The sequence below is a fragment of the Ruminococcus sp. XPD3002 genome, from assembly GCA_900119535.1.
In the GTDB taxonomy this organism is placed as follows: domain Bacteria; phylum Bacillota; class Clostridia; order Oscillospirales; family Ruminococcaceae; genus Ruminococcus; species Ruminococcus flavefaciens_H.
In genome coordinates this window covers 1,491-59,161 of the sequence record FPJT01000018.1, presented here as the reverse complement: position 1 = coordinate 59,161, position 57,671 = coordinate 1,491, and the positions used below count along the sequence as shown (strand labels likewise).

The window sequence follows — 57,671 nt, the reverse complement described above, 5'->3', positions numbered from 1 at the left end:
ACAGCCTCACAGAGACAGAAAGAGGCAGCGGAGGCTTCGGCTCTTCGGGAATATAAGGAACAAAACAGCCTTCGGGCAGATAGGAGATATTTATGAAAAAAACACTTTATATGGGATTCCTCGTTATCTCGGGAATCGTTATCGGCGGACTTATCAGCAGCGGTGTTAACGGTGCTGCCGCTCTGAACTGGCTCAGCTACAGCAAGAGATTCTCTTTCGAGCCCGGTACATTCCTTAATCTGGACGTACTCCAGCTGACATTCGGTATAACCTTCACAGTAAGCGTTGCACAGATAATCATGATAGCTCTGTGCCTGTTTGTTTACGTAAAAACGGCTCCGAAGGTCTGCGGCTGATAAAGACATGCTGTCTTTTTCGACAGTTTTTTACATATTTTTACCGCAGCCATTTCCGTATTTTTACAAATTTCGGCTGTGGAAGAATTTCTCACCTAAAAATATTGTCTATATCGGCGATTGGTGATATAATATACATTGGTGCGTTCTGAAAAAATGTTTTCCGCTGTATCCGATGCGGATAGTTCAGCCTGCACCCACCTGATAAAAAAATGATCCGGAACATAAAGAAGTATTAAGGAGCTTGAAATGTTTACTAAAGATATTGGTATCGACCTCGGAACTGCCAACACTCTCGTATATATGCGCGGAAAGGGTATCATTATAAGAGAACCCTCTGTTGTTGCCGTTAATACAAGAACAGATAAAACAAGATATGTTGGTATGGAAGCCAAAGAAGTCATCGGACGTACTCCGGGATCGATAGTTGCTGTCCGTCCGCTCAAGGACGGTGTTATCGCTGATTTCGATATTGCTACGACTATGCTTCAGGAATTTATAAGAAAGGCTCTTAAGGGTACTATATTCACTAAGGCTAATGTAATAATATGTATCCCGTCGGGCGTTACAGCCGTAGAACGCCGTGCCGTAAGAGAGTCTTGCAAGAAGGCAGGAGCAAATAACGTTCTTATCATAGAAGAGCCAATGGCTGCTGCTATCGGTGCGGGACTTCCTACCAACGAGCCTGCAGGAAGCATGATAGTCGATATCGGCGGCGGTACCAGTGAGGTTGCCGTTATTTCTATGGGAGGCATAGTTGCTGCACGTTCTGTAAGATGTGCGGGAGATAAATTCGATGCTTCCATTATCAATTACATCAAGAAGAAGTATAACCTCCTTATCGGAGAGCGTACCGCAGAGAATATCAAGCTTGAGATCGGTTCGGCTTTCCCGAGCGAAAAAGAGGAGTCTATGGAAATAAAGGGAAGAAACCTTCTTAACGGCCTTCCCGAGAATATAACCATCAATTCGGCTGAGATACGTGATGCTCTCGTTGAACCTCTTGCTCAGGTAATAGACGCTATCAAGTCTACTCTTGAGGAAACTCCGCCCGAGCTTTCAGCTGACATAATCGACCACGGCATCACCCTTGCAGGCGGCGGAGCACTTCTCCGCGGTCTCGACCGTCTCATCGGACGTGAAACAGGTATGCCTGTATATATCGCCGAGTATCCTCTCGACTGCGTTGCAGAGGGTACAGGTAAGATACTTGAAAATATAAGCGACTATCAGGACGCTCTCACAGATAACGTCAAGTATTATTAAGGAGGCTTCTGATGCGTGAATTCTTCAAAAGCGCCCGTTTCAAGGTGCTTCTTGGTTTTCTTGCGCTGCTTGTTGGAATAATGATCTATGCCGTTACAAAGGGCGGATATTCGGTATCTGCGGCTTCCTTCGTGAATACCGTTACAAAGCCTTTCAGGATAGCATCGAACAGCGTCAGTATGAAGATCGAGAGTATTGCCGACAAGCTCAGCAATGCTGATAAGTATTACGAGGAAAACCAGAAGCTCAAGGCGCAGATAGGTGAACTCAACAAACAGCTTACAGAGTATGACGACCTTAAGGAGGAAGTCGAGGAACTGCGTAAATTCGTTGTTATCAAGGAGCAGCACCCCGACTATATCATATCTCAGCCTGCTGAGGTACTGGGATATATAGCAAACGATCCTTTCAAGTCGTTCACCATCGACAAGGGCTCGGCTGAGGGTATAGAGCCATTCTGTCCCGTAGTAACTGCCGAGGGACTTGTGGGCATAACGATAGATGTTTCGGAGCATGTATCTACCGTGAGAACGATACTTTCTCCCGACCTTTCGATCGCGGCAGTATCATCCTCTACAAATGCCGATTACGGTATAATCGAGGGAACTGTTGCAACTGCCGAAAACGGCAATACAAAGCTTATCCACCTGGATATGGATAACGAGCTTCGTGTAGGCGACCTTATGGTAACATCGGGCAACAGCGGACTTTTCCCGAAGGGATATGCTATAGGTTCGGTAAAGTCACTTGGATATGAAACCAACGGACTTTCAGCCTGTGCTGAAATAGAGCCGTGTTCGGATATAACACGTCTGGGTTCGGTAGTAGTAATAACCGATTTCAGCGGCAAGAACAACGAATACGGCGAAGAGAATACGGAAAGCGGCGAAAAGGAGGACTCAGATGAGGCTGAAAACATCCCGTGAGCGCAGGATCCTCCACGTCAAGACCTTTTTCCGCTGGCTGATATACTATTTCCTTATCATAGCATCGTTTATACTGATGACCTCGGGTACGTGGCTGAAACCCGTGCTTCTCGTACCGATCGCGCTCTGCATAGCTATGGAGAACGACCTCATGGGTTCGGCTTTTACGGGAGCATTCTGCGGTTTCCTTACGGATATAGCCTGCGGAAGGCTTTTCGGATATAACGCGGTGCTGCTGACGGTGTTCTGCGTCGGCTTTTCGCTTGTATTCGAGCTTTATCTCCGTCAGAGGTTCATTACCTATATTGTAATGACGGCGGCGGTATCATTCCTGCAATGCTGGCTTGATTACAAGTTCTACTATGAGATCTGGGATTACGAGGACGTCGGAAGGATATTCACAGGCGTTACTCTTCATGTATGGGTATATACGGTAATAGCCGCAGTGGTGATATACCTCATCACAAGGCTTATCAATCATTTCCTGATGCCGAAGGTACACCTTACCATTGAGGAAGTGATACAGACGAATTAAGGTACAGGGGGCTTTCCGACGGCTTCGGAGCGTCCCCTGTTATTGGTGTTTTAATGGAGGTATCATATTGAAAAGTGTTTCGGATACTATCAAGTCGATAATAGTGATACTGATGGTCATATCTCTCAGCGTACTGAGCGGAATGAGACTTATGAAGATACAGGTAGTCGGCGGTGAAGACATTGCGGATCCGAGAAAATTCGGTTCGGATGCAGTAACCTTCGAGCGTGAGGTAAGATCCACACGAGGCGAGATAGTTGATTTCAACGGAAATGTAATTATAGCAAATGATACAAGATGTGATATAGTTCTTGAACGCGCATTTTTCCCCGAGGACCTGAAAACAGGCAACGAGATACTGCTGAAGCTCAGTTCTGCACTTGCTGAGCACGGTCATCCCTTCGAGGAAAGCCTTCCCATAACAAAGGAATGGCCATACGTGTTCACAGTCGAGGACGCTTCCGAGGTAGTTGAAAAGCTCAACCTCAACGTTTACGCTACTGCCGAGAACTGTATAGACAAGCTCATATCCGATTACGAGATAAGCGACGAGTATTCTCAGGAGGAGCAGAGGATAATTGCAGGTATGCGTTACGAGATGCTTGCAAAGGACTTTTCCTACAGCAACGACCTTATCCTTGCGAAGGATGTAGACTCGGCAACCGTCATCGATATGAAGGAACTCAGTAACTTCTGCAAGGGTGTTGAGGCAGTAGATGCGGCTGAGCGCTATATCGTCCGCGGAGATATCCTTCCCCACGAGATAGGTACAGTGGGACCTATCTACGCCGAGGAATACGCCGAACTCAAAGAGCAGGGCTATGCTCTCAATGACGAGGTAGGTAAGAGCGGTATCGAACAGGCTATGGAAAAACAGCTCCGTGGTGAAAACGGAACCGAAGAAGTCACCATGCTCAACGGTTCGATAGTTGACATAAAGACCAAGAAGGAAACTGTTCCGGGACAGACAGTCAAGCTTACTGTTGACGGAGCATTCCAGCTTAAGCTTCAGGGCATACTCGATAACTTCATTGCCGAGCGTCCCTACTATAAAGGCTATGCCGCAAACAAGGGCGCACTTGTGGTCCTTGATGCAAAAACAGGTGCAGTAAAGGGAATGGCTACAGCTCCCACATATAACCTCAAGGATTTCGCAGAACACTATGATGAACTTATAAAGCAGGAAAACGCTCCTATGTTCAACCGTTGTACATTCGGACAGTACCTCCCCGGTTCTACATTCAAGACCATTACTGCTACAGCAGGTCTCAATGAGGGCGTAGTAAATGGCGAAACATCATTTGTGTGTCATACCGATTACGAGTTCTATGGCTCATGGTACAAGTGTACGGGATATCACAATGCGATATCCGCAAGACGTGCCATAGAGGTATCCTGTAACGTTTACTTCTATGAGGTATCAAGACTTCTCGGAATCGATAACATCACAAAGTATGCCAAGCTTTATGGACTCGGTTCACATACAGGCATCGAAACAGGCGATGCAGAGGGATTCCTCTGTAATCCCGAGACCTTTGCGGAACGAGGTCAGCCGTGGTACATCGGTTACGTTATCCAGGCAGGTATCGGTAACCAGGACTGCGGATTCTCTCCGCTCCAGCTTGCAAACGTTGCATGTACAATTGCCAACAGAGGCGTAAGATACAAGCCTTATCTTGTGGACAGTCTCTACACCTATGGTTCAAACGAGCTTGTAAGCAAGACCGAGCCTGAGGTTGCAGGACAGATAGACCTTAACTACGATTACGTTTATGACTATATCATCGGCGGTATGATGGATGCCGCAAGAAACGTCCCTGCACCGTATTCGCTCTACGGACTCGGATATGACGTAGCTATAAAGACAGGTACTCCACAGACAGATGCCAACGACCTTAACAAGCAGAACTCGGTATTTATCGGATTTGCACCTGCAAACGATCCCGAAGTTGCATTTGCAGGCGTTATCGAGGGCGGTGAATACTCGAAGTATATGATAAGAAGCATACTTCTTGCTTATCAGGAATGCTACGGTATGAACGGCGTTGCGCCTACAGCGGAGCTTCCCCCCGAGAATCGTCCCAACGAAACAACAACTGCTCAGGCAGGTACAGCAACTACAGCTGCATCCGCAGCACCGCAGACAGATACAGCGACTACAGCGGTAACAACAACAGCACAGTAAAACAAACAGCCTGACACGTTCGGTATGAACTGTCAGGCTGTAATTATTTATGTTTCATGACCTGCTGTCGTAGTCATCGGTGAAGCGGTGAACCACTCCGCCTTCCTTGTATGCGATGACTGTACTTAAGTTTACGTTCTCGACGCTTCGGAAGATATTCTTTTCCACCTGAGGGTTGACCTTCTTCATCTCTGCGATAAGGTTCTTTATTTCAAGACGCTTTGATACGGATCTGCTGTCGGGATCGCAAGTGGTGCATGTATCGGTGAACTTGCAGGCGCACTGTATGAAGTGCAGACCGTTGTAGTCTCTCCAGTGCTTTATCTCATCCTCTCGCACAAGATACAGCGGACGAATAAGCTCCATTCCCTCGAAGTTGGTACTGTGAAGCTTGGGCATCATGGTCTGGACCTGTCCGCCGTAAAGCATACCCATGAGGATAGTTTCTATAACGTCATCGAAATGATGACCGAGTGCTATCTTGTTGCAACCGAGCTCCTTTGCCTTGTTATAGAGGTAGCCTCTTCTCATTCTTGCACAGATATAGCAGGGATTCTTCTCGATATTATAAACCGAATCAAATATATCCGACTCGAAAATCGTTATCGGAATAGACATGGATTCGGCATTTTTTTCGATTATCCGACGGTTTTCGGGACTGTATCCCGGATCCATCACAAGGAATACGACTTCAAAGGGGAACTTGTCATGGCGTTTCAGCTCCTGAAAGAGCTTTGCCATGAGCATAGAGTCCTTTCCGCCTGAGATACAGACTGCGATCCTGTCGTTTGGCTGGACGAGTTCGTATTCGTTTATAGCCTTGGTGAATTTGCACCATATGCTCTTTTTGAACTTCTTGCGGAGTGAGAGCTCTACCTGTTCTGTCAGCTGACGGTTTTCCATTATGTTTCTCAGCCAGTCCACATAACCGCCCTGAAGGTCATAGGCATCGTAGCCCATTTCGCAGAGCTTATCGGCAGTTTCACCGCTTATTATACCGCTTTTGCAGTATATCACGAGCTTCTTGTCACGGGGCAGTTCCTCGGAGAATATGCGCTCCTGAGGGATATTGACAGCGCCGTTGATATGTCCGTATTCAAAAGCGGTCTCATCCCTGATATCTATGATTAAAAAGCTGTCATCGGTATTGTTCAGCTGCTCTGTTGTGATAATATTACTCATTAAAGCACCTCTTTGGCATTTTTGTATCGGTATGACCGCAGTTTGTATCCGGAAGTATTCTGACTCGTTATCCGTATAGTTCAGCGGAAAAGCTTCGCACCGATAGTTTCTCTCAGTGAAACTGCATCTCCGTCATCGCCGACTATAATATGATCCAGTACAGTTATATCGATATGCTTCATTGCCGCAACGATAGATTCTGTAGCACGGATGTCTTCAGGTGAGGGGGTACAGTTGCTCATAGGATGAACATGTGACAGGATGATGGTATCCGAATTGTTTTTTACGGCGAATTCCGCAATAAGACGTTTTGAAAAGGAAACATCAGTGCTGCTGCCTTCAGCTATTTCGGCTGCGGCTATAAGTCTGCGGCGGCGGTTCAGTGCGGCAACTACCAGTTTTTCTCTTCTTATTCCCTTGTAATACGATGCAAAGAACTGCTTCCTCCTTGAATAGGTATCCAGAAGGATGTTTTTGCTGTTGATAGCACAGAATCTGTCTATCTGTGGGATAAGGTTTATAAGTACGGCAGTCTGTATAGAGACATTGCAGTTTTTTGCGAGAAATTCGGGATCGGCATCTGAGGCTGATTTGATATTGCCGTATGTTTCGAGTAACCTGTCGGCTTTTTCTTCGATGCTGCTGTGTTCCGAGTAAGAGAGCAGCAGTATCATTCGTTCCCTTTCGCTCAGACTGTCAAAATCACCTGATTCCAGCCGCTTCCGCAGTGTTTCAACTAATTCTGTACTCATCAGCGCATCTCCCTGAAAGAAAAAGAACCGTTCTGACGGAAAGAGAAGATCTTTTCCCCTTTACATATCATGGTATCGGTCAGATATATACCGATAGGTTCAATAGCATCGGCAATGTTACGAGTGATAAGATAATCCCTTTCGATCGGATAGAAGTCGTCCGACGGGTGATTTATACCGAGGAACATTCTTTCTGAACCGCTTTTAAGCAGCATCAGGGCTATCCTTTTCAGATCAAGCTGATGATTCCTGATCATATCGGGAGTAAATGAGAAGCGTACCTGAGGTCGGATCCCGCTTGTTGTACCTATTATGAGGTACAGTTCGGAGTTATTGCCCTTAAAATAATCAAGGAACCACTGTGAAGCAAGCTCATAGGTCGATAAATGAAGGGCGTCCTTGCCTGAATAACCCGAATCTTTTCTGAGCTCGCCCATCAGCTTAAGAAAACCTGCCGCAGTTTTTCCGATGCCTTTAACTTCGGTAAGCTGTTCGACAGGAGCATCAAGTACATTTTTGAGACTTCCGAAACGATCGGTTAGAAGGTGGGATATCTCGTTGGTATTTATACGCGGCAAAGCATAAAAAAGCAGCAGTTCAAGAAACTCGTGTTCACAGAGGTTTTCTGTGCCGCTTTCGAGATACCGCTGTCTGAGACGTTCGCGGTGACCGCTGTGCAATCCGTTTTCACTCATGTAGGTCACCTGCTTTCCGAATATTAAGGATGAATAACTTCGATCACTATCTATTATACAGCACACCGTATGAATTGTCAAGATATCCATTTATATGAACCAAGGCATTACCGGTCGGGCTGAGAAAAAACAACATGAAGGAAAATAGGATGCGAACAATCGGAGGGCAGGGTGAATTCTCAAAGTGCGAGGACTTTTTTCTTGACATGCCGTTATCAGAATGGTATAATAAATGCGGTCTCAACAACCGTCTTCGGTGAGTTGAGCAGACAGCGATTAACGATCCAAGGACGTATTCAACAACAATAAGGAGAGAACGTATGAAAGATTCAGAAGTTAAAAAGAAGAAAAAATGGCCGAAGGTGCTGCTGACGATAGTTATAATTATTGCAGTTCTTGCGGGATGCATAGGCTTTAACGCTTCAAGGAACATGAAGGTCATGAACAATACCCTTGATGCAGGTATGGAAACCCTATCAGAGTATGCAAAGCTGACACCTGTTGACGCAGGGGAGTATAAACAGATAACCATGTACGGTGCTATGAAGTTTGATGTTTCACAGTATGATATAGAGGATATCGGAAATCTTTCCGTAATGAAGGTCAATATGGGATTTATGCAGATGGTATCCTATATCATAACACCTTTCAAAAAGGATATGCCCATGCTTTCAATGGACTTCATGTACATGTTCGGAAACCGCAAGGCATATGCGGAATTCTATGATCTTACACCTGATAAAACATCTCCCGAATATACGGCAGTTCTCGAATCTATAAAAAAATTTGAGGAAAGCTGCAATGACCTCGAGGATCTAACAACAGAACCTGCATGGTATGACGAATACCTGACAGTTGTTCTTCACAAGGCTGCAAAGCGTGACAAGGACGAGAGAGTTGACAAGATGTTCTGCGATGCTATACGCTGTTATATGGAGACTGCCAAGGACCTTCCTCTTCTTTCCGACGAGGAAAAAGCTGCCAAGCTTGCTATAACTCAGGAATACTGTGATAACCTTGTAGAAAAAGGCGGAGTTTCCACAGACGTGTTCAAAAAAGCACTCGGAAGCGAAACAACAAAGGATTTCTTTGACAAGGTATTATTCGGTACAGCGCTTTATTGAAAACTGAAATAAAAACATAACGATCGTGGGGACCTCTTTAAGAAAGGTCCCCACGATCATTTATAAAGAAAGTGTGTGCAGGCAAGTTACGCGGAAGGCGTTTCCTGCTATTGAGTTATTCATCATTACCGTCATCAACGTACTCGAGGATGTCTCCCGGCTGACAGTTCAGGGTTTTGCAGATAGCGCACAGAGTGGTGAAACGTATAGCGCTTACCTTTCCCGTTTTCAGTTTTGAGAGGTTAACGTTGCTTACGCCGACATGCTCGCTTAGTTCGTTGAGGCTCATTTTTCTGTCCGCCATAACGCGGTCAAGTCTTAATACTATCGACATTTTTTACCTCCTTACAGTGTTTCATCGGATTCCTTCTGAAGCTGTGCGCCGTAATCAAAGGTGTAAGCGAGTATGCGGAAAAGTCCATAACAAAGTACTATATATACAGGGAAACTGAGATCAAAAGTACGCTCTGTTTCGGGGCAGAAAACTATATTGAGTACGACTAATATAATATATACAAGTGCGCCGGCGAGAAGTGCTTTTGATGCGCCTTTGAGTTTATCGGCTGCATCGAATGTGAAAGGTGTTCTTTCCTGTGAAAGCCTTTTGAAGAACTGACACATAAAGTTGAATACTATCCATAGTGTAAGGGCAACGGTACCGCTTAAGAGTGAACTGAATATACCTTCGATGTTGTGTGATACAGCCTCTCCGATCACGGATACACCTGACAAAACTGTTATTATGACAGCGATCACTTTTACGATAGTGCCCATAGTCTTGTATTCTTTGCAGGTCTTTACAAATTCTTTTTCTGAAATAGCTTTACGTTCTGTGTTCATGATAATACCTCCTGAAATTTATCGGATCAAAGTGTTTCATCGGATTCCTTCTGAAGCTGTGCGCCGTAGCTGAATACGAATATGAAGAGTATGATTATGAGTATAGCAAGTACAGAGAGAAGGCCGACACCGTTAGTGAAGAGACATGCAACGCCGAATGGGATAAGTGAGAAAGCGAAGTGCTTCATAGCCTTGATAACTTCCTCATGGAAAGGTGAATCGCACTTAGAGAGAGCCTTTGTGAGCTTCTTGCCGAAGAAAGCAGGGATGAGAAGAAGAGCGCACATAAGAGCAAGAATGAAGAAGCTTGAACCAACGGACGCTTTGAAGAGAGCACCGTTTATCTGGTTGATCTCGCCGTTTATAGTGTAAGCGTAACCGTTATCTGTCTTTTCTACCTTTTCTACCTTATAGCCCATGTCAAAGCCTGCATTTTTGATATCGATGTTTTCTTCGGGGATATTAACTAACTCTGAGTCGCCTGAATCGAACATGCTCTTTGCAAAGCTTCCGAAATTGCTTTCGTCAACGGTTATAACGGATGAAAAGTTTCCTTTGATATCGAGTGCGTTATCGGGGAGCGAAAGGAATGTGACGCCTGCAAGCAGAGAGCCTACGATTCCGGCGATAAGTCCTATGATAACGAGGATGTCGATAACGAATGCAACTGTACCTAATGTGTTGATCTTTTTTACTGTTGGGTTTTTCATAATAATTCTCCTTTATAAATGGTCGTGGTGTTTTATTCTTTTCAGATCTGATCGGCGGGAACGTTTTTGTTCCCTTCGGTGATTCTATAATACCACGTCCTATTACGTTTGTCAATAGAAATTTATCGTTTTACGATAATTATTGTATGTTTGCATATAAAAGATTATCGTTTTGATGCTGTCTGTTGTGCAAAATCAACGATAATTATTTATCGATAAACATTAAAAACTTATCGTTTCTGAAAATGCGTATATTTTACGGAGTTCTGTCAACACTATTTTCGGAGGTGTTATACATGAAGAAAAATCTGTTTTCAGATAAACACAAGGGCTCTAAAGGATTTTACGCCGCACTGGGCATCAGTGCAGTAATGATAGGAGCTTCATGTTATTACGCATACGATCAGGGCGAAAAGCTCTCACAGGACTTTCTTTCGCAGAATATCATAACCGAGGAAAATGAAGCAGTAAACAGACGTGTAACAGGTCTGCCAAAGGCTACTCTGCCTCCTGTAAGGCACACTACAGCAGTCACCACAGTCTATCCTACGCTGACAGCAGGTATCGCTGCACCGCCGCCTTCAGCGACTGTCCCTGCGGCGGCAATAGAAGTTATTCCCCAGCGTCAGGTTGCGGAGGAAGCAGCTGCAGTCACTCCGCCCGAGCTGAATGGTATGGTCACACGCATGGAGAACGTAAAAGCTCCGCTTTCGGACATGAGCGGAGTAATAAACGGATTCAGCGGAAGCGAACTTGTGAAAAACGAGACCACAGGTTCGTGGCAGACTCATAACGGAGTTGACCTCTCGGCAGATGTCGGCAGCGAGGTCTATGCAGTTTCCAATGGATGCGTTACCGCAGTAGATAACGATCCGCTCTGGGGAGTTACAGTAGTAATAGACCACAATAATGGCTTTATAACAAGGTATTGCAGTCTTGCGGATGACCTTTCCGTGCAGAAAGGGGATATGGTCACCAGCGGCGACCTTCTCGGAGTTATCGGAAATACAGCGGATATAGAAAGCTCTGAACCTTCGCATCTTCATTTCGAGGTAATGCATAACGGCAGATACGTTGATCCTGTCGATGCTGTGGGAGAACGTTGAAACAGGAGGGGACGGATAAAGAACGTCCCCCGTACATAATCAGCCTGTAAAACGAGTTCGTCCGCTGAGTGAAGGCGTTGTACAAATTGGGTATTGAAAAATAATTAAAGGTGTGCTATAATAAATGTTGTACTTAATTCGTATACTGTTTTTCAGTATTCATGACGGTATACCAAAATAAACTATTGGAGGTCACACCAAATGGGCATGTTCGACAAGCTTATCGCCAATCTTAAGGCAAGCAAAAAGACTATCGTTTTCACAGAAGGCAGCGACGCAAGAATCCTTTCAGCTACTGACAGACTCCTTAAGGAGGATCTTATGGGAGTTATCCTCTGCGGTAATCCCGATGAAGTAAAGGCAGCTGCTGCAAAGGGCGGTTTCTCTATAGACGGAGCAGAGATAGTTGATCCTGCATCATATCCCGAAATGGATTCACTCGTAGCTCAGATGTTCGAGCTCAGAAAGGGCAAGATGACTGAGGATGAGTGCCGTGCTGCACTTGCTAAATCAAACTACTTCGGCACAATGCTCGTAAAGGCAGGAAAGGCAGACGCTCTTCTCGGCGGTGCTACATATTCAACTGCTGATACAGTAAGACCTGCACTTCAGATAATCAAGACAAAGAAGGGTTCTAACCTTGTAAGCTCATCCTTCATCCTCTTCAGAGAGAAGGACGGCAAGGAAGAAAAGATAGCTATGGGCGACTGTGCTATCAACCTCAGTTATGAGGATACAGTTGACAAGGAGGGCAATGTTGTTCTCACAGGTGCAAGAAAGCTTGCAGAGGTTGCTGTTGAGACTGCAAAGACAGCTGCTTTCTTCGGCATCGATCCTAAGGTAGCAGTTCTCAGCTTCTCAACATACGGCTCAGGCAAGGGCGGCACAGTACAGCTCAGCCACGATGCTGTTATCGAGGCAAGAAACATCGATCCTGATCTCGTTATCGACGGCGAGTTCCAGTTCGACGCAGCTGTTTCCGCAGAAGTTGCAAAGACAAAGTGTCCTGATTCAAAGGTTGCAGGACAGGCTAATACATTCATCTTCCCACTTATCGAGGCTGGTAACATCGGCTACAAGATAGCTCAGAGACTTGGCGGATACGAGGCATACGGTCCTATCCTTCAGGGACTCAACGCTCCTATCAACGACCTTTCAAGAGGATGCAACGCTGACGAAGTTTACAAAATGGCTATCATCACAGCAGGCATGGCTTGATAAATGCGTAATTAATGATATAAAAATCGGGACTGCTTTGCGGCAGTCCCATTTTTAGTTTATTGAATGTTTTCCTCGTAATTATCGTTTTCAGGTATGCCGTAGAACTCTTCATCAACCTTGCTTATGCGCCAGCCGTCCGCTGTATTTGTGATAGTAAACTTTGTTTTAAAAGGATGATCGGGATCAATATCTAAATCTATGATGCTTCGTGTTGTAATTATATTGCCGTTTTCATCAAATTCGCCCTTTACTTCATCATCAAGCCATTTATACAGTTTATCGCCTATATCACAAGTCTTTGTATTGACGTAATACCCTTCATCTGTAGTATAGATAAAAGTGCTGTAATCAATATCCTCTTCTTTTGCGCAGGCACAAGCATCAAGGACTGTTTTTCCAAGTTCTGCATCACAGATCTCGTAACAGTATTTTTCCAGATCCTCCCATGTTGGGTATCTTGGATCGGTAACACGATAAAAGTCTCTCGTGAATTCATCTTCACCGTCAGATGTGGTAATTGTTTTAGTAACAATCGATGAACGGTCAACTTCAAGAGTTCTTCCGAGAATATCAAATAGACACTCCATCCAGGCATCTGTAAGTTCTTTTGCAATAGCATCTGCATCAACTTCCTCTGCTTCGGTGGATTCCTCTGTAACTTCTTCTGCTTCTGTAGTCTCGGGAACGATCTCCTCTACCTCAGTTGAGGGAACATTGGCGTTACGGCTTATAAATGCCATACTTCCGCCTATTCCGCCAACAAGTAGTACGGCAGCAGCGGCAATGCTTGCACTCTTGTACCATTTTGGTCTGCGGTATTTTTCAACTCCCGATACATCGTTAAGTTTATCACCGAACACATCATTCATATCATACTTTCTTTTACTCATAGCATATAACCTCTCTTTCCGGTCGTCTTTCAGGACGGGATATTTCTCAGAGAGTCTGTATGCTGTATTATTATCGATATCATTGAAAAGATCATCAAATCTCATGTATATCCCTCCTCTGTTATACCTGCCTCACTCAGCAGCTTTTTAAGCTTTTTCCGCGATCTGCTCAGCCTTTTCAGTACGGCAGTATCGCTCATTTTTAAGATCGAAGCGATTTGTCTGGTTTTCATACCGTAATAATAGAAGTAAACGATGATAGCAGAGTCTGGCTCTCCGAGACTGTTGATGATGTTGAGCACTGTTTCGTTGAGAAGTGATCTCTCCGCAGATTCTTCAACACTGTTATCGGAAGCAATCTCACCGAAGCTGTCGGAATCAATGGAGACTGTTGTATCACTTTTCGGGGAAAGCCGCCTGAAGCAGCTTATTGCAGTACGTTTTGCTATAGTGCCGACTATTCCTCTGAGGTCTCCTTCCACGTCCTTGCAGCGGTCAAGATAGCGGAATGCCGCCGCAAAGGTATCGCTGAGACATTCTTCCATGTCCTCTTTTGTACCGCAGTTTTTCAGCTTGTTGGCGCATATAGCGTAAACATATCCGCAGTATTCATCAAACAGCATCCGCCTCCCTTCTTCGGGAGACTCCGCCATTATCTTTCTTAACTCTTTGTCTGTCACCGTTTCACCCCTTTGAATGCATTCATATATTACACTCGCTTTACGCTGCTTTTTCCTGACATAAAAAACGGTCCAGAAATTCTGAACCGTAAAAATGCATTGATGACAGTACCGTAAGCGAAAGCAGACGGACAGTTTCGTACATAGTGAGCGAGACACGAGCATTATAATTTGAGCCCGACGGTAAAACTGTCGGGCGTTTCTGTGTTATCTGTACTAAATAGATGACAGTGCCATAAGCGATGTACAACTATCATTCCCGATAACGGTAAGCGAGCTTTGCGAGCGACAACGTGGTCGCGGGCACAGACTCTGTGCTGGTACGCCTGACTGGAATCGAACCAGCGCACGCGGCGTCGGAGGCCGCTGCTCTATCCCCTGAGCTACAGGCGCATATATGTAAGTATAGTCTACCATATAATTATATCAAAAACCCTTGTAATTTGCAATAGTTTATGTTATAATTAATAGAAGAATTTCTTTTCACACCCTTACAGAGGTTTTAGCGATAATTACTGAGACAGCGTAGATATTGCTGACATTAACAAGTCGAAAAAAACATTATACTGGAGGTGACATTTTGGAGGAATACATTTACCTGATCGTCGCTCAGACAGGCACAAGACCTGCAAGGTTCTTCCGCTTTATAACCAAGAAGCCCTATAACCATGTTTCACTATCAGGCGATGTAAGTCTTTCTGAAATGTACAGTTTCTGCCGTACATATCAGCCTTTTCCGCTTCCTGCAACATTCAATAAGGAAATAGTCGGCAAAGGCACTCTCGGTAAATACGATTTTATACCATGCGAGATATACAGGATATCGGTTACCGGAGAACAGAAAAAGGAATACGACCGCATCATACGCCATTTTTCAGATAACAGGAATATCTATTCATATAATGTCCTCGGACTTCTTGCAGTTTACCTGAATATCGAGTGGAACCGCAAGAAAAGTTTCGTCTGTTCGCAGTTTGTGGCATACACTATGGATAAGATAGGCATACCGCTTGAAAAGCCCTTCTGCCTTTATAAACCCGATGATTTCCGAAAGTTTCCGGGAGCTACACTTGTATATTCGGGCGAGCTGAACAGCTTTTACGATGATATGCATGCTTTATACAGATATCCCGACCGTTCAGGCTCTAAGGTCTGAGTATAAGAGTATACCCGAACGTATCTCATCAGGGAGAAGAAGGTAAGCCGTAAGATAAGAATGGCTTTCCGTTGATATGTGTGGATAATTTAATTCCAACCTGCTGCCGAGGACTTCAAAGGTCATATTTCCCTTATCGGAAGAGAAATATGCAGGGGTTATCTTCTCGGATGACAGCCTGTTGTGGGAATTAGTACATGAATCGATAAACATTTTACATCCGACGGTCAGCACAAGGTAGACTATGATCAACCTGGCTGCCGTTTTTTTCTTCCTTGTCATTATTTCTCCTTTATAGATAAAAGCAGTTCAGCCAGTGAACGTCCCACAAGCTGTCCCGCATACTGTACCTGATCGAGGGTATTGCAGTGGGAACCTACTTCGATGAGAAGGCTGCCTGTGGTAAGATCCTGATTATAGTGGCGGTAATCGAAGAGTATGGGACGGGTGAGTCCCGGGTGGTCGCTTTCCATTTTCTGCTGGAGGCTGCATGCAAAGTGGAAATTCTTCATATACTCGGGCATACCGAGAGTACCGTCATCGCAGCCCGATATTATCATGACCTGAGCCGCTTCTCTGCCGTCAGCTTCTATATACGGCTGATAGGAGATACCCTCGCCTGCAACAGCATCACGGTGTATATCAAGTGCGACTTTTATATCGGGGTACTGTTCAAGTATGGGTACAATAGTTTCCCTGCTTCTTGCATATGAACCGTTATACGAGGGATAATCGTGGATGGTCCTTATGTGTATAACGCCTATGCCCTGTGCTTCGAGTTCTGCCTGTATTGCATCTCCGACCATTACTACGTTTTTAGTGGGATCGGTGGTTCTGTAGTTGAATCCTGCATCGTACTCATCACGGACGAAAGGTTCAAAGCTTTCAGTGGTGTGAGTATGATATATAAGAACCTGAGGTTCATCCGTATCCTTAATGGTGAAATTCGGCAGGCATCTGCTTTCGTTCAGCAGAGTTTCATTCGGGATATCGGTCTTGTTGTTCACCTGTCCGCATTTTTCAAGGTCGAAGTAAGTATTTCCGCTGTATATCCCATAGGTAGTGCGTATAATGCTTCCGCCGCCGCCCCATTCGGTCGGGTAGGGCTTTTCACCTGCATTTTCCGCAGTCATATCCAGCGGACTTATCAGGTCTGTATCTGTTTTATCGTCGGCTGTTTCGGGAGTTACTCCATAGCCTTCCGACAGTATAAGTCCCTCGTTGAGGACACTTTTTATTCCGCTGTCTGATACGTTGTATTCAGCCTGACTGAAGCTTACAGGTTCGGCGTCTGCCTTGACTGACCTGTTGTGCAGTCCCGGCAGTACCCATGCGGCTATGACGGGCGTAATTACCAGTGCCGCAGACCTGAGTAAAGCAGACGATACACTTTTCTTTTTATGAGTCATATCCTCACCTCTTCATTAATGTCTGCTCGAAAATAATTGCAGACACATTTATTATATCCTTCTGTTCAAATATATTCTCAGTTCAGAGGAATTATTTCTGCAAAGAAAGATATATCCTGTTTTTTTCTGTCATATATTGAGTACAGAAAAACTACTTCTGTAATGAGGTGATGATATGTACAGATGCTGCAATATAAAGTATTTTTGCAGATTGCTCGTGCTGGATGCGGTGATTTTTACCGTATTTGCAGCAGCATTTGCAGTCGGCAGGATAATGATAAGGGTAGCAGCAGGTGAAAGGGACGAAATGTCCATACGTCTTCCTGTGATAATGTATCACAGCGTGTGCGATAAACCGCCTTCGGAGTATGTGTTGACGCCGCAGCAGCTTGAAGATGATCTGAGATACCTGCGTGAAAACGGATATACTGCGGTATCTGCACAGCAGCTTGTGGACTATACACGGGGCAGGGGAGAACTGCCTGAAAAGTCGGTCATGATAACCCTTGATGACGGTTTTTACAATAACCTTTCGGAGGTGCTTCCGCTTCTGGAGAAATATGATATGCGTGCAGTTGTATCTGTGGTGGGCAGCTATACCGACAAGGACGCTCCCCTTGATCCACATATACCTGTATACTCCTATCTGACTTGGGAGGATGTAAACGAGCTTATCTCATCGGGCAGAGTAGAGATAGGCAGCCATACCTATGATATGCACGGACTCGGCAGCAGTCGGAGAGGCTGTTCAATAGCTGACGGAGAGTCCGAGGAGGACTACCGCAGAGCACTGAATAGTGATCTGTCTCAGCTTCAGCACGAGATGTATGCACATACGGGATGCGTACCCTTTGTATTTGCTTACCCGTTCGGAGCGGTAAGCCGTGAAAGTCTGCCTGTCATAAGGGAAAACGGTTTCCTTATGACACTGACCTGCCGCGAGAAAGCCAATACGATAACCCGTGATCCGCAGTGCCTTTTCGGCATAGGACGTTTCAACCGCAGCGGAATGTATACTACCGCTGAATATATGCGAATGATCTTTGAGGAAGAATGATATGAAAAACGAAAGACGCAAAAATCTGAAAGCGGCGATACTTCCGCCTGTACTGATGCCGCTGCTTTATATGGTGTTCAGGGCGTATAAGAGCTATTATCAACGCTATGTGCTGTTCTGCGAGATACGCACTTTTACAGGTATATACTGTCCAGGATGCGGAGGAACTCACTGTATCACTGCGCTTTCTAATGGCGATATCCTTTCGGCACTGCACTATAATGCAGCCCTCTGTCTTGGGATAGTGATATTCCTTTTGTGGTGGATAGAGAACGTGGCTGCGGTTTTCGGCAAGAAAATAAAACTGATCCCCGATAACCGCATATTTCCATACGCCGTAACGGGGATCATAATTGCTTATTTAGTTCTCAGGAACATCATTCCTGCATTAGCACCGTTGTGATGCTTTATGCGAACAATGGTACGAGTTCTGTAGACTCTTCCTCAGTATAAGTGAAGCTTGTCTGTGAAGCTTGCTGATTTGCGCTCTGCTTTACAGTATCGATAAGGTAAGCATAGAAGCTGTCGAAGTCATCAACACCCTCAACGCCGCTGTTAGCCCAGATATCATCATACTTAGGATCTTTGTACTTCTGGAATTCCTCAGGAACTTCGTGAGTTGCCTCATAGTCATCGATATAGAACTGTGCGTTGCTTGTGAACATCTTCATATCCTGGATGGGCTCACGGAAAACAACTGCAACTGTTCCATAGATTATAGCAGCGATAAGACCGATGATTATAGCTGCTATAGCAAGGCCTTTAGCTCCGCGGTGAGTAGCAATAGAGATTATTGCAAGGATGAGTACGATAGGTACAAGGATGATACTTGCTGATGTGAAGCAGCAGATAAGGTTGATAAGGCTGATAATGAAGGCTGTTATAGCCAGGCCCTTTTTCTCAGCATTTGGATTGTCCAATGCTGAATCGTAAGTTTTTGCGCTCATGTTTAAACTTCTCCTTTAAAATAAAAATAATATATAGATCATCCGCGGTATGCGGCGGATCGCATGGAAATTGATTTATGCCAATGCAATTGACATTATTACGCGAAAAATAAAAACTACGATGACGATTACTATTCCGATAACTTTATAGGTTTTCATTTTTTCTTTTGTAAAAGGACCGTCGGGCTTGTCTGAAAGGTCATTGATACCGGTTATCATCTCTATAATCCCTGAGACGAAAAAAAGCATTACAAAAGCGATAAAAGGATCGATCAGGACAAACAGGATCCAGATCGAAGCAATTACAATAAAGACAACCCCCAGATCCTTTTTTCGTTCCTCATAGGAAGGTTTACGTCTTTCATCTTCGGAAAAAGGTGTGTAGATATCAGTTAACGGAGAATGTCCCGTTGCCTTTTTTTCATACATCATCGCAGCGACCTTTGCCATTGCCTCTTTTTCCTTAGGGGTATTCGTCACTGTGTTTTCGGGAAGGTTTCCGTTTTCAAGACCTATCTCGCTTACCTTCATGCCGAGGTCGGCATCAGCGCTTTCGCCGTCGGGGTAGAACGATTCCTGCGGAGCAGGCGGACTTCCTGACGGATAGTCGGAATAGGATGATAACCCGGGCTTTTTTACGCTCTTCTCGGACTCATGGTGATCATCCTCTTCGCAGAGATGACCGCCTTCGCTTTCTTTAGCGAGTTTGCGTTCAAGATGAGCACTTTTTCGCTCCGAAAAGACATCATCGTATCTATTATACCTTTCTTTAAATGATTTGTCAAGTACATCATGTTCATGTCCGTCTTCACAAAGATGATCGTCGGAACCGCTGCCTGTGTAGTCCTCGTCGCCGAAGTAGCCTTCTTCACCGAATTTTCGGGTTTCATCTACCGAATCGACGTCCATTTCGTCCACAAAAGTGTCATCCATCTCATCGATGATATTTTTTTTCTTTCCAAACATGACAACATGCTCCTTTTACGTTCAGTCCTTTTCGCCTGAGCCGAAAAAGACGTTTGCGGCCAATTTGGCAGGAGCTGCGGTCTCGGAATCCCTGATCTTTTCAGGGGTATGTTCAACAAGCTTCCTTACAGCAGGTGAAACCTTCTTTTTTATCCCCAGTTTGCCTGATATCACTGCAAGAGCTATGATCTCTGCGGTGACCGAGAAGGAAAGCATTACAGCTATCCTTTTTATTAAAGTATTTTTTTCATTACCCATATAGATCCCTCTTTTCATGTCAGAACGGCGCTTCCCATGTCCAGCTGCGTATCTCCAGCTCGTCCAGATTGTATGGAGTTTTCTGGTATACACAGTAGTTGAGCCAGTTCGAGAACATAAGGTTAGCGGCGCATCTCCATGAGAAAACGGGAGTTTTCTCAGGATCGTCATCGGGGAAATAGTTATACGGTATCTGTATATCTATACCCTTGGCAACATCGCGGAAATACTCCGAAGCAATGGTATCGCGCTCATATTCCGAATGGCCTGTTATGAAATACTGCCGTCCGTTTTTGTTTGCGACTATGTGAACTCCCGAAAGCTCTGATGAAGTGAGTATCTCCAGCTGGTCCACTTTCTCGATATCCTCTCTGCGGACCTCTGTATTCCTTGAATGAGGCACGTTGAATATATCATCGAAGCCTCTCAGGAGCTGACAGTTCTCTACCTCTGCGTGGTGTGGGAATATACCGAACATCTTCTGCGGCAGGGTGTACTTCGGTATGCCGAAGTGGTAGTAAAGACCTGCCTGAGCAGCCCAGCAGATATAAATGGTCGAGAATACATGGGTTTTGGACCACTCGAATATCTGAGTTATCTCGTTCCAGTAATCCACCTGTTCGTATTCAAGAAGCTCTACGGGAGCGCCTGTCACTATCATTCCGTCGTATCGTTTGTCCTTTATCTCATCGAATGTCTTATAGAAAGACTCCAGATGATGATGTGAGGTGTTTCTTGAAACATGAGAAGCCATCTGAAGCAGTTCGATATCCACCTGAAGGGGAGTATTACTGAGAAGGCGCATTAGCTGGCTTTCTGTTTCTATTTTCTTTGGCATTATGTTGAGTATTATGACCTTAAGGGGACGGATATCCTGATGCTCCGCGCGCTCCTTGGACATAACGAATATATTTTCTTCTCCAAGCGTTTTGAATGCCGGTAGCTCGGATGAAATTCTGATTGGCATTTCAAATCGCTCCTTTCTTAGTTAAATTGCTATTTTTTACCGCAGGACTCACAGCCGTTCATGAAGCTGTCGAGGTTCTCGCAGAGCTTACTGTCTCCCTGAAGGAAGCGGAGTCTGCGGAGCGGTGTATATTTTTCCTCATCGGGAAGCTGAAAAAGCATATTTTCGATGCCTTTCAGCGCACTTTTGAACATTACCGACCTTACAAGTCCGTCACAGAGCATAAGGTCGCCGCCGTCGTCATAGTCATGAACTGTTGTCTGTTCCTTGCCGTAGGAATAGGCGATAAAGCCTATTGGACGTCCGCTGTCGAGAGCTTCGGTTATATGCAGCTCCTCCGCGGCGGAATTCAGATGCTCGTATCCGACTGTATCGAATCTTTCCTGTATTTCAAGCATATCATTTAGCCTTTCCTATTGCAGTACGGAGAGCTCGCAGCTCCTCGGCAGTCAGCTCACGCCATGCGCCCGGTTTCAGCATACCCAGCTTGACAGGTCCCACACTTATGCGGCGGAGTCTTGCAACTTCAAGTCCCACAGCCTCGCACATTCGTCTTATCTGACGGTTTCTGCCTTCCTTTATGGTCATGAGAAGAACTACACGTCCCTGCTGTTTTTCCTTTACGATAACAGTTGCGGGAAGAGTCATTTTGCCGTCTATATCAACGCCTTCCGAGAGCTTTACAAGCTGCTCGTCGGTTATATCGGGACGTACCGTAACGCGGTAGGTCTTGGTTATATGTCTGCTTGGGTGCATTATGCTGTTGGCGAATTCGCCGTCGTTGGTAAAGAGGAGAAGTCCCTCGGAGTTCCTGTCAAGGCGTCCCACAGGGTAAACACGTTCCTCAACGTCCTCAAGAAGGTCCATAACGCAGCGTCTGTCCAGTTCGTCTGAAACAGTGGTCACGTATCCTCTCGGCTTGTTCAGCATAATGTATACGAAGTTCTTTTTTCGCGGCATATAGAGCCTTTCACCGTCAATAGTGATAAGGTCCTTGAATCCGCACTTGTCACCCAGCTTTACGGGATGACCGTTGAGTTTGACTCTGCCTTTAGAGATAAGCTCCTCTGCTTTTCTTCTTGAACAGTAACCGCTGTCTGCGATCATTTTCTGTATCCTGATCTTTTCCACGTTTATCCTCTTTCTATGTCAGTCTTAAAGACCGAGTATTTTCTTAAGTTTATCAATTATTCCCTGTTTTTCGGGTAATACTGCCGCAGGAGCATCCTCGGCGGCATACAGGGGGATGCGTTTTAGTTCTCTTCCGCTGAGAGAAACGCTGAGCTGAGCCACGTTTTCGCCCTCTGATACGGGAGCGTATACAAATGGCGCTGACAGCACCTGATAGCTGAGATCATCGCTTTCCGCACCTGCCGACGTAAAGTTGATATCCTCCTCTGCTTTAAGGGAAAGCCTTTCCTTTTCACCGCCTGCAAGTGGGATTTCAAGCACCTCGGGAGGTACAGCACGTATAGTTTCCACCTGACCGAAGCCGTAGTCGAAAAGTGCCATATGGTCATTCCAGTCGTTGGGATCGTTGAGAGTCACGCAGATAAGGCGTTTTCCCTCACGCTCGCAGGCTGAGACGAGACAGCGTCCCGCTTCGTCGGTAAAGCCTGTTTTGACTCCGTAAGTGCCGCTGTAAAGACTCAGCAGTTTATTGGTGTTTTTCAGCCACCGCTTATATGGCGGTGCGCCGAATTCGGTCTGTATAGTCTCACTTGAACATATACTGCGGAAGGTATCGTTTTTCAGCGCTTCTGCCGCAAGCACAGCCATATCGCAGGCTGACGAACCGTGTCCCTCGCCTTCAAGGCCCGAGGGAGTAACGAACCATGTATGGGAAAGCCCCATTTCACGGGCACGGTCGTTCATCATTTCGGCGAATCGCTCCGTACTTCCTGCTATCCTGACAGCAGCGGCATTTGCGGCATCGTTGCCCGAAGGCAGGAGCATCCCGCAGCACAGGGCGTACTTTGTTACGGTATCGCCCTCACGGAGTCCCATAGACGAGCCCTCTACGTGTATAGCCTTGCTGTCAACAGTGAACGGTTCATCAAGTCCGCCGCTTTCGATGCAGAGAAGTGCGGACATTATTTTTGTGGTGCTTGCCATGGGGAGCTTCTGACTGCCGTTCTTCTCCCAGACCACCTCGCAGGTGTCCGCAGAGATTACAGCTGCCGCTTTTGCCGAAACATCGGGAGGTTCAACAGCGTGAACGGACGTACATTCAACAGCTGAGAAGCAAAGCACCGCCGACAGGAAAAAATGACATATCTTCATATATTACCTCCGAACATAATCTGTTGTTACAGAGTATGCCGCAGCCTGTCGGTATATTACATGTCAGTCGTTAAGGACTACAGCGCCGTCCCCGGTATCTTCTGCGGAAGTATCAGCTCCGCCCTTTCTGCCTGCAACGAAGCTCTGCACCTTGTCTATTATATTAGGTACGTTGTTGAGGATATTGCTGATAGGATCGTTCGAGCCCTCCATAGGCACCATTCTTGCGGTACCGTCGGGGGATATAACGAGGAATCCCTCAGGCTTTATTGAAACTCCTGCACCTGCACCGCCTCCGAAGAGGTCCTTGTCGTACTTTGAAGGCAGGTCCGAACCGCCTGAAGCAAAGCCGTAGCTCACCTTTGAAACAGGTATGATAGTAGTGCCGTCATCAAGCTTCATGGGGTTGCCGATAATTGCGTTTACGTCTGCCATTTCCTTGACTTTTTCCATAGAAATGCCAAGAAGTTCGCTGACCTGATTTTTCTTTGTTTCCATAATGTATACCTCATTTCTGCCTTGCGGCGGTTCTTTTTCTTCTGAATGACTGTAACAGTCCGGGTAAGAAATATCTGAATATATATGTTATCAGGAACCAAACTCCTGCGATAACCAGTGTTCCAAGGCGGAAGCTGACCTTTGCGGCGGCATCCCAGCGGCTTTTTTCGAGTCCGAATCCAGCGTTCACGTCGATAGTCTGAAGCCTTACGGTGAAAAGAGTGCTCATAAAGCCCAGCAGATTGTAGACCAGACCGCTGATCTGACCGTAGTTCAGAGCGCATTTGTAAGCGTCCTCGTTAGCTATAATGAAATCGATATAGAGGTCGTAGAACCTGAAACCCTTGAATATCTTCAGAAGGGGACGGTCAGCGGCCCTCCAGAGATCAAGTAGCATCTCGACCTTTTCGCCGAGAGTTTTAGGCTCTTTGACCTTTTTTTTCTTTTTCTTCTTCGACTTTTTCTTTTTGGGAGTTGAGTCTTCATCGGGGACTGTTTCTGCCGCTTCACTTTCAGTCTCTGCGGCTGTATTCTCCTCTGCCGTATCGCTTACGGGGACGTTATCGGCGGACACGGTATCCTGTACGGCATCCGTTTTATCGTCCGTATCGGGAGAGTCGTCATATTCGGGAAGCTCTTCCCAGTCCTCATCATCGTCGCCGCTGTCATTTCCGCGGCGCTTTTTGAGCCAGCCCATTATGCCTCCGCCTTCGGAATCCATAACGGGTATCACCGAGAATTTCACCTTGTAGCGGAACTTCTCGTCTATAAAGCTTGCCTCTGCCTTTACGGGCAGAATGAAAAGGAGCAGAACTATGCCGAGCACGGCAAGAAGTATATAAAGCAGTATTTTCAGAACTATCATCCTGCCGCCTCTCCTTTCTTAGTCGCTTATATCATGTTCTGCGGCATCCTCTGCCGCTTCAGTGTTAGTAGTTATTGTTTCGGCGTTATCGCTTTCCTCATCTGTTACTGTATCGAAACTTATCTGTTCTCCTTCGTCGTCTGTTGTAACGTTTTCGTGTCCCGGAAGGGGCGGAAGATCGGCTATGGAGCTGAGTCCGAAGCTTCTCAGGAAAACGGGAGTGGTCTTGTAAATTATCGGCTTGCCGGGGACGTCCAGACGTCCAGCCTCCTCCACCAGACCTTTTTCCACAAGGTTGTTGACTACAGATGAACTGTCAACACCGCGGACATTTTCCACGAAACCCTTTGAAACAGGCTGGTTATAGGCGATTATGGTAAGCGTTTCCATAGCCGCATTTGAAAGCGGTGTGGACTTTTTTGTTTCAAGAGCGGTCTTTATCTGCGGAGCGAATTCCTCACGGGTACACATCTGATAGGAGCTGTCCAGCTTCTTGATGCAGATGCCGCTTCCGCAGTCATCATAGCGCTCGTTAAGGAGCTTTATAAGTGAAGGTACAGAGCCTACTTCAACGCCGCAGGCTTCGGATATACGGTAAAGCTCGATAGGTTCACCGCTTGCAAAGAGAACAGCTTCTACTGCTCCGAGCTTTTCTTTGATTTCCATTTGGTACGTCCGCCCCTTTCGCCTTTGAAGAATACGAGGGTATTATCCTCACTTATTGTGATGCGTCCGAAACGGGTAAGCTCCAGAACTGCAAGGAAAGTTGCAACTCTTGCAGAGCGGTCCGTAACGCCCTCGTAGAGCTTATCCATGTACACCTCGCCCGTAGCATAAAGCTCGCGGAGGATATGCACCACCTTTGTAAGCACGGGAACTATCCTGCGCTTTACGACTGAATTTATCTTATGTTCTATCCTGTTTTTCTGATTTTCAGGAACTATTTTCTTGTTGGATACGGCTGCATAGGCTTCCACAAGTCTTTCGGGCTCGTGAACGAGACTGTAGGTCATATCAACTTTTATTTTCATCGGTCTGCGGACGAATATATCTCCGCCGACGTTTCTTTCAGCAAGTTCTCTTGCAGCAGCTTTGCAGAGGGAAAGCTCGATAAGAGCGCCTTCCAGTTCCTTTTTCATCTGCTCCGCCTCTTCGGGACGGGGGAGAAGTGCGGCAGTCTTTATATATATGAGTCTTGCCGCCATTTCAAGGAATTCGCCTGCAAGTTCGAGGTCCTGCTTATGGGCTTCCTCTATAAACAAGAGGTACTGCTCAAGCAGTTTTGATATCTCTATATCATAGATATTCAGCTTATGCTTTGTAATTAGGTTCAGAAGGACGTCGAGAGGTCCCTCGAACACATCAAGCTTGAAAGAGATAGTATCCATTTCTCACCTGCCAAAAATAAGGTGTACCCACGAAGCCGCAAACTCTATGAACATAGAGAAAAGTCCTACCAGGAAGCCGAGAGGATCGATGAGACCGTTTGTCAGAGTAGGCAGGAAGAAGAGTGCAAGGAGGATGTACATGGAGTATCTTCCGAGCCATGCGCCCTTTGTGTAGTACCACTGTCTGAACTTGCCGCCCGAAAGCTGGAAGAGTATATTGAATCCGTCCATAGGAGGGATAGGCAGAAGGTTTATTACGCCGAGGCAGATATTGATGCTTGCCAGTGCGGAAAGGAGAAGCGCGACGCAGTATCCCATTGAAAGCTTTGAACCGTCACCTATTATAGAGGGGTAGCAGTACATTATATTTACTATTACCCTGCACAGCCAGGCTGATACGAAGTGAGTCAGCGGACCTGCAAGGGATACGAGTATAACGCCCTTTTTATAGTTCTTGAAGTTTGATGGGTTCAGCGGGAAAGGCTTTGACCAGCCGAATCCGCAGAGGAGTATTGCGAGAGAACCGATAGGATCCAGGTGATCCATAGGATTGAGGCTTATACGTCCTTCACGTTCAGCGGAATCGTCACCCTGAGACTTTGCAACGAGTCCTCTTGCCGAGTTGGTGATAGGAAGCACCAGAAGAAGCATCAGGACACGCGAAAAAATTCTGAAAAATAAATTGATATTCATATTTACCTCTTTAAAACGAAATTGCAGCGCAAGACTGTTAAATTAATTTTACTATTTATGCATACTTATAGATAGACACCTTATATTATACAACAAATGCACAAATTTTTCAAGTACCTGAGCCAAATTTCCGACTGAATAAAAAAAAATGAGTTTTTTTGAAAAAAAGGCTTGCATTTTCTTTCAGTTTATAGTATAATACTAATGTTGTCTAATTTTTTAGAGTCAATCAAGTGTAATAAGGAGGTGCAGCCTGATGGCAAAGTGTGATATCTGCGGAAAGGGTGTAACTTTTGGAATCAAAGTTTCTCACTCACACAGACGTACAAACAGAACATGGAAGCCTAATGTAAAGCGTGTTAAGGCTATCGTCAAGGGTACTCCTTGTCATATCTACGCTTGCTCAAGATGCCTGCGTTCAGGTAAGGTTGAGAGAGCTTGATCATTCAACGTACATTATGCAGATAAGAGCGTTCCGAAGTGGAGCGCTCTTTTTTTGCGTTTTTTATTGTATAGCCGTTTGCGGGACGTAAAAACCTTCAAGTTCGTCATCGTTGATGTTGTATATCATAACAAGCGGCATACCGTTTATGTTTGCGGACTGGTATATCCTGCCCTCATATGTTGAATATGAAGGCTTGATGTTTTCGCCTGAGGAAGTGTCGGAAAAGAGTTTGTCTATAACGTAATTTACGCCGTAAACTCCGTCTGTAGTGCTTATCTGCGCCACAGGAAGCAGAAAAGGATCAAGCCAGAAACGTACAAGCTGAGGATCGGCGGCATTGTATGGGAAAAGTTCCCTTGACGCATCATACAGCGAGTTGAAAACATCGATGAGGGCATCGTAATCGCTCGGAAAGACGAGAGAATCATATGCCTCTCCGGAAAGAAGCCCGTAAAGCTCGGAATCCTCCTCGGTCAGCACATCGGACTCCAATGCGGTATTTTCGATCTCTTTCATCCAGACGTTCTTTTTGTGGAAGAAATTATCCGAACAGGAATCAAGCTTTTCAAGTCCGCTGTTGATTTTCTCGGGGGAAAGCTCGGGAACATCGTCCGTATAGAACCGCAGATACGTTACCATGTATTTTTCCGTATCTATTATGCAGTCCACATATCGGGGAGAATCGGTGACGTTCGTATATTCGGCATGCTTCAGGAAGAGATCGCCATTTCCGTTGCTTTCCCACTTATCCATGAATTCGGGTGAGTTCATGTTTTGGGGCACGTTGTTGAACGAAAACCGGCTGAGTACCGTCACCATAGCCGTACAGATATTCCGCTTGTCATAGAAGTCCTTTGATACGTCATTGCTGACAGGTCCGCCTATCTCTGCAAAGGGATCGAAACCTGTCTCGTTGTCTGACAGGTAAATAGCGTTCCTGTCGGAATCCGTTCTCTGTACCGTGACTATCTCATCGGCATTTCGCGCAAGAACTCTGTCCGCAATATCGGTGCTGTAGAAGCCTGCGGCGGCTATAACAGCCAGTATCAGCAGAAATGCTATATCACCTTTCACGTATCTCACCTCCGTCTATAGTTATGTATACTGTGGTACCCTCTCCGGGACTGCTGTCGATCTCGAGGGTAGTATTATGAAGGTCCGCTATCCTTGCGCAGAGAGCGAGTCCGAGACCTGCACCGCCTGCCTTTCGGCTTCGTGACTTGTCAGCCATGTAGAAAGGCTCGAATACCTTTTTAACTTCCTCGTCTGTCATACCGATACCGCTGTCCGTAACGGTTATAACAGCGTTTCCTTCGGATACGGCTTCGTTAAGCACTATTCTGCTGTCCTTCGGTGAAGCCTTGACCGCATTCTCGATTATATTGTACAGCAGAGACTTGAAAAGCTCCGCATCCGCCATAATTACAACGTTCTCGGCGCTGCATTCCAGTTCCACGGAGTTTTTGCTCAGCAGGGGAGCGAGTGCGGCGGCGGTCTCGTGTATCATATCCGAAAGACTGACGGGCTTTTTCTCTATTTCTGTACCGCCAAGTGCCACAAGCTCCATAAGCTTGCCCGAAAGGGAACGAAGACGCTTTGTCTCGTCCACTATCACACCTGCGTACTCACGGCGCTCATCGTCGGGAACGTTCTTCTTTATCCGCAGTATATCGGCAAATCCGAGTATCGATGTCAGCGGAGTTTTCATTTCGTGGGCAAGGTTGGCGATGAACACCTGTCTGTCCTCGGCGATCTTTTCAAGCTTGTCCGAACGCTCCTGTACAGCTTCCGCCATTTTGTTCATGTTCTCGGAGAGTTCGCGTATCTCCTGACTTCCGTGAGGCTTTATCCTCACCTTATAGTCTCCGCCTGCAATGGATTTTGTGTAGATGTTGAGCCTGTTCAGCGGACGAAGAAGGAGAATGGTAGTCATCAGCAGGATAAGGGACACGAAGGCTGCCGCAGCAAGTCCCACACGGCGGATATGCTCGGTCTGTTTCTGCCTCATGTCATATATCTCGGATATATCCGAGGCTGTGGCTATCACGTAGGTCTTTCCCTCTGTTTTAAGCGAGGAACAAACCGTCATAAGGTACTGATCCTTGAAGCGGAAACTGCATATGTTGTAGCTGTCGCCCTCTGTATCTGCTGATTTCAGACTTTTCGAGAATTCGGGACTGCGAAGGATATCTTCAAAATCGCTTCCTGCGATCAGCAGTCCGTCCTGATCGAGTATGACCGCGGGAGTTTGCATCCTGTCCCCGCCCGAAAGCACTCGTTCAGCAATATCTGCTATCTCATCGTCGCCAAGTATGACCTTTTCGGACTTCAGCTTCTCGTACACTACAGCATTTGAGAAGGATGCCGCAAAATACTCATACTCCTTTATGGCATGGTTCCTTTCACGTTCAAGAAGCAGACGGCTGCTGCTGTTGAGAAGCGTTATGGATATGATATTTACTGTCAGGATTATAAGTGCCAGCGAGCTGAGGAATATCTTCTGCCAGAGCTTCATTTTCCTGCCTGTCTTTCAAGACGATATCCCAGCTTCGGGATAGTTATCAGCCTGTCTTTGAGTCCGAGCTTTCGCCTTACCTGCTGAACGTGGATATCAACGGTACGGCTTTCGCCCTCAAACTCGAATCCCCATATGGTAGAGAGAAGTCTCTCACGGGATACCGCAATGTCCTGATGCTGAAGGAAATACACTATAACATCGAATTCCTTTGGCGTAAGCTGTACGTGTTCGCCTTTAAGAGTGACTTCATGGCGTGTAAGGTCCACTGAAACGTCACCGTAGTTTATGATGTTCTGCGTCTTGTTGGAGCGCCTTAGTACCACATCGATACGCGCAAGGAGTTCAAGCGCCTCGAATGGTTTTACAATGTAGTCCTCTGCGCCGAGACGGAGTCCCTTGACCTTATCCGCAACATCCTGCATGGCTGTAAGGAAGATAACGGGTGTTCCGCAGTCCTTTATTTTCTCCATTACCTCGAAACCGTTCATTTCGGGGAGCATTATATCAAGGAGTATGAGGTCGTAGTTCCCTTTAAGAGCTTCCTCGGAGCCTGTTTTGCCGTCATAGCAGCATTTGCCGTTATAATCCACCATTGAAAGGGCGGCAGTTATCATTCTTGCGATGTTCTCATCGTCTTCTATAATAAGTATGTTTATCATTTTAACCTCCGATAATCACGAATAAAAAAAGCTTGACTTTTTCCTTCAAATGTAACATAATTATATTGTGTGTCACTCGGAAGAGTACATATACTATTTTACATACGCTGACCATATTTGTCAAAGGCAAATGCGGATTTTTGCAAAAGTTTTGCATTTGTCTGCGATGACTATACTTCAGGGGGAAAACATGAAGAAGACCATTGCAGCTCTTCTGGCTGTTATAACGCTGACCTCGTGCGGTGCTTCGGCAGTAGTTGCTGAACCGCAGACAGCTTCCGTGAACGGCAATATCATCTCGGCAGGCATGAAAGCGGTCAAGGATGCCAAAACAGACAGAGCGCTACTTGAACTTGCAGAAAAAGAAAGCAGAAAAAAGAACTCTGAAGAACAAAAAGAAAATAACAACAAAACAAATGAAGATAATAAAGGCGAAGAGGTGTTTCCTGATCCCGAGATGCCGAATGAGGTGTTCTATCTGGATGTGCCGTATTTCTCTCAGGCGGAGTATCCGACAGGCTGCGAGCTTGTAAGTACGTCGATGCTTCTTGCATATTACGGTATAGATATAACCGCAGGCGAACTTATAGATAACGGCTATATCGAAACAGGAAGCGTTTATCAGGATCCGAAGAACAGCAGCAAGCTCCGCGGCGGAGATCCTAACAAGGTGTTTATCGGCGATCCCTACGACGAGGGCGGATTCGGCTGTTACAGCGGCGCTATAGTCAGCGGACTTGAAAATATACTGGCTGACGAGCAGTATGCGGACAAGTCCCTTGAGATACGTGATCTTTCGGGCATGGCTATGAAGGATATATGTTCCGAGTACATAGACAAGGGGATGCCTGTACTGATATGGGCGAGCATCAATATGGTGCCGACAGAAAAGAAGGAGTCCAATACATGGTATCTGGACGATACGGACAAGGAGTTCACATGGACTTCAAATGAGCATTGTCTTCTTCTTGTGGGATATAATGCGGATTATTACTATCTGCACGATCCTCTGCGTCAGGAGGCTACACTTTATGAGCGCAAGCTGACGGAGAAGAGATACAGCGAGCTTGGAAAGCAGGCAATAACGCTGATACCTCACGAAAAAGAGGAAACCGATGCCGTGGAAGAAGAGTCAGAGGACAAGGAAGAAGCTTCCGATAAGGAGGAGACTGAGGAAAACACCGAAGCACCTTCCGAAGAAGCGGCAAAGGATAAAAAGGAAGATGAAAAGCAGTCCTGAAGCATAGGGACATTTTAAGGCAGCACTGTACAAAGCACGTATTATGGCTTTGTGCGGTGCTGCCTTCAGTTTTTTTCACTTTAGAAAGTCAGGATCAGGTTCATCGTTGAATCCCCAGCCGATAAGCTCCAGCTTAGCTATATCAGGATTGCCGACTGTCGCTGCCAGATGTTCAAGGTCGATCTTAAAGTCAACAGGGATACCGTTCTTCATTTTGATATCAACACCTATCCTCAGTCTGCCCTGACTGTTCTTCAGGTCGTTCATCAATTTGTCAAAGCGTCCGTCATCATACATTGACAGATCTTTAAGTCCGTAACATGCGTTACAATACTTAGTCTGACCAAAGACGTCGCCGTATGCTTCTATACACGGAAAATCATCAGTCACTGCGGCTCTGTAGTCCAGTATTACCGTTTCATATTCAGGCTTTGCAAATAAACCCATGCTTGAATTACCTCACTTTCCTATACGGATTTATCACTGTAAAAAGTACTGCATGACCGCCTTATCAGATGCCGAGTATCCTTGCAACTTTCAGTACAGCTATCTGAGTTTTGCTGTCGTGTAGCTTTCCGCTCATTATCATTTCAACAGCTTCCGAAAGCGGTATCTTTACAACGTCCAGGAATTCGTCCTCGTCCAGGGACTGTTCACCCTGTCTTCTGAGTCCTCTTGCCATATACACATGTATTATTTCTGTATCGTATGCAGGAACGGGATATATCTTTCCTATGTAAGTGTACTCACTGCATGTGAAGCCTGTTTCCTCGCGGAGTTCACGAAGTCCGCATTCTCTGTGATCCTCGCCCTTTTCAAGCTTTCCAGCAGGTATCTCCAGCGTTACTTCGCCGAACGGATAGCGGAACTGCTTCACCATGTATATATCATTGTCCTCGGTGACAGGTATCACACATACTCCGCCGTGGTGTACGAGTACATCACGGACGGCGGTCTCACCGTTTTCCAGTTCAACGGTATTGTGCGTTATATCGAATATCTTTCCGTGGTACACGGTCTCGGATGAAAGAGTTTTTTCGTTAAGATGCATTGTTTTTACCTCCATTTGTGCTGTTATCTTTTCTGAAGCTTCCGCAGTAGAGACGTGACGGTGCAACTCCGCAGACGGAATCGTAATCGTAGCTGTGTGAGATGTCGTATATATCGGGTTCACGGCGCTTGATGCGTGAAATGATGAGATAGCCGAGAAGTATGAGAAGTGCGCCAAGTGATATTATGATGCCTTCACGCAGATAAGGCGTTCTGTAGCGGAAAACAATGGTGTTCTTGCCGGCATCAGCCTTTACAGCCATAAGTCCGAATGAAACCTTTTCAACGTCGGCAGCCTTTCCGTTTACCTCAGCCGTCCAGCCTTTGCTGTAGGGAACACTGTACATGACGAGTTTGTCTTCATTGAGTGTTATTTCGGACCTGAAACCCTTTGAGTCGTAGCTGAAGGAGGTTCCGCAGAGTCCTGCTTTCTCCGAACATGCCTCGCAGTAGAATTTCTGTGAGATGCCCGAACGCATATCAGAGGGAAGTTCCTCGATTATATCACCGTACTTCTCAGCCTGTTCATCTGTAAGGATAAGTGCATTTATGAGCATTCGCTCTCTTACCTGTTTGGACTTCTTTTCCGTTTCCTCGTCGGACATGTAATAGTCGTAAGGTATGCCCATAGGGAGATACAGAGTGTTCCGATAAACTTCATAATGTTCGTTCTCGCCGATATACTCGAATCCCGGAAGCTCCTCCGTGATATTTCTGTCCTTTGCCTTGATCTCGTTGGAGCCTGAAGATGAACCTGCAGAGCTTTCGGAGCTGTATTCGGTTGAAACACCCGAAGGGTACTTCATTCCCTCTGTCTTTTCACGGTAGTAGTACTTTACAGAGAAAAGTCCGCGGAGAGTATAGTGTGTTATGTCCGCACGGGAAGCCACATCACGCTTTACGCCGACCTTGTCGTAGAATTCCATGATTGAAGGCTCAACAACGCTCTGGAAAGCCCGCATTGTAGGTATCTTCCATATCATGGGGTAGTTGTCGCAGTTCTCGGAAGTGTCGATGCGGAAGAAATTGTCCTCGGAAACGTTTTCCCATACATCGTCGGAGCTGTCTATGGTCTTGGCGACGTAGTCCTTTGCGTCCTCGGGAGTTACAGCACCGTAGAGAGAAGCTGTGTATATGCACACCACGCAGGCTGCGGCAGTTGTCCATAATGAAATGGTAAAGAAGTTTCCGCCTTTCCTTTTTATCCTGAACAGCCATACCGTAAGCAGCAGGCTGATGACTGCAACTGCAAGGGTTATGTAGAAGTAAACGGGATCGGACGGGAATTTGAACCATTCAAGCTTATCATCGGAGTTCTTTTTGGGGATAAATGAGATAAGGGTGAAGGCTCCGAGCATTATCGCGTTTATCTTTACGGCAGGCATTATATCTGCGCCTTCCTCGTCGATAGTACGTGCAGTCATCATGGAAAAAATGAGTATGGGCATATAGAACCAGCGGGCGTAGTAGTAGCCGTTCATTGCCTGGAACGCGCTGTTGATAACAGGGATGAATGAAGCTATGATGCAGAATATCGACAGTGTGGAAGCCCAGTGCTTTTTGTGTGACTTCATGAATGTCAGCACTCCGACCATTGAGAAGAGCGGCAGATATCCGCCGATAGATGCCCATTTGCCGTAATCCGACTTGAAGAGGTTCGGACGGGCAGGAGTATCAACAGGCATGAAGAAGGTCTGTATGATACGGGGGATAGTTGTATGGTCGGTATAGAGCAACATGTCGATGCCGTAAAGGTGCTGGCTCACACGGTAGTTTCCGAGTATCAGCATAGCCGACGGGAGAAGGATGAATGCAGCAAGTGCGCCGCCGATGACAGCCTCGAAGCACAGCAGGAAGAACTTTTTCCACGAGGTGTGGAAATCGCTGCACCTCATGCGGAACAGGTAGTATATCACCAGAAATACAGCCTGACCTGCAAAGAAGTAGTAGTTTATTACGGCCATGAATCCGACGGTGACAGCGAATATACCTCTGCGGCGCTGGTTTATATTTTCCTCCATAGCAATAAGCATGAGGGGGAAGAATGCTGTAACGTCCTGGAAGTGGTTGAAGAACAGGTTGAATACCTGAAAGCCCGAAAAGGTGTACAGCAGAGCGCCGATGAGTGCGGAGTTCTTTCCGCGTACAAACCGCCGTATGAAGGCATATGAGGTAACGGCGGCGAATCCGTGCTTAAGTGAAAGCAGAAAGGGCATCGAGTAGGTCACAAGAGACCTGGGCAGCAGCGTTGACAGCCAGAAGAACGGACTTCCTATAAGATAGAATGAGTAGGACGTAAGCAGGTCCGAACCGAGATCGGTGTACCAGTTCCAGCCGAATTGTCTGTTTCTGACGGCATCGTTCGCCAGATTATAGAAAGGTATCTGCTGAGCGTTGTAATCGCCGTAATAGATGAAATATCCGTTCTCGCATATCATCATCGGGATGAAGGTGCAGAGAATGATAAATGTTCCGAGAATGAAAGCGGTAAGGTATTTTTCTTTGGTATACCGCAGGATTCTGTGATCTGGTCTATTCATTTTTTCCTCCGTAAAAGCAATATATAACTATAAAGTATTATAACATATTGTAAAAGAAAATGAAAGAGAAAAATAAAATTAAAGCTTTAAATAGTAAAACTTTATCGTTTTAAAGCTTTATCGTTGTACTCTAAAAAATATTTTTTTAATTTTTTCAAATTAGTATTGCTTTTTTTAGTTTGATGAGTTATAATATAAGGCAAGTAGTTGTCAGAACGCTTCTGCGTGTGCAGGCGCATAGGCGAAAACAACGGCTTACAGTGAGTTACTTTTTGACATAAGGAGGTCAAAAACATGGAAATTACAGATGTAAAAATCAGAAAAATAATGTCCGAGGGCAGATTACGAGCAGTTGTTTCAGTTACAGTAGACGATATGCTTGCAGTTCACGACATTAAGGTTGTTCAGGGAGACGAAAGACTCTTTGTCGCTATGCCAAGCAGAAAGGACGAAAACGGTGTGTTCCGTGATATAGTACATCCAATTTCTCCTTTAGCAAGAAAGCAGTTCGAGGAAGTTATCCTTGAAGCATACCAGAGACAGCTTGTCATGATAGAAGCCGAGGAAAAGGCTGCTCAGGCTGAAACATTAACTGCACAGGCAGAACAGGAAAGTTCTGACGCTCTGACTGATATTTACAAGATGCTTGCTGACGCAGATCCGGGACAGTCAGCAGAATGATCGGGGTATAAAGCGGAATTTTAAGTCCGGCTTTTTGTTATAAATGATCAACGCCTTCTGCAAGGGGATGCAGAAGGCGTTTTTATGTCTTTTGAAGCAGTTGTGTATCAGCTTTTTTCGCTTATTACTATCGATACACGGTTCTGTATCATGTCGGCAGCCTGCTGTGCAGTCTGACCGCCTTTAAAGAACTTTTCGGCTTCCTCGTAGCAAATGTTTTCAACGTCCTTGTCCAGTGAAAGGGAGGTAGCCTCACAGGAGAGGATGTACTTTTCTATGCGGTCGCGTTCCTCCTGCGAAAGGGGAGCGATAGGATGTCCGCTTGCAGTTCTGTTGGTGTGCATTTCGTGGTTGAGTTCTTCCTCGAAGAGACTCTTGCGTATGGGGATGAATGTTCCGTCAAATTTATCATATTCATAGTGCGGTTCGGAAATATAGTAGTCTCTGATGAATGCCCATGCACCTTCCTGTTCCTCGCATGATGAGCTTATCGATACAGGCATACCTGTAGTTATCCTTCCGCCTTTTCCGTCGGGAGAGGGGAGGCCTGCAAAGGTGATATCAGAACCGTCGGCTTCAATGGATCTCAGGGATTCATATGCAGACAGATCGTTGAATATCAGCGGTTCTATGAACTTTTTCTCATTTGCGAACCAGTGCCAGTTTTCCGAGTAATATGCCTGATAGGCTTCCATATCGGTCTTGTCGGGGACGGGTACTTCATCCACGAAACGGTTGCAGAATTCCAGCATCTTTACGAACTCGGGACTGTCGAAATGGCACTCTGCCTTTTCGTAGTCGATAAGCTCGCCCATAGAGTAGAACATAAGCGAAAAAATGTCGTTTTTCGATTCTGCGTCATAGATGTGTTCGGCAGATGCAGGAGCTTCGTCATAGAGCTTCAGCATGTCCTCCATTGTCCAGTTTTCCTTGTCCCATACCGTAGATTTGGTGGCAATGGTCCTTACTGCGAAATCGGGGACTATCGTATACAGTTTGCCGTCCGATGATTCAAGAGCTTTGAGCACATTCGGAAGATAAGCGTCTCTTCCGTTCTTGTCTTTGTCAATGAACTGGTAAAGTTCTGCGAAAGCGCCCTTTTTGCGGAGATTCTGATAGTAGCTGTCTTCAAGTCCGCAGATTATATCGGGAGCGCTTCCTGAAATGAGGTCGAGACTGAGAAGGTCCTCGAAACTGTTGGTATCATCGACAGCGTATTCCTTTGCAACTATGCGGTACTGACTCTGACTGCGGTTGAATTCGCCTATCTTTGAGGTCGGCAGATAACCGCCCGAAGCAATAGTTATTATCTTTTTATTGACAAAATCCGAGGGATCACGGGGTGTCAGCATATACAGCTGTGAAGTTGAAGGCTCAATGTCATATGAGTTTATGCTTCCAATGAACTTGTTATCTGACAAAGGATATACTTCCATTGGATCTATATCGGAATTCATCCAGTTTATTACGGTTTCGAGTTTTCCGTCATCAGTAAGGCCCATAAGGTTGCCTGCTTTTATGAAAAAGCGGTATTTTCCTTCGCCCTTGATAAGATCAGCACCGAAATTCTCGGTATTGATATCTGAGAAATCATAGAAGGCATCGCCTATCCCGCCCTTATCGGTATCAAGCTCGTGCAGGGAATAGTGGGGGACATTATACTCATAGTCCGATTCGGGATCGGCCTCTTTGGTGAATTCTGTTTTCATGAAAACGATCTTTCCGTCCCTGTCGGTCAGAAGGCCGCTGGGAGTGTAGCCGTATTCCTCGTTGTTGAGTTCGGGGGTGTATATATCCTTTATCTTTCCGTCGGAGGTTATCTTTATTACCTTTCCTTCTGTGTACTGAGCTATAATGTGATCTCCGCATGGAACGATGCCGTATATGTCATAGTCGCCCCAATCGTTTTCTTCAAGTCCTTCAATGTCAGCCTTAGAGATCAGTTTGCCGTTACGGTCGAAATGAAGCAGCGCAGTATTCGTGCCGTTTTTGCTGTCATAAAAGCCTTCATAGTCAAAATTCTCGTCGTATTCATCCGGGAGTTTTACACCGCCGTGATCTGTCATGAAAGCGATGCCTATAAAAGTGCCGTCGCTGTTGATATACGGATAGAAGCTTGCTTCGTCTGCGTTCAGATATTCCTCGGGGTATTCAAGCTCTATCTTTCTGAACTCTTTGAAATCGGCATCAGTGTAAAGCAGCGAATCGCCTTTTTCGTTGTATATATCCAATATGAAACCGTCGGGATCGCTTACGTGTTCGATCCTGTTCAGACTATGATCTTTGAGTTCAGGTATATCGAGCTTGTCGATCTTGTAAGCTCCTTGTATATCCGTTTCAGATAATGCAGATGCCTGTGTTTCTTCTCCGTCCGAGCTGACACTGCTGCTGAGACTCGGCGCAGATGAACCTGTTTTGCCCGATGATGAGCATGAACTGAGTATGGAGCATACTGCAAGTGAAGCGGCGGATAATATCAATAAGTGTTTTTTCATTTTTTGTTATTCCTTTCCGTTGCGTGAGGACTGTGCTTTCCGATATAACAATCGTATGGGATATCTCTGGTGTGACATGATACATTTATACATACATTATTATGTTGCATCTGTAACAGCGACCTCAGCAAGTTCTATGTTATGATTATATAACACTAAGGATAATAAAGCAATAACTTTTGCAATTTTTTTGCAGAATTATGACGGTATTTTTTCAGCGTTTGTAAATAAAAGAATAGAAATATCGATAATTAACGGTATATAGCGAATGATTTAATCATATTTTGCGGTCGGAGTGCGATATGAACTGCGTTTTTGTACTAAATAGATAATTACCGACTGTATATTTTCAGAATAATTGTTTTAGTTAAATATTTGTAAACTATTGACAAATGTAGGGGGTGATGATATAATAAAATCGGATGATATGTATAAGTCGAAGGCTGATAGTCAGCCTAATCAATGACAAGAAAGAGGATGAAAACAATGAAAAAAACAAGCAAAAAGGGTTTTACTCTGATCGAACTGATAGTTGTTATAGCGATAATCGCTGTTCTTGCAGCTATCCTCGTGCCTGCTATGATAGGTTATATCAGGAAGGCGAACAAAACATCGGATAAGTCGATGGCTTCGACACTGATCAAAGCTGCTGCTGCTACCATAGCGCAGGACGATGAAGTTGAAAATTCGTTTTACAGCGATGCTTCAAGGACTGTATCGGCTTCACGCAATGGTGTGAACTACAACTTTGTTGTTGTTTGCAGTGCTGACGGCACCGGATCTTCCTCAGGCTGGAGCGGCGCTGGCGGATCAACTGCTAAATTTGTTGATGCTTTCAATGATACAGAACAGCACAACAAATACAGAGTGAAATTCAGTCCTTCAGGAACGAGAAATGACACGGTGTTTGTCGGATACAGTTCTGATGACCGTGAGCTCGAGGTATGGTTCGGTTCAGGCGGAACTCCTTCCAACAGAGTATGGCCCAACCCCGACAATGAATATCTGTAAAGTTAAAAATTGCGACCGATCTGACCGCTGTATTCGTACAGCGGTCAATTTTTGCTTTTTCTCCATTTTTTGCTCACTTTTATGCGATTTATTGACATTTTCGTATATGGGTGCTATTATAAATATGTAGGGAAACGTAGAATGATTACTTTTTTTACCGCTTTTTGGTTGACTTATAAAAGCAAATGTGACCAAAAAGACCGCACTTTTTCACCAATGTTTAATTAAGATAGCAATTTATGAACACTTTTCGGCATCTTCTTTAAGATTATTTTAAGATAAAAACCGTATAATTACATCAGATGATACGAAAGGAGTTGAGACCGCAGCGGCGGTGCCGTGAGCGGAAATGTATGGCTATTAATACGTTTGCAAGAAAAGAAATCAAGTTCCTCCTTAGTATGGATCAGTATGAAGGTCTGATGGAAGCAATCCCTCAGTATATGAATCCCGATAAGTATTGTATCGGAGGCAAAGAGTACGGTATATACAATATATATTATGACACTCCCGACGATTTTCTTATCCGCGAATCTCTTTCTAAACCATACTATAAAGAAAAGATCAGACTACGCAGTTACTATTCACCGGCTCAGCCCGATTCTCTCGTATTCCTTGAGATCAAGAAGAAAATAGGCGGAATAGTAACCAAACGCAGAGTTTCAATGACTCTTGCTGAATCAGACGAGTATTTCGCTACACGCAGAAAGCCTGAAGCTACCAAGTATATCACAGAGCAGGTTTTCCGCGAACTGGATGTTTTCCTGAATAATTATCCTGTTGCTCCGAAGCAGTATATCAGCTATCAGCGTGAGGCTTTCTTCGGAAAAGACAACAGCGATTTCAGACTTACTTTCGACAGAAAGATCACAGAACGCCGCTATGACCTCGGACTTGACTACGAGAGCTACGGCAATTACATTATCGGCGCTGACCAGCGACTCATGGAGATAAAGGTTTCAGACTCGATGCCCGATTGGCTTATCGATAAACTTTCAGAGCTGAAGATCTATAAGACCAGCTTCTCAAAGTACGGTAAAGCTTATACCAATTACATAAGAGATCAGGTTGCTCAGAAAAGCGGGAGAAGGATCTATGTATCGGGTATTTCTATGGTGAACAACAATAATATCTTTATGAACAGGAGCGTTTGAAATGTTTGAACACGGTTTTTTCGGAAATGTCTTATCGAAGTATTATGAGAACGGCGACTCGGCAGATATATTTACTAATAACTCAGTAGCCACTCTCGCAACAATATCAGCAGGGGAGTTCTTCCTCTGCGTCGGCGCCGCACTTATCCTCGGCGTACTCATCAGCATCATTTACATGATAACCCACCGCAAAGAGGGCTATTCACAGAGCTATGTACTTACAATGATAATGCTCCCCACAATAGTTGCTCTTATACTGCTTCTTATCAATACAACGGCAGGTGCGCTCAGCCTTGCAGGTGCGTTTACACTGGTACGTTTCAGAAGCGTTGCTGGTGATCCGAAGGATATCGCATATATCTTCTTCGCAATGGCTACAGGTACTGCCTGCGGAATCGGATATGTAGGATTCGCAATAGTATTCTTCATCATCCTCGGAATCGTTATGTTTGCTCTTGCTGAGATCAACTTCGGCGGAAGCAAATCAAGACATATGACACTTAAGATCACTATTCCCGAAAACCTCGATTATCAGGGCGTTTTCGAGCCTGTACTCAACAGGTATACAAACTTCCACAAGCTCAGAAGAGTTAAGACAACAAACTTCGGTACACTTTTCGAGCTTATCTATGCAGTTGACGTAAACGAAGATATCGATCAGAAGAGATTCATCGACGAGCTTCGTGCATTAAACGGAAATATGACTATAAATCTCGTATTCTTCAAGTACGAGGATAAGATATATGAAAGCTAAACTTTGTTAAGTTTATTGGATTTTTACCTCTCCCAATGGGATTTGTCAGATCTTCACAGGTCTGACAATTTCCATATATAGAGGAATTTATGATCGGGGGTATTACTTATGGAAAAAAAGAGGTTCATTGCAGCAGCGGCAGCTCTTCTCATCGCTACCTGCGCTTCAGCGTGCGGAAAAGCGGACGAGTCGGAAAAGGGCGGCAGTGATACGGCAGTTTCGTCCGAAACAGAAGAAAAAGAGTCGGCAAAAACTGCTCCCGCAGATGATGAAAAAGAGCCTGAGACCACAAAAAAGAGAAAATCAAAGAAGACTACGGAAGCGTCTGATGCTGCCGATAAGTCTGACACAAAGACAACTGCCGTCAAGGACAGCAAGTCATCAGACAGCGGAAACAAGTCCTCGGGAGGTTCGTCGGGAAGTTCGGGTAACAGTTCCTCAGGAGGTTCGTCCGGAAGCTCAGGTAACAGCTCGTCAGGCGGTTCATCAGGAAGCTCAGGTAACAGCTCCTCGGGCGGTTCGTCGGGAAGTTCGGGTAACAGCTCCTCAGGCGGTTCCTCGGGAAGCTCGGGCAACTCGGGAAGCAGTTCATCAGGAGAACAGTCAGACGGTTCGGGAAATGAACAGCAGGGCGGTCAGCAGTCCGGAGATCCGCAGACGGAGGAAAATACCTACACAGCAGAGATAACTCTCGGAGGTTCTCCAAGCGGAAAAGGCGAGAACTTCACTGTGGAAGGCAGCAAGGTGACTATAACCTCAGCAGGAGATTACCGCTTTACGGGTTCGTGCAGCGACGGACAGATAATCGTTGCAGCAGATACCGAAGAAAAGGTGAAAATAGTTCTGGACGGAGTTGATCTGACCTGTACAGACGGTCCGGCAGTATTTATCAGGAAAGCCAAAAAATGCACAGTTGAGCTTGCGGACGGAAGTTCAAATAAACTTTCCGACAGCGCAAAGGACAAAGTTAATGACGGTGTTATCTTCTCCAATGATACACTTCGCATCAAGGGAGGCGGTTCACTGGAGATCAATGCAGGAAATGCCCACGGTATATCAAGCGATGATGATCTTATCATCGAGGGCGGCAATTATGTTATCAATGCCATTAAATCGGGAATCATGGCTCATGACGACATCACTATAAACGGCGGTGATTTCGATATCAAAGGCGGCACAAACGGTATCAAGTCCAAAGGCGGAGACAATGCCAAGGGTAAGGGTACTATCAACATAAACGGCGGACGTATTCTTGCGTCCGGCGGCACAAAGGAAGAGAAGAGCTCGGTATACGCAATGGGCGACTTCAATTACACAGGCGGCGAGTTATATGCCGCAGGTAATCAGGTAACAGCTCCCACTACGTATGCGACACCTTACATAGTAGTTGATGCTTCGTCTTCGATCATAGAGGCTGGCAGCAGCGTGGATTTCATTCTGGACGGCGCTGTGTATGCTTCACTTGTACCGCACAACAACAGCCACTGTCTCATGATGCTCTCACCTGATATACATGACGGCGCAAGTTTTTCCGTAAGCATAAACGGTAATTCGTCAGAAGATTTTACTGTATCAGAAGGCCAGAACGTGTTCAAACTCAGCTGATATTAAGTTTATTATGTTAAAAATAATCAAATTCCCACATTTTGAAAGTGTGGGAATTTCTTTTTCTAACAAATTGTATAATCAAAACTTGCTGTTACTATTTGTATAAAGGCTGTAAATAGCGATAACGCATGGTAAATTTTGAAATATGGTTAATAAATAACTATATAAAACTTAGTCATAAAAAATTAACGATAAAAAATAAGAAAAAATCGAGAAAAGTACATATTTGTTCAGTTGAGTACACTATTGTGAATTGATTAATTCACAGATTTGCAATATAATAATATCAGCAATTGAAGATATTTGGTATTCAGTATCAAGTACCCTCCCCTCTCATGTGCTTGATACTGGGTATGAATTTAATTGCTCGCCATAGAAATAGAATTAGTAATTAAAAAAACTAATCCCTTTCATTTGTAATTTTTTCATGTTTTCTATTCTCAATAACTTATTTTAACTTATTCTTCTGTGGCTCGGTCCTCAGTGCTAAACGATGAAAATCGTATGGATCGATGCGCTTCCCGTAAGGGAAGCTTTTTTTTACCCTTTTTTCTGATAAAAAACATTTTTCAGCCTGTACACATAATACGTGCAGGCATTTTTTATGCAATGTGAAAATTGTGTGAAAGATTATATAACTCGCTTGACAAATTCTATAATGAGTGATATAGTATATATAACAGAGGTGATGAAAATGAAGAAAAGCGTTTATAGCCTTGTGCTTATGGACGATGTTATCCGTGCAGTTGATGCGGAGGCTTACCGACTCGGTACGAGCCGCTCCAACCTCATAAATCAGATACTGGCTGAACGCCTTTCCTGCGTTACACCTGAAATGAGGATGAGAGAAATATTCGACTCAGTCTCGGAACTTATCAGCAGCAGCTTCCAGATACAACAGCAGCGCTCCGCTTCGCTTATGACGATGCGTACTGCCTTGCAGTATAAATATCGTCCCACGATCAATTATAAAGTGGAGCTTGAAAGAGTGCCTGCGGATTACATCGGTACGGTGAGGGTTCAGATAAGAACTCAGAATCCCGATCTTATCTCGATGTTCAACAGCTTTTTTGCCTATCGTATAAAGCTTGAATCCACGCTGTTGAAGAAAAAAGGCTTTGATAACTACGCCTGCAAGCTTGACGCAGGCAGCTTCACGAGAAAGCTCATCAATTCCCACACAATGAACGACGAGGAAACGGGCGAGGCGATAGGTGAGTATCTTACCGACCTTGACAGAGCTGTAAAAACCTATTTTGCAGCGCCTGAACACTTCCGTGAAGTCATAGGACAGTTTGAAACGGCATATGAGGATATGCTTCAGAGGTACATTTTATAGCAAAGTTATGAATGTCAAGGATAAAAGTGAAAGTTACAGGAGGGAAATAATATGAATGCAGAGAAATACACTCAGAAGTCCATAGACGCTGTAAGAAAGGCACAGAGTATTGCTGTTATGCAGTCCAATAACGTGATAGAGCCTGTGCATCTTCTTGCGGGACTTCTCAAACAGGAAAATGGTCTTATCCCACAGCTTCTCAGAAGAATGAACGTTGATGCGGATATCTTCGAGGGCGAGGTGGATAAGAAGATAGGCGGACTGCCGAAGATCACAGGCAGCGGCAGAAGCAGCAATATAGGTATATCCGCAGAGGGTGACAGAGTTCTTACCTCCGCAGAGGATATTGCAGGCAATATGAAGGACGAGTTCGTTTCCGTTGAACATATCATGCTTGCACTTATCGACTGCAAGAACAATGACGTTGCTTCGCTTCTCAGGACCTTCAATATTACAAGGGACAGCTTCCTCAGCGCACTTATGTCCGTAAGAGGAAATACCCGTGTCACAAGCGAGAACCCTGAGGATACCTATGATGTGCTTACCAAGTACGGTCAGGAGCTTGTGGGACTTGCAAGACGCAATAAGCTTGATCCTGTTATCGGACGTGACAGCGAAATACGAAACGTTATCCGCATACTATCGCGTAAAACAAAGAACAACCCTGTCCTTATCGGTGAGCCCGGTGTCGGAAAGACTGCTATCGCTGAGGGACTTGCACTTCGTATCGTTGCAGGAGATGTCCCCGACAGTCTTAAGGACCGCAAAGTATTCTCGCTGGATATGGGCGCACTTGTGGCAGGTGCAAAGTACAGGGGCGAATTCGAGGAGCGTCTTAAAGCTGTGCTTAACGAGATAAAGAACAGCAACGGTCAGATACTTCTCTTTATTGATGAGCTTCACACTATAGTCGGCGCAGGCAAGACAGACGGCGCTATGGATGCCGGCAATCTTCTTAAGCCTATGCTTGCGAGGGGCGAACTCCATTGTATCGGAGCTACCACACTCAACGAGTACCGTCAGTACATCGAGAAGGATCCTGCGCTTGAAAGACGTTTCCAGCCTGTTATGGTCGATGAGCCTTCTGTTGAGGACACTATATCCATCCTCAGAGGACTCAAAGAACGCTACGAGGTGTTCCACGGCGTAAAGATACACGATAATGCACTTATCTCCGCAGCAGTGCTCTCCAACAGGTACATTACGGACCGTTTCCTCCCTGATAAGGCTATTGACCTTATAGATGAAGCATGTGCAACTATCCGCACGGAAATGGACTCTATGCCTACCGAGCTGGATGTTATCTCACGTAAGATAGTTCAGCTTGAAATAGAGGAAGCTGCCCTTAAAAAGGAAAGCGACTCTATCTCGCAGGAGCACCTTGAAGAGATACAGAAGGAACTTGCCGAGCTGCGTGAGAAATTCAACAGCATGAAGGCAAAGTGGGAGAACGAAAAGAATGATATATCCGCTGTTCAGAAGCTTCGTGAGGAGATAGAACAGGTGAACGGCGAAATAGAAAAGGCAGAGCGTGAGTATGACCTTAACAAGGCGGCTGAGCTGAAATACGGCAAGCTTCCGCAGCTCAAAAAGGAACTGGAAGACCTTGAACATCAGGCAGAGGAGGACCTTAAGGGCGAACGTCTGCTCCGTGATAAAGTAACAGAGGACGAGATAGCCAAGATAGTATGCCGCTGGACGGGTATACCTGTTTCCAAGCTTATGGAAGGCGAAAAGGAAAAGATACTGGGACTTGAATCCCTGCTTCACAAGAGAGTTATCGGTCAGGACGAGGCTGTAACAAAGGTCAGTGAGGCGATACTCCGTTCAAGGGCAGGCATACAGGCTCCCGACAGACCTATAGGTTCATTCCTTTTCTTAGGTCCTACAGGCGTAGGTAAGACCGAGCTTGCAAAGGCTCTTTCGGAGATACTGTTCGACGATGAACGCAATATCATCCGTATCGATATGAGTGAGTATATGGAGAAATTCAGCGTGAGCCGTCTTATAGGAGCGCCTCCCGGATACGTCGGTTACGATGAAGGCGGTCAGCTTACAGAGGCGGTACGCCGCAAGCCTTACTCGGTAGTACTCTTCGATGAGATAGAGAAGGCTCATCCCGATGTGTTCAACATCCTTCTTCAGGTTCTGGATGACGGACGTATAACGGACTCTCAGGGACGTACAGTCGATTTCAAGAATACTATTATAATACTGACATCCAACCTCGGTTCGCCTTATATACTGGAAGGTATCGACGCAAACGGCGAGATAACAGAGGATGCAAGGGCGAAGGTCGACAGTCTTCTTAAAACGCAGTTCAGACCGGAGTTCCTTAACCGTCTCGATGAGATAATCTTCTATAAACCTCTTACAAAGACCGAGATAATGAGTATCGTTGACCTCATGCTTGCGGATCTTCAGAAGCGTCTGGACGATAAGCACATACGTATAAATGTTTCGGATGCTGCAAAGAACTATATCGTTGACTGCGGCTATGATCCGAACTTCGGTGCAAGACCGCTGAGAAGATTCATACAGCGCAAGGTCGAGACTCTTGCGGCTAAACGTATAATCGGCGGAAATCTCTCGGCAGGGGATACTATTGATATAGACCTTGATGAGAACGGCGAGCTTGTGGCGGATTAAGATACACGGAATGTGTACTGATGTCCGATCACGGTGCTGATATAGAATGAGCTGAGCCATAGTGCTTCCGATGTAAAGTCGGAAGTGCTGTGGCTTTTTTTGTTGACATTATGGTGTTGTTATGCTATAATTGCTGACGATATATTTTGATTGAAAGGGGAGGTCATATGGATGTGCGTGAGTATTTGAATATACTGCATATTGCTGAAAGGCTGAAAGATACACCGAGACATTGTACCACAACAAAAGGCAGGACAGAAAGTGTGGCAGAGCATAGCTGGAGAGTATCCCTCATGGCATTATTGCTCAGGAACGTTTTCCCTGATGCTGACATGAACAAGGTCGTAAATATGTGCCTGATACATGATCTCGGAGAGTGTTTCACGGGTGATATCCCGACTTTTAATAAAACAGATTCCGACCGACAGACCGAAGATTCACTTCTGCGGCAATGGATAAGTGCAATGCCTGCCGAACTGTCAAAGGACCTTTTGGCATTATACAGTGAAATGGATGCGCAGAAAACCAAAGAGGCTAAAATATACAAGGCACTTGATAAGCTTGAAGCGCTGATACAGCATAATGAATCTCCACTCAATACGTGGTCGGAGAATGAATTTGAGCTGAACAAGACCTACGCATTTGACACGGTTGCTTTTTCGGAATGGCTTGTTGAACTCAGGAAAGCTATCCTTGAAGATACGAATGAAAAAATCAATACAGAAGCAAATGTGTAAAGCTTTTTTATTCCGCATGACCTGCCCGGCAGTTCAATGAAATCTGCATAAAATCGCCGAAGACGAGGCATAATTAAAACAGTGAACAGTGCCTGACCGGCGCAAAAGCCTGCGTGACCCCCCGTACATGACGGAAAATAGCCAAAAACTATAGCTGTTTTCAATAAAAAAAGGACCGCTAAAGGCTTGGAATCGGGCGAAATGTCATTTTTTCCCAAATTCCTTGACAAATCGGCATAAAGGGTATATAATGCAAGTATAAATTTATTATATTGGAGGATAAACACATGACAAAGACTGAACTGATCAGTGTCGTTGCTGAAAAGACTGATTTTACAAAGAAGAACGCTGAGGCTGCTGTAAACGCAGTTGTTACAGCTATCACAGAAGCTCTTGCAAGCGGCGATAAGGTATCTATCGTTGGTTTCGGTACTTTCGAGGTTCGTGACAGAAAAGAGAAGCAGGTAATCAATCCTCAGACAAAGAAAATGATGACAGCTCCAGCTTCAAAGGCTCCTGCTTTCAAGGCTGGTCAGGCACTTAAGAACGCTGTTAACAAGTAATTTCACGGAGGTAAATCATTATGCCAAGAGCAACTAAGAAGGATGCAGAAACTGCTGCAGAGGTAAAAGAAGTTAAGGCTGCTGCTCCTGCAGAGGAGAAGAAGACTGCAGCTAAGAAGTCGACAACTGCAAAGAAGACTGCTTCAACAGCTAAGAAGTCGACAGCAGCAAAGAAGACAACTGCTGCTAAGAAGACAACTGCTGCAAAGACAGTTGAAGAGAGCAAGGTAGTCATCCAGGCTAACGGCTCTGAGGTGAATGCTGCCGATCTCGTGGAAAAGGCAAAGGCTGCTGCAGGCATCAAGACTGCAAAGAAGGTCGATGTATACGTAAAGCCCGAGGTTAACAAGGTATATTACGTTATAAACGGCGAAATCTTCGGCGATTTCGATCTTTTCTGATAAAGCCTTAAAAAACTGAATCATTATTCATGAAAGACTGTACAGTTATTGCTGTGCAGTCTTTTTTGTTATTCGATCAAATATTATCGGTATACAAATAGTTATATTTCGGGGCGGTTTTTCTAATGGTATACAAAAAAATTAACCATTCATATGAGAATAAAAATAAAAAATTAATCAGTACACAATCAAGTCTTAAACTCACGGTTTTTGTGCAAAATAGCCATAAAATATCGTCAAAAATCTAAATTACGATTAAAAATATTCTATTGCAATTGTGATTGTGATGTGATATAATATGTTTATCAAAAATATTCAAAATATTTAAGAAATCTACAAACAGTATATTTTGAGTGTTTTTTTATGATATATAATATTTCAGAAAGGGTGAAAGACTTATGAGAAAAACATTAGGTAAACGCATGATAAGTGGTATTACCTCGGCTTTACTGGCTGTTACCTATGTCCTTCCTCAGAGTATGGGCAGAGTCGGGCGAGAGCTTCTATCTGCTGATGCTGTCAGTGAGAGATATATGGTCCCCAATGTCTACGGACAGGACGCAAATAACGGCTACAGTCCGAAGGCGCTTTCTCAGGCGACTCTCCTCGTAGGTGACGGAAGTCCGCTGGCTGCTCTTGATGGTTCGGCAAAGAAATCCATCACGAATGCCAGAAATACCTACTTCCTCGGAATTGCTTCACAGTTCGGCATATTCCTTGAGGAAAACATGGAAGTCAACGGCGCCGATGCCGAGGGACGTGTTGCTGTCGGCGGAAATCTTACTTTCGCAGGCAACTGGAACTATCAGGTAGGTAATGGTGACTACGCTACAATGGCTGCTCTCATCGATGTTGACGAGTACAGCGGAATAACTAATTTCGCACATGCTATCGTTGGCGGAGATATCGCCAATATCAACGTTTTCGGAGCTTCCGATAAGGACGGTGGCAGAGGCGGATTGTGGCATGGAAATACCGCTTATTATCCTGAGGACGAGGACCGCTATAAGAGATTCGTTTTCCAGAACGGCTATAATGAATACGATGCCGGTACAGGCACAGGTTCATACCACCTTGGTCCAGACGGTACCAAGTACACACCTTATGGTATACACCAGCATGACGATCTTGATATCAATGAAACAGCCGCTTTCTATGAAGGTACTCTTATTGATTTCCCAACCGAGTTCGCATGGCTTGAGGAAAGAGGAAATGAGCTTGCCAAGATAGAACCTAACGGTAATGTTGAACAGAATGGCGGAACTCTTAACCTCACTTACGACGGACCTCCTGTTGATACTATTTACTTCTACGTTCCCGAATGGAGAGGCACCAGTCAGGTCGTTATAAGCGGCGACGGTGTAAGAGGAACCGAGAACTACGTCATCTCGTGTCCTACAGAAAAGATAGAAATGAAGGGCAACGTCGAGACAAAGATACTCGATAAGGTCATTTCAAACACAGGCGGCGTTTCAACAAACAACAGCGCTGAATCATCCCAGATACTTTATAACTTCTATAAGTGTACCGACCTCAACTTCGGCGGCAACATGAATGGTACACTCTTTGCTCCGCTTGCAGCGGCACATTCAAACTGGGAAGGTACAGAAGGTCACCTTTCAGGTGCGCTGATCGCAAAGTCATACCACGGAAGTATGGAGTTCGGATATCGTCCGTATCTCGGACCTGTTGATATCCTCGGCGTAACTTCAAGCTACATCATTGATGCTTACAAGTTCGGTCCCGACGGCACAACTCCACTCGCAGGCGCAGAGATAGGTCTTTATGAGATAGCTCTCGATGACAGCGGCAATATTATCATGGACGGCGACGAGCCCGAAATGACACTTGTTGATTTCGCTTATTCAAACGAAAACGGCAAGGTTAGCATTCCTGTTTCAGAGGACGGCTACTATTGTATAAAGGAAATTACTCCTCCTGCAGGTTACGCTCTCAGTGATGAGGCTTACTACTTCAAAGTTAAGGACTCATCCACAGAAAACAAGGTGAAATATCCCACAGGTTCTTACTACAATGCAGAGATAAAGATATACGATGCGGCTGAGGCTGTCAGTGCGGCAGGTCTTGATTCCGGAGCAACAGTAAAGGAACTTGAAGAAAAGGGCTACATTGCTATAAACGCTCCGAAGGACTATCAGGGCTATAAGATACAGAGTTCGGATTTCGATGTTTATAACAATGATGCAAACGCAGACAGATACGGTTACTTCACAGGCAAGAATGCAAAGGTAAATTCAGTTACTCTTTATTATGAGACAGAAGAAGAACATGATATTTTGACTAATAAAGCAAACTTGGGTTCTAATTACACCTATAAGTGTTTTGAATTACAAGGTTGTTCAATACCTGGCGGATATATTCAGCCAAACGAATATGCATCTGTTCAAGGAAAAAATGTTGTAGATGTAATATTTAATGTTGAACTTAATGAAGATGCAAAATATCTTCTTGCATATGATAAGAACCAAAGGAACGATTATGTGTTATCTATACCACTTAATGGTTCAGGTCAGTATTCAGCAATTGAAAATGGTATCACTGACATTACAGGATTTAATAATTTGATATTTAGCTTTACAAATTCTTTAGGCTCGTTTAATGATGTTGCTACGGAAATAGGTAAACTGACCTCGTTTACAATGGTATATGAAGGAAATTGCATCAAAACAGGTCAAAAAGAAACTGTTAAAGTTGATAAGAGTGAAAAATACGATATCTCTGATAACGGAGAGGTACAGGGCGATAAGAATGCGTTCAATACCGCTCTTCAGAAGGCTTACAAGGTAGAGGCGGACGTTACTGTTAACGATTCTCCTGCTACTGTTTCAATGGGTAACTTCATCAAGGACAAAAGCGTTGCTTCTTCAGGCACTGTTGAACTCTTTAACAGCAAGGAAGGTCTTGCATCTGCACCTTATAAGTATTACCACTACGATCCTTCAGGCACAACTTACAACAGCATCAAGGACAATGCAATTTATGCGGGCGACAGCACTCTCAGACTTATAAAGAAAGCTGAATCCCCTGATGCTCCTGATGATGTTCTCACAGACAGAACGTATACTACAAAGAACGGCAAGAAGTATGATTATAATGATATGGAGATAACAGGCGCTCCCGATCATACAGAAAATGCATACGAGATTGTCAAGTATACAACTGCTGAAGTAGACTACTACTCAGATCCCGAATTCACAAACAAAACAGGTCATAAGAATACAGACCCTCTTGATGTATCCAAAAACGGATATATCGTAAAGCGAGATACATATACCTTTGATGTGGACGATACAGGCAAGATCACAAAGGTATATAAAGAAGGCACGGAAGTTACAGATTCAGACGAAAAGGCAAGATTCACATCAAAGCCTCTGTATGAGCTTGATGCGGATTCTCCTAACGGACAGTACTGGATGCTCTGTGACGGAAACAGCATGAATCCTCTCATAAATATCTCACCTGATGAATCAAATAAATACACATTCACAGATAAGGAAGCGTTAAGAATTGCCAAGGTCGATAAGGAGTCTCCTGATGTAACTATAGGCGGTGCAGAGATAATTATCGACAAGGTGAAGCTTGCTCCCGACGGATCTATAGAATCTATAGAGAAGTCGTACACATGGAAATCTGAAGTGGGCGGAGCAAATCTTGCAGACGTACTTAATTCCGAACCCGAAAAGAATGCAGTCTACAGAATGCGCGAGATCAAACAGCCGTCAGGCTACATGCTCACAACAGACTATACATTCTTCAAGACCGACGGTACTTACTTCTATTCCCAGACAATAAGCAACACAGGCAAGGTCAACGAAGCAAACTGGGCAAAGAACAAGATCGAAGGCAGCACACTGGCTCAGAGATCTGCTATACTGGCAGATGAAAAGAGCGCTCCATTCAACCTCAGAAAGATCGATGCCGCAACTAATAATACACTCAGCGGTGCAACGCTCCAGCTCATAAGACTTTATGATGCAGGCGTTGATAAGATAAAGGCTGGCGAAGGAAATGTTAAGTTCAGCGATCTCGAAAGCACTGATTACAAAGTAGTTGAAAGCGATATAAGCAGCGCTATCACTAAGCTCGAACTTACAGAATTTGCTTCAAACACAAATTACTACGCAGTTGTAGAGACAGCAAGTCCGGCAGGTTATTCAGATGCAGAACTTGACAAGATAAACGTCTTTACACTTACAAACGACGGAACAAAGCTCACAGCAAGTATCGGTATTGAAGATGTTGCTGCAGGCATTACAGTTCCTACACAGGGCTTCAGTGTCATTGATGACAAGGAAGGTCATATCACAGTTTCCTTCCCGAATAACGAACAGGGAAGCAGACTTTCATTCACTAAGGTCAACAACGACGGTCTCGCACTTTCATCAGTTGATGATGATATAAGCAAACTCAATATAGTCGTTTCAAAGTTCACAAAAACTCCTGAAGGCTATACAGAGGCCGCAGTTCCCGAGTCCGACCAGCGCGGTGCTGATGCAGTAACATACAGCGCTAAGCTCGGAAGAAACGGACTTACAGCAAGTCAGGATACAAATTATGTATTCTATAAGATAGAAGAGGTCATGGTACCTGAAGGTTATACAGGTGCATCTCCTATATACTTCTATTATACACAGCAGAATGGTCGGTACAGAGTATACGTGCTCGATACTAACGCAGAAGGCAAGCAGGATGCAGATTTCACAGATGCTTCAAACTACACTGCTGTTACAGCCGAAAGGATCGGCTCTGACAATGTTTACAAGATAAACATGGTCGACAAGGCTGTAGAGACTGATATCTCATTCCGCAAGGAAAATAACGCTCTCAAGGACGACGACGGAACAGTCGTTGCAGATCACGATCCTGTTGCAGGTGCTCAGCTCAGACTTACACTTGATAAGGTCTATGCTGTAAAGGATTTCTCAAAGGTTACTGCTTCTGATGCAGACGGAGAGGTCACACTTACAAAGGGTACTGTTGAAACAGTTGACGAGAACGAAAAAACAGTTGTCAAGAATTACATCCAGTGGACTTCAACAGGCAAGGATGTCAAGCTTGCAAATCTTCCTGACGGTGAGTATACACTCTCTGAGGAAAACAGACTTGAAGGCTATAAGCCGTTCGCACCTATAAAGGTAAGCGTTATGGACGGTAAGCTTGCATGCATGTCGACAGATGCTTCTGATACAGCTCGTATAGTTGACTACGGCGAAGACACATACGGTATAGTTAATGAACTTCTTACTATCAACATAAGAAAGACACAGTATTCAAATGCTACAGCAAACAGAGATACTCCTGTTCCGGGCGCTATCCTCAGACTTACAGGAAAGAACGGAACCGCGAAGATCAATCTTGCTGAAAGCGGAGTTGTAATGAGAGACGTTCTCTGGAACGGCACTAACATAGGCGACAGAGTTAAGCAGAACGTTATTCAGGACAGAGTTCCTGAGGATCCTTTAACATACGAATGGGAAACAGTATGCAACGCTGTTACATTTGAAAAACTCCCCGACGGTGTCTACACTATCTACGAGGTATCAGCTCCCGAGGGTTACCTCAAGGCTGAAACAGACAAGACCTTCACAGTAAAGAACGGTCAGCTCGTTGAAAAGGAAGACACAAGCATATCCGCAACAGTTACTAACCAGAAGATAATTTCTGTGAACAAGGCAGCCCTTAACGGAGAAGAGAAAGCTGAGCTTGATACATCAAACAAGGCTAAATTCAGACTCTCTGTAAATACGGGCAAGAGCGAATCGCTCACTCTCGACGGCGTAAGGATAAATCCCGGAACTGATGACGAGATCGTCGCTCCGGAGGGTGCGACATCCATCGAATTCGAGGGCAATGCTACCAATTTCGTAGGACTTAAGGACGGCTCTTACATACTTGAAGAGATCGCAGCTCCCGACGGTTTCACAGCAGTTAAATCCACATTCAATTTCACTATCAAAGAGATCCTGGTATATCCCGACGGTACTCCGATAGAAAATCCTGAGGGCATAGTTTCCTACAGATACGTTCAGAAGATCACTCTCGACGATGCTGAGACAACAGGTATCGCAGTATCAAATGCCGAGAATGATACAAACGTAACTATCACAGACCAGATATCCAAGATAACTGTCAACAAGTTCGATGATGACGGAACCACACTCCTCCCTGCTGATAAGAACGCTGTTCTTCAGATAGAGATGAAGAGTGCATCAAAGACAGCCGTTAAGCCTGATGAGCTCCACTATGATGCTATATGGGTAGGCGGCAAGAAAACATGGAACATGTCAGAGAATCCTAAGGAATTCACAGGACTCCTTGACGGTACATACGAGCTCTCAGAGATAAACGTTCCTGACGGATATCTTCCTGTTGCTTCCAAGGTATTCACCATTAAGGACGGCGTAATGAGCTATGAAGTACTGACGGACGATGTTCTCGACGAAGAAGGCAACGTGGTAACTGCGGGCGCGATCGTTCCTGTTACTACAGACGCTATCGGACTTGTAAACCACACAGACACAACTACAACAACAGTTGCTACAGCACATGTAGACATACAGAAGCTTGCTGACAGCCTTACAACAGCAGCAGGCAGCGAAGAGACTTCCGCAGATCTTTCACTTGAGAATGCATACCTCACACTTGAGAGAGTAGTTCCCGAGGGCGAGACTCCTGCACTCTTCCCGATCGGCAGCATAAAGCTTCAGGATAACGACGGCAGACTCGTAAACGGCAGCGGTAACGCACTTGTATGGGTATCAGGCAAGAAGCCTGCAGAGCTCTTCCTCCCTGAGGGCGAGTACTTACTCAGCGAGATAAAGGCTCCTGACGGATACGAAACAGCTGAACCTATCAGATTCTCTATCGTGCAGACAGAGGATTCAGTTCCGGGAGCTGAAAAGCTTCAGATCAAGGTCGGCGGTCAGGTAATGGACAAGATCGAAATGATCGATAAGCTGGTAACAGCAACGACCACTACTACTGCGACCACCACCACAACGACAACCACAACAACTACTACAACTACATCGACAACAGATACTACATCCACAACTACCACAACATCTACAACAACCACAACTACATCCACAACGACTACTACATCAACAACAACTACAACTTCTACAACAACAACCACCACATCTACAACCACTACTACATCCACAACAACCACAACTTCTACAACAACTAAGGCTACAACTTCAAATACAACATCATCCGCACCGACAACATCGGCTGCAACAGAAGTTGTTACTACAACTACAGTTGCAAGACATAAGGTAAACATAAGCAAGGCTGAACTTGGCGGCAAGGAAGTCAAGGATGCATCACTCACTCTCAAGGGCGTAAGAGAAGACGGTTCTGAAATAGAATTCAGCAAGGAAAACATTACAGTCGGCGAGGGCGGCGAGCTCATAAGCGGCTCAGGCGATGCAATAGTATGGATGTCAGGAAACAAGCCTACAGTTGTAATGCTTGAGGACGGTATCTATACACTCCACGAAGTAGCTGCACCAAACGGCTATGAAAAGGCAAGCAATATCACATTCACAGTCAAGGACGGCAAGGTAGTAAAGGGCGGCAAGAACGACAGTACAGTTGAAATGATCGACGAGATCGTTACAACAGTTACTACTGTATCAGGTGCAAAGCCTGCTACTACAACCACGACCACAACAGTCAAGACTACTACTACAACAGTCAAGACCACAACAGCTACAACTGCTACCACAGTTTCGGGACAGACTGCTGCAACAACTGTAGCAAGAAACTACATCAGCATCAGCAAGGCTGAACTGGGCGGCAAGGAAGTAAAGGACGCTTCACTGACACTTAAGGGTGTAAGAAGCGACGGCACAGAGATAGAGTTCGCTAAGGATTCTATCGTAATAGGCGAAGGCGGTACAGTAATAAGCGGTTCTGGCGATGCTCTTGTATGGGTATCAGGCGAAAAGTCTACAACAGTTCTCATAGAGGACGGCGAATATACTCTCCACGAGATAGCAGCTCCGAACGGCTACGAAAAGGCTACCGACATTACCTTCACAGTCAAGAACGGTAAGGTTGTAAATGGCGGCAAGAACGAAAGCACAGTTGAAATGATCGACGAGATAATAACAACTGCAGCAACAGCTTCGACAACTGCGGCTACAACTACAACAGCAACAACTACAACAGTCAAGTCTGAAACATCAGCAACTACTACAGTAGAGACTACCGTATCGACTTCTGTAACAACAGCTGTAAAGACAGAGGCTTCAACTGTTGAAAGCACGACCGATACAACTTCAACTACTACAGTTACAACTGCAACATCTGAAAAGACAACTGCTTCGACTGTATCAACAACAGTAACTACAGAGACAGCAGTAACAACAACTACAGCCGAACTCCATAAGATCAATATCCATAAGGCAGAACTCGGCGGAGCAGAAGTTGACGGTGCTACGATCTCTCTCAAGGGCGTCAAGAAGGACGGAACAGCTATAGAGTTCACAAAGGATTCAATAACTGTCGGTGAGAACGGCGTAGTAGTAAACGGTTTCGGTGAGACACTGGTATGGATCTCAGGCAAGCAGGCTACAATAGTTAATATCGAGGACGGTATCTATACTATGCATGAAGTAGCTGCACCTAATGGCTATGAGAAGGCTACCAATATTACATTTACCGTTGAGAACGGCAAGGTAGTAAAGGGCGGCAAGAATGACAGTACAGTTGAAATGATCGATGAGCGTATCGTGGAAGTTACTACTTCCACAGCCGCAGGACCGGTCAGCACAACAACTACCACAACAGTAACAGATGCAACTACAGCATCTACCACAACAGCAACAGATGCAACTACAGC

54 protein-coding genes and 1 tRNA gene (1 of these 55 only partly in view) are annotated in these 57,671 nt (G+C 45.2%); 25 read left to right on the top strand and 30 right to left on the bottom strand.

What is annotated here, in order from left to right:
- The 6 genes from dut to BT127_RS13810 form a co-directional block, all read left to right on the top strand.
- On the top strand, window positions 1-56 hold the final stretch of the coding sequence (gene dut / locus BT127_RS13835; protein WP_075425565.1) for a dUTP diphosphatase. 382 nt of this gene lie to the left of the window's left edge; only the last 56 of its 438 coding nucleotides appear in the window; the start codon falls outside the window, past its left edge; its stop codon occupies window positions 54-56.
- A 36-nt stretch (window positions 57-92) separates the two neighbouring features.
- A complete protein-coding gene (locus BT127_RS13830; protein ID WP_075425564.1) occupies window positions 93-356 on the top strand; it encodes a DUF4321 domain-containing protein in 264 nt (87 codons plus the stop codon).
- A gap of 249 nt (window positions 357-605) precedes the next feature.
- Window positions 606-1,622, top strand: a complete 1,017-nt coding sequence (locus BT127_RS13825; RefSeq protein ID WP_075425563.1) for a rod shape-determining protein — start codon at window positions 606-608, stop codon at window positions 1,620-1,622.
- Between the two features lie 11 nt (window positions 1,623-1,633).
- Entirely contained in the window at window positions 1,634-2,548 is a 915-nt protein-coding gene (gene mreC, locus BT127_RS13820) for a rod shape-determining protein MreC (RefSeq protein WP_075425562.1), read from the top strand.
- Window positions 2,526-3,083, top strand: coding sequence for a hypothetical protein (locus BT127_RS13815; protein ID WP_075425561.1), 558 nt, complete (start codon window positions 2,526-2,528; stop codon window positions 3,081-3,083). The genes mreC and BT127_RS13815 overlap by 23 nt, the downstream gene beginning before the upstream one ends.
- A gap of 67 nt (window positions 3,084-3,150) precedes the next feature.
- Window positions 3,151-5,268: a penicillin-binding transpeptidase domain-containing protein gene (locus BT127_RS13810; RefSeq protein WP_075425560.1), complete on the top strand. Its 2,118-nt coding sequence runs from the start codon at window positions 3,151-3,153 to the stop codon at window positions 5,266-5,268.
- A 54-nt stretch (window positions 5,269-5,322) separates the two neighbouring features.
- Here the strand turns inward: BT127_RS13810 and BT127_RS13805 are convergent, their stop codons facing one another.
- From BT127_RS13805 to BT127_RS13795, 3 genes are all read right to left on the bottom strand, one after another.
- Entirely contained in the window at window positions 5,323-6,450 is a 1,128-nt protein-coding gene (locus BT127_RS13805; RefSeq protein WP_075425559.1) for a PP-loop family protein, read from the bottom strand.
- A gap of 80 nt (window positions 6,451-6,530) precedes the next feature.
- A complete protein-coding gene (locus BT127_RS13800) occupies window positions 6,531-7,202 on the bottom strand; it encodes a JAB domain-containing protein (protein WP_075425558.1) in 672 nt (223 codons plus the stop codon).
- Window positions 7,202-7,897, bottom strand: coding sequence for a JAB domain-containing protein (locus tag BT127_RS13795; protein WP_075425557.1), 696 nt, complete (start codon window positions 7,895-7,897; stop codon window positions 7,202-7,204). Before BT127_RS13795 ends, BT127_RS13800 begins: the two co-directional genes overlap by 1 nt.
- Window positions 7,898-8,217: 320 nt before the next feature.
- Between BT127_RS13795 and BT127_RS13790 the strand changes: the two genes are divergently transcribed.
- Entirely contained in the window at window positions 8,218-9,021 is an 804-nt protein-coding gene (locus tag BT127_RS13790) for a hypothetical protein (protein WP_075425556.1), read from the top strand.
- Window positions 9,022-9,136: 115 nt separating this feature from the next.
- Here the strand turns inward: BT127_RS13790 and BT127_RS13785 are convergent, their stop codons facing one another.
- Genes BT127_RS13785 through BT127_RS13775 form a run of 3 tightly spaced genes read right to left on the bottom strand, consistent with a single transcriptional unit; the run spans window position 9,137 to window position 10,571 of the window.
- Window positions 9,137-9,355, bottom strand: a complete 219-nt coding sequence (locus BT127_RS13785) for a helix-turn-helix domain-containing protein (protein WP_075425555.1) — start codon at window positions 9,353-9,355, stop codon at window positions 9,137-9,139.
- A gap of 11 nt (window positions 9,356-9,366) precedes the next feature.
- On the bottom strand, window positions 9,367-9,861 hold the full coding sequence (locus tag BT127_RS13780; RefSeq protein ID WP_075425554.1) for a hypothetical protein: 495 nt from the start codon (window positions 9,859-9,861) through the stop codon (window positions 9,367-9,369).
- Window positions 9,862-9,887: 26 nt separating this feature from the next.
- A complete protein-coding gene (locus tag BT127_RS13775) occupies window positions 9,888-10,571 on the bottom strand; it encodes a hypothetical protein (RefSeq protein WP_075425553.1) in 684 nt (227 codons plus the stop codon).
- Between the two features lie 296 nt (window positions 10,572-10,867).
- Here BT127_RS13775 and BT127_RS13770 point away from each other — a divergent pair, with 296 nt between their 5' ends.
- Window positions 10,868-11,677 carry a M23 family metallopeptidase gene (locus BT127_RS13770; protein WP_075425552.1) on the top strand — a complete coding sequence of 270 codons (810 nt, stop codon included), beginning with the start codon at window positions 10,868-10,870 and terminating at the stop codon, window positions 11,675-11,677.
- A 201-nt stretch (window positions 11,678-11,878) separates the two neighbouring features.
- The gene (gene pta, locus BT127_RS13765; protein WP_075425551.1) at window positions 11,879-12,895 is read left to right on the top strand and encodes a phosphate acetyltransferase; all 1,017 of its coding nucleotides are present in this window, start codon (window positions 11,879-11,881) and stop codon (window positions 12,893-12,895) included.
- A 59-nt stretch (window positions 12,896-12,954) separates the two neighbouring features.
- On the opposite strand, the gene BT127_RS13760 is transcribed toward pta, so the two are convergent.
- The 3 genes from BT127_RS13760 to BT127_RS13750 form a co-directional block, all read right to left on the bottom strand.
- Window positions 12,955-13,893 (bottom strand): hypothetical protein, encoded by a 939-nt coding sequence (locus BT127_RS13760; RefSeq protein WP_075425550.1) that lies wholly within the window; start codon window positions 13,891-13,893, stop codon window positions 12,955-12,957.
- Window positions 13,890-14,468 (bottom strand): RNA polymerase sigma factor, encoded by a 579-nt coding sequence (locus BT127_RS13755; RefSeq protein WP_075425549.1) that lies wholly within the window; start codon window positions 14,466-14,468, stop codon window positions 13,890-13,892. The genes BT127_RS13760 and BT127_RS13755 overlap by 4 nt, the downstream gene beginning before the upstream one ends.
- 318 nt (window positions 14,469-14,786) lie before the next feature.
- A tRNA-Arg gene (locus BT127_RS13750) sits at window positions 14,787-14,861 on the bottom strand.
- Window positions 14,862-15,048: 187 nt separating this feature from the next.
- Here BT127_RS13750 and BT127_RS13745 point away from each other — a divergent pair.
- Entirely contained in the window at window positions 15,049-15,624 is a 576-nt protein-coding gene (locus BT127_RS13745; RefSeq protein WP_075425548.1) for a hypothetical protein, read from the top strand.
- Here BT127_RS13745 and BT127_RS13740 read toward each other — a convergent pair.
- Window positions 15,607-15,906 carry a hypothetical protein gene (locus BT127_RS13740; protein WP_075425547.1) on the bottom strand — a complete coding sequence of 100 codons (300 nt, stop codon included), beginning with the start codon at window positions 15,904-15,906 and terminating at the stop codon, window positions 15,607-15,609. The two genes, BT127_RS13745 and BT127_RS13740, sit on opposite strands and share 18 nt — an antisense overlap.
- Complete coding sequence (spoIIP, locus tag BT127_RS13735) at window positions 15,906-17,033, bottom strand: stage II sporulation protein P (protein WP_075425546.1); 1,128 nt, start codon at window positions 17,031-17,033, stop codon at window positions 15,906-15,908. The genes BT127_RS13740 and spoIIP overlap by 1 nt, the downstream gene beginning before the upstream one ends.
- Before the next feature lie 175 nt (window positions 17,034-17,208).
- Here spoIIP and BT127_RS13730 point away from each other — a divergent pair, with 175 nt between their 5' ends.
- Both BT127_RS13730 and BT127_RS13725 read left to right on the top strand, forming a co-directional pair.
- The gene (locus tag BT127_RS13730) at window positions 17,209-18,090 is read left to right on the top strand and encodes a polysaccharide deacetylase family protein (protein ID WP_075425545.1); all 882 of its coding nucleotides are present in this window, start codon (window positions 17,209-17,211) and stop codon (window positions 18,088-18,090) included.
- A 1-nt stretch (window position 18,091) separates the two neighbouring features.
- Window positions 18,092-18,493 carry a DUF2752 domain-containing protein gene (locus BT127_RS13725; RefSeq protein WP_075425544.1) on the top strand — a complete coding sequence of 134 codons (402 nt, stop codon included), beginning with the start codon at window positions 18,092-18,094 and terminating at the stop codon, window positions 18,491-18,493.
- A 4-nt stretch (window positions 18,494-18,497) separates the two neighbouring features.
- Here BT127_RS13725 and BT127_RS13720 read toward each other — a convergent pair whose 3' ends face one another.
- The 12 genes from BT127_RS13720 to BT127_RS13665 form a co-directional block, all read right to left on the bottom strand.
- Window positions 18,498-19,037: a hypothetical protein gene (locus tag BT127_RS13720; RefSeq protein WP_075425543.1), complete on the bottom strand. Its 540-nt coding sequence runs from the start codon at window positions 19,035-19,037 to the stop codon at window positions 18,498-18,500.
- Window positions 19,038-19,112: 75 nt separating this feature from the next.
- Window positions 19,113-20,003 (bottom strand): DUF3784 domain-containing protein, encoded by an 891-nt coding sequence (locus BT127_RS13715; protein WP_075425542.1) that lies wholly within the window; start codon window positions 20,001-20,003, stop codon window positions 19,113-19,115.
- Window positions 20,004-20,024: 21 nt separating this feature from the next.
- Window positions 20,025-20,261: a hypothetical protein gene (locus BT127_RS13710; protein WP_075425541.1), complete on the bottom strand. Its 237-nt coding sequence runs from the start codon at window positions 20,259-20,261 to the stop codon at window positions 20,025-20,027.
- A gap of 19 nt (window positions 20,262-20,280) precedes the next feature.
- Window positions 20,281-21,228, bottom strand: coding sequence for a homoserine O-acetyltransferase MetA (metA, locus tag BT127_RS13705; RefSeq protein WP_075425540.1), 948 nt, complete (start codon window positions 21,226-21,228; stop codon window positions 20,281-20,283).
- A gap of 29 nt (window positions 21,229-21,257) precedes the next feature.
- Window positions 21,258-21,626: a hypothetical protein gene (locus BT127_RS13700; protein WP_075425539.1), complete on the bottom strand. Its 369-nt coding sequence runs from the start codon at window positions 21,624-21,626 to the stop codon at window positions 21,258-21,260.
- A gap of 1 nt (window position 21,627) precedes the next feature.
- Window positions 21,628-22,359: a pseudouridine synthase gene (locus BT127_RS13695; protein WP_075425538.1), complete on the bottom strand. Its 732-nt coding sequence runs from the start codon at window positions 22,357-22,359 to the stop codon at window positions 21,628-21,630.
- 24 nt (window positions 22,360-22,383) lie between these two features.
- Complete coding sequence (locus BT127_RS13690; RefSeq protein WP_075425537.1) at window positions 22,384-23,511, bottom strand: D-alanyl-D-alanine carboxypeptidase family protein; 1,128 nt, start codon at window positions 23,509-23,511, stop codon at window positions 22,384-22,386.
- 63 nt (window positions 23,512-23,574) lie between these two features.
- Entirely contained in the window at window positions 23,575-24,009 is a 435-nt protein-coding gene (locus BT127_RS13685) for a GerW family sporulation protein (protein ID WP_075425536.1), read from the bottom strand.
- A gap of 10 nt (window positions 24,010-24,019) precedes the next feature.
- A complete protein-coding gene (locus tag BT127_RS13680; RefSeq protein ID WP_075425535.1) occupies window positions 24,020-24,874 on the bottom strand; it encodes a hypothetical protein in 855 nt (284 codons plus the stop codon).
- An 18-nt stretch (window positions 24,875-24,892) separates the two neighbouring features.
- On the bottom strand, window positions 24,893-25,540 hold the full coding sequence (gene scpB, locus BT127_RS13675) for an SMC-Scp complex subunit ScpB (protein ID WP_075425534.1): 648 nt from the start codon (window positions 25,538-25,540) through the stop codon (window positions 24,893-24,895).
- Window positions 25,510-26,262 (bottom strand): segregation and condensation protein A, encoded by a 753-nt coding sequence (locus tag BT127_RS13670; RefSeq protein WP_075425533.1) that lies wholly within the window; start codon window positions 26,260-26,262, stop codon window positions 25,510-25,512. Before BT127_RS13670 ends, scpB begins: the two co-directional genes overlap by 31 nt.
- Before the next feature lie 3 nt (window positions 26,263-26,265).
- Window positions 26,266-26,955, bottom strand: coding sequence for a site-2 protease family protein (locus tag BT127_RS13665; RefSeq protein WP_075425532.1), 690 nt, complete (start codon window positions 26,953-26,955; stop codon window positions 26,266-26,268).
- A gap of 256 nt (window positions 26,956-27,211) precedes the next feature.
- Between BT127_RS13665 and rpmB the strand changes: the two genes are divergently transcribed.
- Window positions 27,212-27,397: a 50S ribosomal protein L28 gene (gene rpmB, locus BT127_RS13660; protein WP_009985808.1), complete on the top strand. Its 186-nt coding sequence runs from the start codon at window positions 27,212-27,214 to the stop codon at window positions 27,395-27,397.
- 63 nt (window positions 27,398-27,460) lie between these two features.
- Here the strand turns inward: rpmB and BT127_RS13655 are convergent, their stop codons facing one another.
- Genes BT127_RS13655 through BT127_RS13645 form a run of 3 tightly spaced genes read right to left on the bottom strand, consistent with a single transcriptional unit; the run spans window position 27,461 to window position 30,577 of the window.
- Window positions 27,461-28,474, bottom strand: a complete 1,014-nt coding sequence (locus tag BT127_RS13655) for a hypothetical protein (RefSeq protein ID WP_075425531.1) — start codon at window positions 28,472-28,474, stop codon at window positions 27,461-27,463.
- Entirely contained in the window at window positions 28,464-29,915 is a 1,452-nt protein-coding gene (locus tag BT127_RS13650; RefSeq protein WP_075425530.1) for a sensor histidine kinase, read from the bottom strand. Before BT127_RS13650 ends, BT127_RS13655 begins: the two co-directional genes overlap by 11 nt.
- Window positions 29,912-30,577, bottom strand: a complete 666-nt coding sequence (locus tag BT127_RS13645) for a response regulator transcription factor (protein ID WP_075425529.1) — start codon at window positions 30,575-30,577, stop codon at window positions 29,912-29,914. Before BT127_RS13645 ends, BT127_RS13650 begins: the two co-directional genes overlap by 4 nt.
- Before the next feature lie 190 nt (window positions 30,578-30,767).
- Between BT127_RS13645 and BT127_RS13640 the strand changes: the two genes are divergently transcribed.
- On the top strand, window positions 30,768-31,817 hold the full coding sequence (locus BT127_RS13640) for a C39 family peptidase (protein ID WP_075425528.1): 1,050 nt from the start codon (window positions 30,768-30,770) through the stop codon (window positions 31,815-31,817).
- A gap of 75 nt (window positions 31,818-31,892) precedes the next feature.
- Here the strand turns inward: BT127_RS13640 and BT127_RS13635 are convergent, their stop codons facing one another.
- The 3 genes from BT127_RS13635 to BT127_RS13625 all read right to left on the bottom strand — a co-directional run bounded on the left by BT127_RS13635 (window position 31,893) and on the right by BT127_RS13625 (window position 35,407).
- Window positions 31,893-32,264 (bottom strand): hypothetical protein, encoded by a 372-nt coding sequence (locus BT127_RS13635; RefSeq protein WP_075425527.1) that lies wholly within the window; start codon window positions 32,262-32,264, stop codon window positions 31,893-31,895.
- 64 nt (window positions 32,265-32,328) lie between these two features.
- Window positions 32,329-32,868, bottom strand: coding sequence for an NUDIX domain-containing protein (locus BT127_RS13630; protein ID WP_075425526.1), 540 nt, complete (start codon window positions 32,866-32,868; stop codon window positions 32,329-32,331).
- On the bottom strand, window positions 32,858-35,407 hold the full coding sequence (locus BT127_RS13625; protein ID WP_075425525.1) for a YfhO family protein: 2,550 nt from the start codon (window positions 35,405-35,407) through the stop codon (window positions 32,858-32,860). The genes BT127_RS13630 and BT127_RS13625 overlap by 11 nt, the downstream gene beginning before the upstream one ends.
- A gap of 294 nt (window positions 35,408-35,701) precedes the next feature.
- On the opposite strand from BT127_RS13625, the gene spoVG reads away from it, so the two are divergent.
- Window positions 35,702-36,088, top strand: a complete 387-nt coding sequence (gene spoVG, locus BT127_RS13620; protein WP_082335055.1) for a septation regulator SpoVG — start codon at window positions 35,702-35,704, stop codon at window positions 36,086-36,088.
- A 107-nt stretch (window positions 36,089-36,195) separates the two neighbouring features.
- Here the strand turns inward: spoVG and BT127_RS13615 are convergent, their stop codons facing one another.
- The gene (locus BT127_RS13615; RefSeq protein ID WP_075425524.1) at window positions 36,196-38,583 is read right to left on the bottom strand and encodes an ABC transporter substrate-binding protein; all 2,388 of its coding nucleotides are present in this window, start codon (window positions 38,581-38,583) and stop codon (window positions 36,196-36,198) included.
- Window positions 38,584-39,069: 486 nt separating this feature from the next.
- On the opposite strand from BT127_RS13615, the gene BT127_RS13610 reads away from it, so the two are divergent.
- The 10 genes from BT127_RS13610 to BT127_RS13565 form a co-directional block, all read left to right on the top strand.
- Window positions 39,070-39,594, top strand: coding sequence for a prepilin-type N-terminal cleavage/methylation domain-containing protein (locus BT127_RS13610; RefSeq protein WP_082335054.1), 525 nt, complete (start codon window positions 39,070-39,072; stop codon window positions 39,592-39,594).
- A 353-nt stretch (window positions 39,595-39,947) separates the two neighbouring features.
- Window positions 39,948-40,748 (top strand): polyphosphate polymerase domain-containing protein, encoded by an 801-nt coding sequence (locus BT127_RS13605; protein ID WP_075425522.1) that lies wholly within the window; start codon window positions 39,948-39,950, stop codon window positions 40,746-40,748.
- Between the two features lies 1 nt (window position 40,749).
- Window positions 40,750-41,502: a DUF4956 domain-containing protein gene (locus BT127_RS13600; RefSeq protein WP_082335053.1), complete on the top strand. Its 753-nt coding sequence runs from the start codon at window positions 40,750-40,752 to the stop codon at window positions 41,500-41,502.
- Between the two features lie 108 nt (window positions 41,503-41,610).
- A complete protein-coding gene (locus BT127_RS13595) occupies window positions 41,611-43,107 on the top strand; it encodes a carbohydrate-binding domain-containing protein (RefSeq protein WP_075425521.1) in 1,497 nt (498 codons plus the stop codon).
- A gap of 697 nt (window positions 43,108-43,804) precedes the next feature.
- Window positions 43,805-44,449, top strand: a complete 645-nt coding sequence (locus tag BT127_RS13590; protein WP_075425520.1) for a hypothetical protein — start codon at window positions 43,805-43,807, stop codon at window positions 44,447-44,449.
- Between the two features lie 51 nt (window positions 44,450-44,500).
- Complete coding sequence (gene clpB, locus BT127_RS13585) at window positions 44,501-47,098, top strand: ATP-dependent chaperone ClpB (protein ID WP_075425519.1); 2,598 nt, start codon at window positions 44,501-44,503, stop codon at window positions 47,096-47,098.
- Window positions 47,099-47,265: 167 nt separating this feature from the next.
- Complete coding sequence (locus BT127_RS13580) at window positions 47,266-47,835, top strand: HD domain-containing protein (RefSeq protein WP_075425518.1); 570 nt, start codon at window positions 47,266-47,268, stop codon at window positions 47,833-47,835.
- 272 nt (window positions 47,836-48,107) lie between these two features.
- Window positions 48,108-48,398, top strand: a complete 291-nt coding sequence (locus BT127_RS13575; protein WP_318257258.1) for an HU family DNA-binding protein — start codon at window positions 48,108-48,110, stop codon at window positions 48,396-48,398.
- 20 nt (window positions 48,399-48,418) lie between these two features.
- The gene (locus BT127_RS13570; protein ID WP_075425516.1) at window positions 48,419-48,799 is read left to right on the top strand and encodes a DUF6465 family protein; all 381 of its coding nucleotides are present in this window, start codon (window positions 48,419-48,421) and stop codon (window positions 48,797-48,799) included.
- Window positions 48,800-49,197: 398 nt separating this feature from the next.
- Window positions 49,198-57,671 (top strand): SpaA isopeptide-forming pilin-related protein (locus BT127_RS13565; protein WP_139275544.1); only part of this gene is annotated, 8,474 nt, incomplete at its 3' end.

Coding starts and splice junctions, on each gene's coding strand:
- BT127_RS13725 (WP_075425544.1), top strand. CDS start 18,092: ATGAAAAACGAAAGACGCAAAAATCTGAAAGCGGCGATACTTCCGCCT.
- BT127_RS13805 (WP_075425559.1), bottom strand. CDS start 6,450: ATGAGTAATATTATCACAACAGAGCAGCTGAACAATACCGATGACAGC.
- BT127_RS13715 (WP_075425542.1), bottom strand. CDS start 20,003: ATGTTTGGAAAGAAAAAAAATATCATCGATGAGATGGATGACACTTTT.
- BT127_RS13595 (WP_075425521.1), top strand. CDS start 41,611: ATGGAAAAAAAGAGGTTCATTGCAGCAGCGGCAGCTCTTCTCATCGCT.
- BT127_RS13780 (WP_075425554.1), bottom strand. CDS start 9,861: ATGAACACAGAACGTAAAGCTATTTCAGAAAAAGAATTTGTAAAGACC.
- rpmB (WP_009985808.1), top strand. CDS start 27,212: ATGGCAAAGTGTGATATCTGCGGAAAGGGTGTAACTTTTGGAATCAAA.
- scpB (WP_075425534.1), bottom strand. CDS start 25,540: ATGGAAATCAAAGAAAAGCTCGGAGCAGTAGAAGCTGTTCTCTTTGCA.
- BT127_RS13680 (WP_075425535.1), bottom strand. CDS start 24,874: ATGATAGTTCTGAAAATACTGCTTTATATACTTCTTGCCGTGCTCGGC.
- BT127_RS13650 (WP_075425530.1), bottom strand. CDS start 29,915: ATGAAGCTCTGGCAGAAGATATTCCTCAGCTCGCTGGCACTTATAATC.
- BT127_RS13730 (WP_075425545.1), top strand. CDS start 17,209: ATGTACAGATGCTGCAATATAAAGTATTTTTGCAGATTGCTCGTGCTG.
- BT127_RS13580 (WP_075425518.1), top strand. CDS start 47,266: ATGGATGTGCGTGAGTATTTGAATATACTGCATATTGCTGAAAGGCTG.
- BT127_RS13760 (WP_075425550.1), bottom strand. CDS start 13,893: ATGAGATTTGATGATCTTTTCAATGATATCGATAATAATACAGCATAC.
- spoVG (WP_082335055.1), top strand. CDS start 35,702: ATGGAAATTACAGATGTAAAAATCAGAAAAATAATGTCCGAGGGCAGA.
- BT127_RS13700 (WP_075425539.1), bottom strand. CDS start 21,626: ATGCTTGAAATACAGGAAAGATTCGATACAGTCGGATACGAGCATCTG.
- metA (WP_075425540.1), bottom strand. CDS start 21,228: ATGCCAATCAGAATTTCATCCGAGCTACCGGCATTCAAAACGCTTGGA.
- BT127_RS13775 (WP_075425553.1), bottom strand. CDS start 10,571: ATGAAAAACCCAACAGTAAAAAAGATCAACACATTAGGTACAGTTGCA.
- BT127_RS13740 (WP_075425547.1), bottom strand. CDS start 15,906: ATGACAAGGAAGAAAAAAACGGCAGCCAGGTTGATCATAGTCTACCTT.
- BT127_RS13795 (WP_075425557.1), bottom strand. CDS start 7,897: ATGAGTGAAAACGGATTGCACAGCGGTCACCGCGAACGTCTCAGACAG.
- BT127_RS13630 (WP_075425526.1), bottom strand. CDS start 32,868: ATGCATCTTAACGAAAAAACTCTTTCATCCGAGACCGTGTACCACGGA.
- BT127_RS13770 (WP_075425552.1), top strand. CDS start 10,868: ATGAAGAAAAATCTGTTTTCAGATAAACACAAGGGCTCTAAAGGATTT.
- BT127_RS13600 (WP_082335053.1), top strand. CDS start 40,750: ATGTTTGAACACGGTTTTTTCGGAAATGTCTTATCGAAGTATTATGAG.
- BT127_RS13785 (WP_075425555.1), bottom strand. CDS start 9,355: ATGTCGATAGTATTAAGACTTGACCGCGTTATGGCGGACAGAAAAATG.
- BT127_RS13825 (WP_075425563.1), top strand. CDS start 606: ATGTTTACTAAAGATATTGGTATCGACCTCGGAACTGCCAACACTCTC.
- BT127_RS13665 (WP_075425532.1), bottom strand. CDS start 26,955: ATGAATATCAATTTATTTTTCAGAATTTTTTCGCGTGTCCTGATGCTT.
- BT127_RS13640 (WP_075425528.1), top strand. CDS start 30,768: ATGAAGAAGACCATTGCAGCTCTTCTGGCTGTTATAACGCTGACCTCG.
- clpB (WP_075425519.1), top strand. CDS start 44,501: ATGAATGCAGAGAAATACACTCAGAAGTCCATAGACGCTGTAAGAAAG.
- BT127_RS13830 (WP_075425564.1), top strand. CDS start 93: ATGAAAAAAACACTTTATATGGGATTCCTCGTTATCTCGGGAATCGTT.
- BT127_RS13800 (WP_075425558.1), bottom strand. CDS start 7,202: ATGAGTACAGAATTAGTTGAAACACTGCGGAAGCGGCTGGAATCAGGT.
- BT127_RS13590 (WP_075425520.1), top strand. CDS start 43,805: ATGAAGAAAAGCGTTTATAGCCTTGTGCTTATGGACGATGTTATCCGT.
- pta (WP_075425551.1), top strand. CDS start 11,879: ATGGGCATGTTCGACAAGCTTATCGCCAATCTTAAGGCAAGCAAAAAG.
- BT127_RS13670 (WP_075425533.1), bottom strand. CDS start 26,262: ATGGATACTATCTCTTTCAAGCTTGATGTGTTCGAGGGACCTCTCGAC.
- BT127_RS13790 (WP_075425556.1), top strand. CDS start 8,218: ATGAAAGATTCAGAAGTTAAAAAGAAGAAAAAATGGCCGAAGGTGCTG.
- BT127_RS13610 (WP_082335054.1), top strand. CDS start 39,070: ATGAAAAAAACAAGCAAAAAGGGTTTTACTCTGATCGAACTGATAGTT.
- BT127_RS13690 (WP_075425537.1), bottom strand. CDS start 23,511: ATGAAGATATGTCATTTTTTCCTGTCGGCGGTGCTTTGCTTCTCAGCT.
- BT127_RS13685 (WP_075425536.1), bottom strand. CDS start 24,009: ATGGAAACAAAGAAAAATCAGGTCAGCGAACTTCTTGGCATTTCTATG.
- BT127_RS13645 (WP_075425529.1), bottom strand. CDS start 30,577: ATGATAAACATACTTATTATAGAAGACGATGAGAACATCGCAAGAATG.
- BT127_RS13720 (WP_075425543.1), bottom strand. CDS start 19,037: ATGAGCGCAAAAACTTACGATTCAGCATTGGACAATCCAAATGCTGAG.
- BT127_RS13570 (WP_075425516.1), top strand. CDS start 48,419: ATGCCAAGAGCAACTAAGAAGGATGCAGAAACTGCTGCAGAGGTAAAA.
- BT127_RS13635 (WP_075425527.1), bottom strand. CDS start 32,264: ATGGGTTTATTTGCAAAGCCTGAATATGAAACGGTAATACTGGACTAC.
- BT127_RS13605 (WP_075425522.1), top strand. CDS start 39,948: ATGGCTATTAATACGTTTGCAAGAAAAGAAATCAAGTTCCTCCTTAGT.
- BT127_RS13710 (WP_075425541.1), bottom strand. CDS start 20,261: ATGGGTAATGAAAAAAATACTTTAATAAAAAGGATAGCTGTAATGCTT.
- BT127_RS13615 (WP_075425524.1), bottom strand. CDS start 38,583: ATGAAAAAACACTTATTGATATTATCCGCCGCTTCACTTGCAGTATGC.
- BT127_RS13815 (WP_075425561.1), top strand. CDS start 2,526: ATGAGGCTGAAAACATCCCGTGAGCGCAGGATCCTCCACGTCAAGACC.
- spoIIP (WP_075425546.1), bottom strand. CDS start 17,033: ATGACTCATAAAAAGAAAAGTGTATCGTCTGCTTTACTCAGGTCTGCG.
- mreC (WP_075425562.1), top strand. CDS start 1,634: ATGCGTGAATTCTTCAAAAGCGCCCGTTTCAAGGTGCTTCTTGGTTTT.
- BT127_RS13625 (WP_075425525.1), bottom strand. CDS start 35,407: ATGAATAGACCAGATCACAGAATCCTGCGGTATACCAAAGAAAAATAC.